The following is a 56,211-nucleotide window of genomic DNA, read 5'->3' on the forward strand; positions in this document are numbered from 1 at the left end:
GCTCCGACTCCTCAGCGTGCTCCACGTCAGACATCATCTCGGTCATCAGATCTACTCCCACGATCGGGGAGTTACACCGAACTTCTTACAGTCCCCCGCCGAGTCGACTACCTCCTGTCGTTACGGCGTTGTCGGTGGGGTGGGTCAGACTGGGTGGGTGAGTTCGGTGGTGCGGGTTTGGCGGCATGGGCGGGTGGTGGATCCGCAGTCGGTGGTTGGGGGGTTCCGGAAGGGGCCGGGGGATCCGGCGTATGTGTTCGATGCGGGGCGGCGGACTGTTTGGCGGGCGACGCGGACGCCGGACGGGGCGGTGCTGCTGCGGTTGACGCCATATGCCGGGATGGTCGAGGCGGAGGCTTGGGGTCCGGGTGCGGCCTGGGCGCTGGACGGCGTACCGGAGTTGCTGGGGGAGCGGGACAGCTGGGAGGGGTTCGAGCCGCTGGCTGAGCACCGGGCGCTGGTGGATGCGGCGCGGCGGTTTCCGCATGTTCGGGTGCCGCGGTCGCGCGCGGTGTTCGAGGCGATGGCTGCGGCCGGGATCGAGCAGGTGGTGACCGGCAAGGAGGCGTTCCGGGCGTGGCGGTTGCTGCTGCGTGAGTACGGGGAGCCGGCGCCGGGGCCGAGTGTGCAGGGCGATCGGCAACTGATGGTGCCGCCCTCGCCGGAGGAGTGGCGGCTGATCCCGTCCTGGCAGTGGTTGCGGGCAGGCGTCGAGAACCGTCGCTCGCGTGTTGTGGTGACGGCGGCGACGCGGGCGCGCGCACTGGAGCGGACGCTGGAGCTGAGCGACTCGGCCGAGATCGAGCGGCGGCTGCGGTCGCTGCCGGGCGTCGGGGTGTGGACGGCCGCCGAGGTACGTCAGCGTGCTCACGGCGACGCCGACGCGTTCTCGTTCGCCGACTACCACGTCTCCCGCAACGTCTCGTACGCCCTGATCGGCGAGGAGCTCGACGACGACGGCTGCGCGGAGCTCCTCGAGCCGTACCGAGGCCACCGCTTCCGAGTCCAACGCCTCCTCGAACTGGCCGGCATCGCCCACCCCCGCCACGGCCCCCGCAAGGCGCTGCCGACCCACACGCCGGGCGCCACGCATCGGCTGAGATAGCCCTGGGCACTGGTCGGTGCGATGACGATCAACGGGGACGGGCTGTACCTGGTTGCAGGCCTGGCGCTGCTGCTCGGCGCCGTCCTGCCGCGGCTCCTGGCCCGGTACGCCGTGTCCGCGCCGATAGCGTTCCTGGGTGTTGGCATGCTTCTCGGGCTCGCCGTCGACCGGAGCCGCCTGAGCCCGATCGCCGAGCCCGGGATCACCAAGCACCTGGCCGAACTGACTGTCATCGTCGCGCTGATGGGCGTCGGACTGGCCATCGACCGGCCGATCAGCCTGCTGAACTGGAGCGTCACCTGGCGGCTGCTGTTCATCGCGATGCCCGCGGGTGTCGCCGCACTGACGGGTGCCGGCTGGCTGCTCGGCATCGCGCCCGCCACTGCCCTGCTGCTCGCCGCGATCCTGGCGCCGACTGACCCGGTGCTCGCGTCCGACGTACAGGTCGAGGGGCCCGCGACCGGGGAAGACGCCGAGCTCGACGAAGAGGACGAGGTGCGGTTCGCCCTGACGTCGGAGGCCGGACTGAACGACGGGATGGCGGCGCCGCTGGTTTATCTGGCGGTGTTCATCGCCACCAAGAGCTTCTCCCCAGTGCACTGGGCGGCGTGGGACCTGGTCGGCAAGACCGTGATCGGGGTGGCCGTCGGCTTCGGCGCCGGGTGGTTGCTGGGGCGGATGACGTTCGCGGCACCCGCTCGCAGCCTCAGGCTCGCTGAGTCGCGGGAGCCTGTCCTCGCACTGGCTATGACGCTGGGTGTGTACGGCCTCACGCAGGTGCTGCACGGCTACGGATTCATCGCGGTCTTTGTGGCCGCGCTCACGTTGCGATCGGCCGAGCGACGTCACGAGTTCCACGCCGAGCTGCACGACTTCATCGGTGAGCTCGAGCACATCCTCACGTGGATGGTCCTGCTGCTGCTCGGAGTCGCGGTCACCGCAGGCCTTCTCGGGCCGCTGACGATGAGCGGTGTGGCCATCGGCGTCCTGCTGGTGGTCGTGGTCCGTCCGCTGCTCGGGTGGCTGGCGCTGGCGCGGTGCGAGCTCAGCCGGGCGGAGCGATGGGCGACGGCTGCCTTCGGCGTACGGGGAGTGTCGTCGGTGTTCTACCTCGCCGCGACCGGTGCGCACTTCCGGGAGGACCTACCGTGGCTGTGGGCGACGCTGGGGTTCACGGTGATCCTGAGTGTCGTCCTGCACGGCATCGCGGCGACGCCGGTGATGCGGTTCCTGGAGCGCCGCGGCTGAGATCGCGCGTCTCGGATGGTGGGATCACAAGACACAATATGGACCCGATTGGGTAATCTCGGGGGAGCTCATCCAGAGGGACTGAGGGAAACGGCCCGTTGACGTCCCGGCAACCCTCCCCGCCGTACGCCCGTCCGGGCCGAAAGCGAGGGACCGGTGCCAAATCCGTCCCGCGCCGAGATCCGGCTCCCGGGGAAGATGAGAGGGGAACCTCACTCATGAGCCAGACCGCCACCCACACGATCCGTGAAGGTGCCTTCGGCAACGGTACGCACCTGAGCTGTCGCGCCTGTGGGGCGAAGTCGCCGCTCGGCCCGTTCTACGCGTGTATGGAGTGCTTCGGTCCGCTGGAAGTCGGATACGAGTACCCGACGATCACCCGCGAGCAGATCGAGGCCGGACCCAAGAACATCTGGCGGTACCAGCCGCTGCTGCCCGTCCCCGTCGACGTGGCCAGCTACCCGAACACCGAGCCCGGCTACACCCGGCTCATCGACGCGCAGAACCTGGCCCGCGAGCTCGGCCTGCGCAAGCTGTGGGTGAAGGACGACTCCGGCAACCCGACGCACTCCTTCAAGGACCGTGTCGTCGCGAGTGCCCTGAGCGCCACCCGCGAGCTGGGCATGAAGGTCTTCGCCTGTCCCTCCACCGGCAACCTGGCCAACGCCGTCGCCGCGGCCGCCGCCCGCGCCGGGATCCGCTCGGTCGTCTTCATCCCGAAGGACCTGGAGCGGCCCAAGATCATCACCACCGCGGTGTACGGCGGGACGCTGGTCGCGGTCGACGGCAACTACGACGACGTGAACAAGCTGGCCTCCGAGATCGCCGGTGAGGAGGAGGGCTGGGCGTTCGTGAACGTGAACGTCCGCCCGTACTACTCCGAGGGCTCCAAGACCCTCGCCTTCGAGATCGCCGAGCAGCTCGGCTGGCGGCTGCCGCAGCAGATCGTGATCCCGGTCGCGTCCGGCTCGCAGCTGACCAAGATCGACAAGGGCTTCACCGAGCTCGGCAAGCTCGGCCTCGTGGACGCCACAGACTACAAGGTGTACGGCGCGCAGGCGACCGGCTGCTCGCCCGTCGCCCAGGCGTTCCGCGACGGCCACGACGTGGTCAAGCCGGTGCGTCCGGACACCATCGCCAAGTCGCTCGCGATCGGCAACCCGGCCGACGGACCGTACGTCCTGGACGTCGCGCGCCGGACCGCCGGCGCCATTGAGGACGTCAGCGACGAAGAGGTCGTCGAGGGCATCCAGTTGCTGGCCCGTACCGAGGGCATCTTCACCGAGACCGCCGGCGGCGTGACCGTCGCGACGCTGAAGAAGCTGATCGCGACCGGGCAGCTCGACCCCGAGGCCGAGACCGTGATCATCAACTCCGGCGACGGGCTGAAGACGCTCGACGCCGTCGCCGACCGCGTCGGCCCCAAGGTGACCATCCCCGCGTCGTACGACGCCTTCGTGAAGGCAGGCCTGCAGTGAGTGTGAGTGTTCGCGTCCCGACCATTCTGCGTCCGTACACGCAGGGCGTCTCCGAGGTGTCCGCGGAAGGCGCGACCCTGACCGAGGTGCTCGACTCGCTCGACGTGTCGTACCCGGGGATCAAGGGCCGTGTGCTCGACGAGTCCGGCGAGCTGCGCCGGTTCGTGAACGTGTACGTCGACGACGACGACGTACGGTTCGCGCAGGGGCTGCAGACCGCGGTCAAGGACGGCGGCCAGGTCTCGATCATCCCGGCGGTCGCCGGCGGCTGCTGACGCCTGGTTGTTGCGGTGCGAGCTGTCGTGGTTTCGGAGTACGGCAGGCTGCCGGAGATCCGTGAGGTGCCGGAGCCTGCCGTGGCCGACGGTGCGGTGGTCGTGAAGGTCGAGGCGACGGGGTTGTGTCGCAGCGACTGGCACGGGTGGATGGGGCACGACTCCGACATTGTGCTGCCGCATGTTCCGGGGCATGAGTTCGCGGGGACGATCGCGGCGGTCGGGGCGGGAGTCGAGGGCTGGGCGGTCGGCGATCGGGTGACGACGCCGTTCATCTGCGCGTGCGGGACGTGCGAGCAGTGCCTCGAGGGAAATCAGCAGGTCTGTCCGAATCAGTTGCAACCGGGGTTCAACTACTGGGGTTCGTTCGCGGAGTACGTCGCCGTGCCGTACGCCGGGGTGAACTTGGTGCGACTGCCCGACGCGATGGACTTCGCGACTGCTGCGGGTCTGGGCTGCCGGTTCGCGACCTCGTTCCGCGCGGTCCACCAGGTTGGTCAGGTTGTCGCCGGTGAACGGGTCGCCGTCTTCGGTTGCGGTGGCGTCGGGCTCTCCGCCGTCATGATCGCCTCCGCGCTGGGCGCCGAGGTCATCGCCATCGACACCAACCCTGAGGCTCTTGAGCTTGCCCGGCAGCAGGGCGCCAAGCACAGACTCCAGGCTCCGGTTCTCGACGGTGGTTCCGGCGTGGGCTCGGTCGCTGCGCGGATCCGTGAGCTGGGCGGTGCGCACGTGACGATCGACGCGCTCGGCTCCAACGACGTCATCCAGCAGGCCCTGCATGCGCTTCGGCCGCGTGGTCGGCATGTACAGGTCGGTCTGCTCCCATCCGGCGTGACGCTCGACGTGGGCCGCTTGATCAGCCAGGAACTCACCTGGCTCGGCAGCCACGGCATGCCGGCCCACGCCTACCCCGAGCTGCTCAACCTAGTTGCTGTCGGCAACCTCAACCCCACCCAGCTCATCACCCGAACCATTGCCCTCGACCAAACCCCCACCGCCCTCGCCGCCCTGACCAACGGCACCCCGCCCGGCATCACCATCATTACGCCGTAGCACGCGCTTGGCCTTGCTCGCGGTCGGCGGCTTTCCGGAATGTTTTTCGCGGTGGACGCACAATTGTTTCCGGAAAGGCTCGCTAGAACGGCGAGCTAGAGGCGGATGAGGTAGACCGTGGGTGGGCGGCCGGTGCGGCCGTGTTGCTGGGTGCCGGTGGGGGCGGCGAGGCCGGCGCGTTCGAGGCGCTTCAGGACGCGGCGGGCGGTGCGGAGCTGGACGGCCAGGTGGTCGGCGACGTCCTGGGTGGTGAGGCCGTCGGGGAGCGCGGCGGTCAGCTCGCGCATGCGGGCGAGCGTCTGGGTGTTGAGCCCGACCCGGCGCGCGAGCAGCGGGAGGCTCTCGGTACCGCGCGGGCCGGCCGGTTGGTCGCCGGACGGTTCGATGACGATCTCGACGTCGTCGGACATCGAGACGACGCCGGCGACGGAGCCGATCGAGGCGGCGCGTCCCACGGCCCGCCGGGCGAGCGCCTCGGCTTCGGCTGCCGTACGGCCGACACCGAATCCGACGTACGCCCTGCTGTGCCGCGCCGCCAGGTGATCGAGCAGAGGCATCCGGGCGAACTGCTCCGTGGCCTGCTCCAGCAGGCCGCGGGTGGTGACGACCAGGTGCCGGCCGTCGGGGAGCGCCGCGAGGCTGCCGCCGAGCGTGATGAGGTCCGCGGCGAGCGCGTCGTCCGGCTCGGGAAGGTCGATGATGCCCAGCGCGACCTGGGCGTCGCCGACGTGCTGGCCGGTGGTGGTGAGGATCAACGCCTGCAGGGTCGAGCGGATCGAGTACCGCGACGGGGCGAGCCGGACCGAGGGCATCTCGTTCTCGATCAGGTGGAACGCCGAGCCCAGGCAGCTGATCGCGACCAGCGCGCCGTGCTTCTCGCGTGCGGTGCGGTGGAACTCGACAATGTCGTCCGAGGTCAGTCCCGGCCGGTACGGCAGTACGTGGATCTGGTCGGTCGGCAGCTTCGCCTCGATCAGCGTCTCCAGCACCTCGGCCCGCCGGAGCGTGTCGATCGAGAACTGGGTGACGTTGTGCCCGAGCCGGAGCAGCTCGACCAGCGCGCGCAGCAGGGTCGCGCCGTCGTACGAGACGTACATCGCCGGCCGGTCGATCGCGCCGGCCTCGGTGGCGATCGTGTACGGAACGACGCCGGTGAACAGGAACGCGTCGACGCTCGAATGCGCCTGCTCCACGAGGCCGACGGCCTCAGTCTCGTGCCGGTACGGCAGCGCGACCAGCGTGGTGCCGCTCGGTGCGCCGACCACGACCACCCGCTGCACCAGGTCCTCGGGACCGACCACTCCGACCGCGAGCGCCATCAGTCCACCGAGCCCGGAACTGAGCGAATCCTCACGGCAGTCCTCCGACGACGACTTCTGGTCCGGCCCTCAAGTCGCAGAATAGCGCAGCAGGGCCCGAGATCTTGACGTTTCGGTCGTGCTCTCCTAGTTTCGGTCAAGACCACAATTGCCGCCACCCCCTGAGGCGGGTCCAGGGAGCGTCGGTGTGGTGGAGCGAAGGAGGGAGCGCCCCACCTCACTGCCCCCAGTGGTCAGTGCAGTTCCTCCAGGCAGCGGATCACGAGCTCCCGTTCGCCCGGAGGCAGCTCCGGCCCGTACGGGTCGTGCGCGGCCGCGGCCGGAATCAGCCCCTCCCATTCGGCTGCCCAGAGCATGCGCTGCACGTAGCCCTCGATCGGCGCATAGAACGTCGCGGCCGCGAACCGGTCCAGCCGGTCCGACGCTGCCAGGAACTCGGAGTGCTCGCCGGCCGTCCAAGCGCGCAGTACGGCGGCGGACAACTCGACCTGTGCGGACGCGATCCCGACGAGTGCCGTGTCGGCGCCCCACATGAACGACGGCCCGTACATCCGGTCCTCGCCGGTGATCAGCAGCTTTCCGCTGCCACGCCCGGCCCAAATTGCGTCCTGACACCCGATCGCGCGATCAAGCGTCGCGGTCTTCACGCCGAGCATCGCGTCCAGCGAGAGCAGATCGCGGATCAGCTCAGGTGGGTACGGGTACCCGCCGGCCTCGCCGTGCAGGTAGAACCCGACCAGCGGCAGCCCGCTCTCCGCCGCGACTCGCTCATGCAACGCGACCGCCTGCGCATGCCCTTCCGCTAGCGCCGCTCGTTCCGCTAGCGCCGCTCGATCCCCGAGCGTTGCTCGTTCCGCTAGCGCTGCTCGTTCTCCGAGCGTTGCTAGTTCACCGAGCGCTGCTAGCGGGTAGACCATCACGGCGTCGGCTCCGCCGGCGGCCGCGGCGCGTGCCATCTCGACGGTCTCATCCGCTGCCTCTTGGAGCGTGTGCGCCGACGAGGACTTCGGTACGCCGACACCGGCCACGATCGGCAGGTCGGTCGCGGAGCGCCACGTCTCGAGCACCTTCGCGCGGTCACCGGGTGACAGGTACAGCCCGCGCCCGGTGTGGGCCCACACTGCGACCCCACCGACTGCGTGCCGGGTCAGCGTGACGGCGTACGCGGACAGCGCGTCGTACGCGATGACCCCGTCGGTGTCCATCGGGGTGACGACGGCCGGGAGCAGTGTGCCGCGGAGTCGTTCGACGAGTGGATGCATCGGATGCCTCTCAGATGTCGTGGCCGAGACCGGGGCCCTGGGGTACGTCGATCCAGCCGTCGCAGTCGGCGAACACCGTCGGGGCCAGCGGGTCCTCGTCGACCATCAGCGGCCCCACCAGGTCCGCCGCGACGGTCGCACCGGGGACGGCGGCGGCCAGGTGGACGGCGGCCAGCGTCGCCACGCCCAGCTCCGGCATCGAGCCTACCTTCACTGCGAGCCCGGCGGCCTCGGCGACGGCGGCGATCTGCAGGGCCCGGTGCAGCCCGCCGACCTTGAGGATCTTGATGTTCAGTACGTCGGCGGCGCCGCGGCGCGCGATCTCCAGGGCGTCGTGCAGCGAGTGCATGCTCTCGTCGACCATCACGCGGACGTCGAGGCGGTCCCGGAGCCGTACCAGCCCGGCGAGGTCCCAGCGCGGCAGTGGCTGCTCCAGCAGGGTGAGGCCGGCGGTGCTCATCTTTGCCAGGTACGGCAGGGCGGTGGTGGCGTCGTACCCCTCGTTGGCGTCCAGGCAGAGCTCGGCGTCGGCGGGGATCGCGGCGCGGACCGCGCGGATCAGCTCGAGGTCCTTGGCCGGGTCGTGGCCGCCCTTGACCTTGAGGTGCATGAACCCGCGGTCGGCGTACTCCGCGGCCTCGGCGGCCATCTCGTCGAGCGTCCCCAGGCCGACCACCCAGGTGGTCTGCACGCGATCGCGGACGCTGCCGCCGAGCAGCGCGTGCACCGGCCAGCCGCTGAGCCGCCCGGCGAGGTCGAAGAGCGCGATGTCGAGGCCGGACTTGGCGACCTGCTGGCCGCGCAGTACGCCGTCCATCACGACGTGCGCACCGGCCCGGTCGAGCGGGTCGCGGCCGATCAGCGCCGGGGCCAGATGCTCCTCGATCGCCGTCTGGACGCCGGCCAGCGTCTCGCCGGTGTACGCGGTCATCGGGGACGTCTCGCCGATCCCGACGGCACCGTCCGCGGTGTGCACCTCGACGACCAGGCTGATCAGCTCGTTGCTCACGCCACTGCTGATCTGGAACGGCCGCCGGTACCGAGCACTCACCACCCGCGTCTTCACGGCACTGATCGGCGCAACCGTTCCCCCGTCCGGCAACCCCGCCGGTTCTGCTGCAAGACTCATACCCGGCTCCAAGGGTCGCAATTCGGTAGAAAAGCATTTACGGTCAAGACCGTAAATACCCCGAGCGCTCCCTGTCAACGGAAGGTGGCACCCCGATGCGGCTGGGTCTGTATCTGAACCTCTACGGCACCCCGGACGAGCGGCCGCAACTGGCGGACGCCGTCGAGCAGGCGAAGCTGGCCGAACAGGCCGGATTCGAGTGGGTCGTGCTCGGCGAACGGCACCTGCACCGGCCCGGCTACCACGAGATCCTCACGTCGCTGACCTGGCTGGCCGCGCACACCGAACGGATCGGGATCGCGACGGCCGGGATCGTCGCCCCGCTGTACGACCCGGTCGTGCTCGCGGAGACGCTGGCGCACCTCGACGTACTGTCCGGTGGGCGGGTGACGGCCGGGTTCGTGCTCGGCTACCGGCCGGAGGAGTTCGCGCTGTACGGCGTGACGCAGTCCGAGCGGGTCGCGCGGTTCGAGGAGGGGCTGGAGATCCTCACCCGGCTGTGGACGACCGACGAGGTCACGTACGACGGGAAGTTCACCAGCATCCAGGACGCGTACCTGTCGCCGCGCCCGGTGCAGTCGCCACGTCCGCGGATCTGGAACGGCGGGCGCGTGTCCGCGGTACTGGAACGTACGGCGCGGATGTGTGACGGCTGGACCACGTCGTTCAACGAGCTCGACGCGGATCTGCCCGCGAAGATTGCGGAGTACCTGGCGTACCCCCGCGGCGCGGAGTCGCTCGGCCAAGAGGTGATCCTGTGCCGCGAGGGGTACTGCGCTCCGACGTCCCAGGACGCCCGTCAGGCGCTCGAGGAGCCGCTGCGGGACCTGTACGACGCCTACACCGGCTGGAAGCGCACGTCGACGGACGCGGCCCGCTACACCCAAGGCTGGGACGACATCGTCGATCGGAGCGTGATCGGTTCCAAGGCCGAGTGCGCCGAGCGGCTGGCGCACTACGAGCAGATGGGCGCCGACGGCATCATCCTGCGTATCCAGCCGCCCGGCATGTCCCAGGCCGACGTACTCAGCTCGATCGAAGCGTTCGGCGAACTCATCAACTAGCCCCGCCGCCCGGACCAGGCCTCCGGCCGTGCAGACGAGCGGGTTCCGGCGCATGTGCCGTCTGCGAGAACCCTCGAGCTGGTTATCCGCTCGGGTTGAGGGTTCTCCGGTGGTGTGCGAGTGAAGAACCCACGACGCCGGTGGATATCCACTCTCAGCGGGCAGTACAAGGGTGGTGGCGGTGCGCTGGTCGCCGCTGAGGGTGGTGCGGCTCGCCTTCGTTGCAGGCGTACCTTCAGTCGGCGGATTTCACCATCGCCTCGACCTCGGACTGGACGAGTCCGGGGTTGTCGAGGGCAACATCATGGGAGGTGTTTGCGGCAGTGACGAGCCGCCGGTTGCCGGCCGCCTTGGCGAACTCGGCCTGGGCGTTGCGCCACGCCTGGGCGTCGGGCGGTGAGGTCGGGAACGGGGTCTGGGCCGACGCGATGACGGTCGCGGAGACGCCGGACGGCCAGGTCATCTTGTGGTACGCCTTGTGCTCCGGCACGTAGTCGGCGGCGACCGCCAGCAGTTGGCGCTCCGGCTTGGTGGGGTTGGGCTTCTTCTTCAGCGCGTCGACCTGAGGCTGCGTGGCTGCCGCGACCCGCGCGATCTCGGAGTCGGTGTAGAACTGCGGCAGGCTGGCGTCCACGAGGACGGCTCCGCTGACCTGGTCCGGGTGCTGGTCGGCGAAGTACGTGGCGATCTCCCCGGCCTCGGAGTGTGACACCAGGATCACCTTGGTGGCTCCGAGCTCGGTAAGCCCGGTCTCCAGGTCCGAGACGGCGTTCTCGACCTTCCAGGGGCCGGGGACCTCGTCGCTGGCGCCCATCCCCTCGCGGTCGTACGTGATGATCTCCGATCCGGTGCTCTTCGCCAGTACGGGGGCGAGGTTCTTCCAGTAGCTGGAGTCGGCGCCGCCTCCTGCGTCCAGCACGATCGCCGGCAGGCGGCCCGGGGTGACCTGGAAGGCCACCTTGTGCCCGTTGCTGGAGATCAGGTGCGTACCGGCCGTTGCAGGCGTGCTGGTAGCGACAGGCGATGGGGTTGCGGTGCTGTCAGAGGGACCGCAACCCGCGAGGATCCCGGCCGCCGCCACGGTGGCGCCCACGGCGATCGCCGTACGCCGGAACAGGGTTGTTGAAGTCATGTGCACAACTCTGCTCGCGCACCGTGCTCCGGACACGGGTGCTGGAACCCCAGCGGGTAGAGACAAAACCCCACCGTACGAGCGTTGACCTGGAGCGCGCTCAAGCCCCTAGCGTCGCGTTAATGGACTACAAACAGCTGGGCGGCACCGGGCTCAAGGTCAGCGAACTGGGGCTCGGGGCAATGATGTTCGGGGACCGGACCTCCGAGGAGGACAGCCGGAAGATCCTGCAGACGTTCACCGATGCGGGCGGTACGTTCATCGACACGGCAGACGCGTACGGCGCCGGTGCATCCGAGGAGATGCTCGGACGCTGGCTGAAGACGCAGCGCCGTGAGGACTACGTGATCGCGACCAAGGTCTACTGGCCGGTGGAAACGCCTGATCGCGGGCTGTCTCGTAAGCGGGTTCTTCATGCCGTCGACGCCAGCCTGCGGCGGCTGGGCACGGACTACATCGACCTGTACCAGCTGCATGCCTGGGACGAGGACACCCCGCTGACCGAGACGCTGTCGACGCTCGACGGCCTGGTGCGGGGAGGCAAGGTCCGGTACGTCGGCGTCAGCAACTTCCGCGGGTGGCAGCTGCAGAAGGCGGTCGACCTGTGTACGCAGAACGGCTGGGAGCCGCTCGCGAGCCTCCAGCCGCTCTACACGCTCCTCGATCGCTCACCTGAGTGGGAGCTGCTGCCGGTCTGCCAGAACGAGGGGCTGGGTGTGGTCACCTGGTCCCCGCTGCGCTCGGGGTGGCTGTCCGGTGCGTTCCATCGCGGCATGACGGCACCCCCGGTGGACAGCAAGGTCTCGACGCCTGGGACGCATGCGTGGGAGCGCTACGCCAACGAGCACACCTGGCACGTGATCGACGAGTTGAACGCTGTCGCCGCCGAGACCGGGCGCACTGTGCCGCAGGTCGCGGTGCGCTGGCTGATGCAGCGTCCGGGCGTGACCGCACCGATCATCGGTCCGCGTACGCCGACGTACCTCGATGATCTCCTCGGCGCTGCGGACTTCACGCTGGCCCCCGAGCTGATGCACCGCCTCGACACCGCAAGCCGGCCCGCGTCCGTGCCGTACCCCTACTTCTTCTGAGCGGCCTGATTGCCGTAGTAGGTGATCTTGTCGTCCAGTACGTCGAGCGCGAGATTGAGCTTCGTCACCTCGCCGCGCAACCGGGTCCGATGATCCTCGAGCAACTCGACCAGCCCGGCCGGGCCGTCCGTGTGATCCCGCATCCGGCCCATGAACCGTTGCAGATCAGCGATCCCGAGCCCCGCGTTCCGCAAACACACCAGCAGCCGAACCCAAGCAACATCCCACTCGCTGTAAACCCGTTGCCCCGTACTCGTCCGCTCCACCGGCCCGAACAACCCCAGCCGCTCGTAGTAGCGCAAAGTATCCAGACTCAACCCAGTCTCTTCCGAAGCCTCAGCAGGCGCGTACGTCGTCATACCCCTATAACAGCACCCGCGCGTGCTACGCGGGTGCTCTGTCGTCGCGACGCCCCTCCGAGGCGCCCACTACACCCGCTCCCACCCACCCGTATCTTGCGGGCCAGCGTCCACGTGCAGCGGGCTGCCCGGCAACTCGATGGGGTTGGGGAGGATCTTCTACCCGATTCGGGACAGGATCCTCCCCAGATGCTCGACGCCAGCCCCCGACGCTCAGGCGTAGCACGCGTGGGGCTCTTACGCTTTTAGGCCGGACATTGCTATGGAGTCGGTTAGGTAGCGTTGGAGTAGGCCGAAGACGAGGAGGCTGGGGACTACCGTGATGGTGGCGCCGGCCATGACCTGGTTGATGGGGACTGCTTGGCCTTGGAGGGTGGCGAGGCCGACGGTGAGGGTTTGCATCTTGCCGGACTGGCCGATCACGAGCGGCCAGAGGAAGTCGTTCCAGTGCCACAGGAAGACGAAGATGCCGAGCGTCGCCAGGACCGGGCGGATCAGCGGCATCACGATCATGGTGAAGATCCGCCACTCGGGGGCGCCGTCGATCTCGGCCGCCTCGAACAGTTCGTCGGGGAGTTGCATGATGAACTGCCGCATCAGGAACACGGCCTGCGAGTTCGCCAGCGTCGGGACGATCAGGCCCCAGTAGCTGTCCACCCAGTCCAGCTTCGCGACCAGGATGTACGACGGGATCAGCGTCGCCTGGAACGGCACCATCAGCGTCGCCAGGAACGCCCAGAACATCACCTCACGGCCGGGGAACTTCTTCTTCGCGAACGCGTACCCGGCCATCGACGCGAACAGCAGGACGCAGGCGACCGACACCAGCGAGTACAGCAGCGAGTTGACCGTCCAGCGCGGGATGTCAGAGCTGGACAGTACGTTGCGGAAGTTCTCCAGCGTGAAGTGCGCCGGGTTCAGCGCGCCCGGGAACGTCTGCCCGCTCGGCGGCGCGAACGCGACCAGCACCATCGCCGCGAACGGCACGATGGTGACGATCGCGGTCAGCGCCAGCAGGGTCGGCAACGTCAGCCGTGCTGTCGTACGCCGTCCCGCCGCGGGCCGGTCGACCACGGGACGTACCGGTGGTCGATCGAGTACCTGAGCCATCTAGTCGTCCCTCCCGACGAGCCGGCGCTGTACGAGCGAGACGATCAGCACGATCAGGAACAGCACCAGACCGATCGCGCTGGCGTAGCCGAAGTCGAAGTACTTGAAACCGCTGTCGTACAGGAAGTACACGATCGAGTAGCTGGCGTGGACGGGGCCGCCGCCGGTCATCACGTACATCGCGTCGAAGACCTGGAACGCGCCGATCGTCTCGATCACCAGTACGAAGAACAGCACCGGCCGCAGTTGCGGCAGCGTCACGTACCGGAACCGTTGCCAGGTCCCCGCACCGTCGATCATGGCCGCCTCGAGGTACGACTTCGGGACCGCCTGCAGGCCCGCGAGCAGGATCAGCATCGAGTATCCGAAGCCCTTCCAGGCCGACGTCACCGCGATCGACGGCAGTACGGTCGAGGACTGGCTGAGGAAGTCGATCGGGCCGATGTTCACCAGTCCGAGGATCGAGTTCAGCAGGCCGTCCTGGACGTCGTAGATCCACTTCCAGATCACTGCGGCCAGGACGATGCTGGTCACGTACGGCAGGAAGAACACGCCGCGGAAGAAGCCGCGGTTCCAGACCACCTGGTGCAGCAGGATCGCGGTGCCGAGCGAGAGCAGGACGGTCAGCGGTACGAAGATCACCGTGTACGTCAGCGTGACCAGCAGCGCGTCGTGGAACATGTGGTCCGACAACAACCGCGTGTAGTTGTCGAGGGCAATGAAGTCCCACTTCCCGCTGATCCGGTAGTCGGTCAACGAGAGCAGCAACGCCCCCACCACCGGCAAAAACCGGAAAGCCAAGAACAAGACCAGCATGGGGGCGACGAACAGCAGGCCGACCCAAGGGCGTTTCAGCGCGCCGCGCCGCCCTGCGGGCGGCGCGGCGCGGGAGAAGAGGCGAGACCGGCCCGGCTGCTTCCCCGGGCCGGCGGATCCAGCCCGGGCCGGGCCTGCGGCGGGTCCCGCCCGACCCGCCGCCGTGTCTGGCTGGCTGGCCTCGGTCAACGTTGTCTCGACAGGAGGTCGTTGGCCTGCTTGGCGGCGTCGTCGAGGGCCTGCTGGGGCTGCTTCTTGCCGGTCAGCACGGCCTGGATCTCCGTGCTCAGGAACGACATGATCTGCCGTGCCGCCGGGTTCGGCTCACCCGGGACGGCGTCCTGCAGCGCCGCGGCGAACTTCGGCGCGTTCGGGTCGGCCAGCTCGGACTTCGCGTCGCTGCGCGGCGAGTAGTACCCGGAGGCCTTGGCCAGCGGGTCCAGCTGGGCCGGCTGCATCATGAACGTCAGGAACTTCTTCGCGCCGTCGATGTTTTCCGACGCCGCGTTCACGACCAGACCGCCGGGCAGCCCGAGCGCGGCCGCCTTCTGGTCCTTCAGCGGCGTACCGATCTCGACGTTCGCCGCGCCCCAGGTCTTCGCCACGGTCTGCGCGTCGGCCAGTACGGAGCTGAACGACATCGCGACCTTGCCCTTGCCGAACGGCGAGTCCGCCGGCACGTTGCCCGCGGTCAGCGCGGTCTTCGGGATCGCGTCCTCGTCCCACAGCGTCTTCAGGAACGTCAGCGCCTTCAGCCCCGGCTCCTGGTTGAACGTGACGCTCTTGCCGTCGTCGGCGAACACCTTCCCACCGGCCTGCCACAGCAGCGGGTAGAAGTTCAGGTTCAGCGTCGCCTCCGGCGAGGCCGAGTAGTCCAGCGTCTGGAACCCGGCCGCCTTCAGCTTCGGCGCGGCCGCCTTGACCTCGTCCCAGGTCTCCGGCGGCGTGGTGATCCCGGCCTTGGCCAGGACCGTCTTGTTGTACATCGTCGTGGTGACGGTGTGGTAGATCGGTGCGCCGTACACCTTGCCCTGCACGGTCAGACCGGGCACGGCCGACGGCAGGAACTGGTCCTTGAGCGGGTTGACGACGTCGTCGACCGGCTCCAGGTTGCCGTTCACGACGTACTGCGGGATCTGGTCCGGGATCATCGGCAGCACGTCCGGGCCCTTCTTGCCGGAGAACGCGGCCGCGAGCTTCTGGTCGCGGTCGGTCCAGGGCTGCTGCTCGATCTTCAGGTCGATCCCGGAGTTGGCCGCCTCGAAGTCGGTCTCGACCTTCTTCCAGTACGTGTCGTTGGCCGCCTTGTCGGCGATCACCGGGTACATCCACAGCGTCAGGCTCTTCTTGCCCCCGCTGCTGCTGTTGTCGTCGCTGCCGCCGCAGGAACTGAGCGCGGCGGCGAGAACGAGCGCCGTGAGTGGTGCCGCGATGCGGCGGACGGTGGATCTCATCACACCCCCAGGGTGTCCGGAAGTCAGGGCCGGAATGGGTTGAACCGAATAACGGTCAGGACCGAAAGTAGCCGGGGCGAATTTCGGATGTCAACGGCTGATATCAATCCGGAACAGCTCCGAGCCGCTCGTCATCAGCAATTGGTGGTCTCCCCGGACGCCCAGCCGCCGGTGCGCGTGCTCGACGAACAGCGTCGGGACGGACTTGTTCCCGGGCGCGATCCGGTAGATCTTGTTCAGGTCGATGCTCACGTAGACGGCCTCGGAGGTGGCAACGAGGTCGCCGCTGGAGGTCGTCGTCCCGAGCGTGAAGGACTTCTTCAGCTTGCCGCTGTCCGGGGCGACCGCGAACACCGTCTTGCCGGCCACGCCCCAGAGCAGGCCGTCCGGCCCGATGGCGACCGACGAGACCGTCGCCGCACCTGGCACCGGTACGGTCTCCCAGAGCTTCTTCTTCTTGGCCACGTCCCACGCGAATACTGTGCCCGCCTCCCGGGTCGGGGGTGTGGTGGTGAGGCCGCCGGCGATCGACGTGCCGCCGTACACGATGCCGCAGTTCGCGGTGAGGCCGAAGACCGACTCGTCCTGGACGACGTTGCGGTACTTCTCCGCCGTACCGGTCTTCGGGTCGTAGATGACCAGGGCGCCGCCGAGCCGGTCGCCGTCCGGGACGGTGCCGACCGCGATCTTGCCGTTCACCTCGGCCAGCGCCCGGGCGCGGGTCTGGAACAGGTCAGGCTTCAGGTTGAGCGCCTGGACCGGGTTGTCCGGCGTCCCGGGCGGGCCGGGGGAGTACTCCGGGCTGCTCCACGGCTTCGACGTGTCGTACGAGTAGAGGCGGGCCTCCGGATAGGCGCCGATCCAGACCTTGCCGTCCGAGCCCTCCATCAGGGCCTCGACCTGCGAGAACCGGTTGAACGTGGTCGCGCCGGTGTCCGGGTTCACCACCGACACGCCGCCGTTCAGGAAGCCGCCGGCGTAGATGTTGTCCTTGCCTCCGGCCACCGACAGGATCTCGATCGGCTCCCGGCGGACCTTGGTCTGGAAGATCTCCGACTTGCCGGTCTGCGGGTTGTACCGGAACTCCTCGCCACGCCAGAGCGTGCCGACCACGCTGGTGCCCGGGTAGTCGGGCAGATTCAGGTCGGCGTACCCGATCGCGCGCGCGTTCTGGATCCGGCCGGTGAAGGTCAGGCCGGTACCGGTCAGCGTCTTCGTGGCCGGGTCGTACTTCTTCAGCTCGCTCGCCTGGATCATGTACAGCGAGCCGTCCGCGCCGATCGGCGAGATGTCCAGGCCGTGCTCGTTCTCGATCTCGTCGACCCAGGTCCGGGATGCGATGTCCCAGACGTACATCGGGCCGGGGAACGCGGTGCTGACCCGGGTGTACACGCGGCCGCCGCGGACGTTCAGGTCGTAGACGACCTTGTCCTTCGGGTCGCCCATGTTCGGCGGCGCCGGGATCTCGGTGACCGCGCCGCTGGCGACGTCGATCTCCTGGAAGTACGCGTCCGGCTCGGTGCCCGTGTAGAGCTTGCCGTCGGCGTAGTCGATGCTCTTCACGTACCCCTGGCCGGCCTTGATCGTGCCGTAGTCACGGACCGCGCCGGTCGTGTGGTCGAAGCTGAAGACGCGGCCGTGCGGGTACGTACCGCCGTACACGTTGCCCTGCTCGTCGACCGTGATCCGCAGGATGAACGACTCGTCGGCGAGCGGCCGCCCGAGGTCCTCGGCGGTGGTCGCGCCCGGCTTCAGCCGGTACAGGTGGCCGTTGTTGTACGTGCCGGCGTAGATGGTGCCGTCGGGCGCGGCGGCCACCGCGTAGCTGCCGCTGGCGCCGGGCAGTGCCACGGACAGCAGGCTGTCGCCGGTGGCCGGGTCGACGGCGTTCAGGTACGCCGGGCTGCCGCTGGACACGTTCCAGATCGCGGTCTTGCCGTTCGGGCCGGGCGCGACCGTGCCGCCGATCAGCAGCACGTCGGACAGCGGCGTACCGAGCGAGGTGATCGTCGCGGTCGGTGGATGGTGACCCGCCTGGGCTGGTGTGGCCGCCACAGTGGCGAACACCGTGGCGAGCAGTGCGGCGAGGGTCAGGGCGAGAAATGAGCGGACTGATCGCATGCGATTGCCTCCGGGGTGCCGTATTTACGGTCCTGTCCGAAAGTGAAGCCCTCGCGGCGTGACGAAGTCAACGCTTCAGCAGAATTTGCCACTACTGGCAGCGACCGGCCCGGTTACGGCCTCAGCCGTTAACCCGCGGGAGCTTCGCCAGCAGCTCCTGGAGCAGCTCGCGGGTCGCGGCGAGGTAGCTGTCGTCGCGCTGCAGCGCCCGCCGGAACGCGGCCAGCTCGGCCGGCGAGATCGTGTTCGAGAACGTACTGACCTCGGTCAGGTCGAGGCGCCGGTTGAACAGGTGCACGGTGTCGCGCCAGCGGTGCATCAGCCCGACCAGGTCGGCGTCCTTGTGCAGGCCGAGCGCACCGGACACCAGCGCGAGATCGACCGCCGACACGATCAGCCGCGGGTACACCTGCCGGCTCGTCGGGGCTTCGGGCGAGAACCGTGGGTCGTTCAGCAGCCGGGTGTTCTCGTGCAGCTCGTCCGCGACCGCCCGCAGCACCTCGGTCCGGCGTTCCGCCTCCGACGTCAGCCGTTCGACGAAGATGCCGGTCAGCCCGGCGACCAGCGTCAACGAGTTGACCGCGGGCTCCCAGCGCGAGTTCCCCGGCCAGATGAACCAGCTCACGCCCAGTACGAACGCGACCGCGAGCAGGCCGTACGTCACCCAGCTGACGACGGTCCGCCGGTTCACGTCGACCAGATGTCGTCGGCCAGGGTGTGCTCGGACGCACCGGCCGACTCCGGGGCGAGCAGCAGTAGCTCCAGGCCGAACGGGTTCGCCCGCCGGGCGTACCGGAACTGCGACTGGATCGCCTCGATCGGGGTCAGCTCGCAGGCCTCGGTGAGCCGCTTGAGGCGGTCGGTGGAGTACTTCCGGGTGGTGTAGAGCCGGATCGTGTCGCCGATCGGCAGCACCACCTCGGTGTGGTCGGGCAGCTCCATCCGGACCTCTTCGCCGGTGTCGTTCTGCCAGAGGATCTTGACCAGCAGCGCGTCGTCCTCGACCTCGCCGACGAACTTCACCAGCTCGTGGTTGATCTTCAGATCGGTGTTGTACCGCAGGGCACTGGTCACGAACTCGGCGAACGCCCGGGTCTGGTGGTACTCGTCCGCGGCCGCGTCGGCCGACTCTTGGTCGAGCCGGGTCGTACTGGCGACCTCGAGCAGCAGCCGGTCCTGCGGCCGCAGCACCCGGGTCAGCGTCTCGAGCAACTCCTCGTCGCTCTCGAAGTTGGCCAGGGTGTTGCCGGTGAGCGTGAACAGGATCGGTTCCTCGCCGACCAGCCGACCGAGCATCTGCGCCAGCTCGTCGACGTTGTCGTCGATCGAGAAGTCCAGCTGCACCGGCAGCACCTGGGAGACCGGGAACCGGGCCCCACGGACCGGCTCCAGGGTGCCCATCCGGAGCATCTCGGAGCTCATGTCGACCGGGATGTAGTACATGTCCGGGTTGTGCCGGAGCATGTCGCTGAGGATCGTGGCGTCCTTGACGCCGGTGCCGACCCCGAGGCTGACCAGGTGGAACCCGCCCTTCTCGACATGTGGCCGGAGCTTGCGCCAATGCCGCAGGAAGGACTCGGTCCCGGCCTTCATCACCAGGTAGAACGGGTCGTTGGTCGCGTTCGCCCAGGCGATCGTCGGCCCGATGCCCCAGTACGAGAAACCGGACGTGATCTGCTTGCCGTCGCCGGAGTCCGAGAACGGCCCGCGCAGGTCGCCGGTCAGCGTGGCCAGCTTGTCGGTCTGGTCCTCGCCGACGAGCAGCAGCGACCACGCGAAGTCGTCGTCGGCCAGCGCATGCTCGAGCTTCCGGATCACGGGTACCGGGTCGGTCACGTCTCACCCCTCACACGATGAGACGTCAGGCTATCGGTTGCCGCCGACCACTGCCCGGCGGTTGGCGGGTCAGCCGCGGGGTTACACCAGCGTGACTGCGTCGGCCTCCCGGCCCTTCGGCCCGTCGACGATCTGGAACTCGACGTGCTGCCCGTCCTCCAGCGTCTTGTACCCGTCCGAGACGATCTTGCTCCAGTGCACGAACACGTCGTCGTGCCCGTCGACGGCCAGGAAGCCGTACCCCTTGTCCGCGTTGAACCACTTCACGGTGCCGCGCACCATCGAATCTCCTCGACCACGGAACCTGCTTCACCCAGGCCCCTCGCGACCAGCAATCTTAATGGAGCCGCCCAGGAGCAGTGCCGTCCCCACCAAAGCCGCGCTCACCCACAGCGGTCCGCGGAAGCCGGAGACACCGATCGCGAGCCCGCCCAGTACGGGTCCGGCGGCCGCTCCGACGTTCAGCGCGGCGGTCGCAAGCCCACCGGCCAGTACGGGATGTTGCGAGCCGGCGTACAAGGCGTACGCGATCAGCGTCGAGCCGACCGCGAAGGACAGCGCTCCCTGCAACAGCACGAGGACGACGGACGGTACGAGGTACGCAGCGCTCAACGCGAACGCGCACCAGCCGAGCAGCAGGATGCCGCCGGCAACGAGTACGAGCCGGTCGTCGTGGCGGTCGGCGTACCGGCCCGCGACGGTCACGCCCGCGAACGAGCCGAGACCGAAGAGCGCGAGCAGCAACGGCACCCACGCAACGCCTATCCCGGTGACGTCGGTGAGGACCGGCGAGAGGTACGTGAACGAGCAGAACGTCGCGCCGTTCACGAGCGCACCGAGCAGCAGCATGACGGCGAGTCGTGGTGAGACGCCGATCCGCCCGACGGACGCCGGTCCCGTGGTGCGCGAGGGGACCGAGCGGAGGATCCCGATCAGCGCGGGCAGGGAGATGATCGCGACCGCCCAGAACGCGGACCGCCAGCCGAAGTACCTGCCGAGCACCGCCCCAGCTGGTACCCCGACGATGCACGCGAGCGTCGTACCGCCGAGAAGGACGGACGTGGCGCGGCCCTTGGCGTCCGCGCGGACGAGGCCGGTGGCGGTGGCGAGGGCGATCGCCAGGAAGCCCGCGTTCGCGAGCGCGGCCAGTACGCGGGTGGTCAGCAGGACGGTGAAGCTACTGGTCAGCGCGCCGACCACGTGGGCGCCGAGGAAAACGATCAGTGTCGCCAGCAGGGTCCGGCGGCGCGGCCAGCGGGCGCCGAGGACGGCGATCGCCGGGGCGCCGACGATCATCCCGAGCGCGAACGCCGACGTCAGCCAGCCGGCCGCCGGGATGGAGACGCCCAGGTCCTGGGCGATGTCCGGGCCGAGCCCGGAGAGCATGAACTCGGAGGTTGCCTGGGCGAAAACGGCCAGGCCGAGCAGATACAGCACAAATGGCAGTGCCAGAGAAGGCATGGAAGGACTCCGCAACCATGAGAAGACGTGCATGACTCGTCTCCGGCGGTTCCGGTGCCTGTGCACGGGAACGGCCGGTGGTTACGGTCTGTCCGCCTCCGGGCTGCTCACGCCCAGGAGCCTAGGGAACGGCGCTCAACGCCGTCCACCGAGTTACGTACGGCGGGAGGCTGCCAGGCCGAGGAGGCCGGCGGTGACCAGCAACAGGGCGCTGGTGACGCCCAGGTCGTCGGTCTGCAGGACGCCGTTGTCGGTGAGCATCCAGATCGTGGCCGCACCGGTCAGCACCGTGCCCGCCACCACGCCGGGCACGTCCGGCCGGGTCGGTCCGGTTCTGCGCTGCTGGCTCATCCGCGTTCCACCTTGATGCTGCCGAGTTTGAGGTTCAGGTCCAGGGTGACCTGCTCGCCTGCCTTGCCGTCCGCTCCGAGATCGTCGAGCGCCACCTTCGTATTATGCCCGCTGTGGTGGTTGTCGCCGAGGTAGGAGACGTCACCCATCTCGGTCGACAGTTGCCCCTTCAGGTCGACGTTCGCCGGCACCTTGACGATCACCTCGCCGACACCGCCGTTCACCTCGACCGTCGCGCCCGGGCCGAACGTCGCCTTGGTCAGGTCCAGGTGCACCGACCCGGCGTCGAACTGGTAGCTCGACCCGGTCGACGTGATCGTCGTACCGGTCGGCGCGACGTAGTTCGTGTCGGCGAAGTTCCGCGGTACGTCGGTGAACACCGTGCTCACGACCGCGCCGACGGCGAGCAGGATGCCGAGCGGGAGCAGCCCCAGCGTGCGGCCGACGAACCCGCCGAGCAGCATGCCGGCACCGAGCGTAGCCACGCCGACGATCAGCATCGTCGAGGTCGCCGCGCCGGCCAGCGCGGCGATGGCGATCGCGAGACCGGTCAGCACCACGACGATCGACTTGACCCCGCGCATGCCCTTCGCGGGCGGGGCGGACTGTTTGCCGGCGGCCGGCTGACTGCTCGAGGCCGGCTCGTCGACGTACAGGCCGAGGGGGTCGTCCTCGGTCCACACAGGCTGGACCGGTTCGACGGTGCGGTCCTGGGGTCGCTGTGGGGCCGAGGACGACGGGCCCGCCGGGGGTGCTGACGGGCCGGTCTGCGGGGGCGTGTACGCCGAGTTGTACTGCTGGCCGGCAGCGGGCGGCGTGTACTGCTGGCCGGGCGCCGGCGGCGTGTCCTTCGGCCGCGGCTGCTGGCCGGGCTTGCCACTGCCCTTGCGTTGCTTGGAGATCAGCCAGAGGATCCCGATCACGATCAGCGGACCGGGGATGAAGTGCCCGAACTTGAACGTCGACATGGTCGCGATCCCGGCGAACACGCAGATCCCGATCACCACCGGCCAGAACCACGGGTGGTCGATCCGGATCCGGTTGCCGAGCAGGCCCTGGACCACCGCACGGTCGCTGCCCTCGTCGGGCATCAGCGCCCAGGCGGCGACGTAGAAGATGATGCCGGGGCCGCTGATGATCAGTACGGCCATCACCACACGGACCAGGACCGGGTCGATGTTCAGCGCGCGGCCGATGCCGCCGCAGACGCCCGCGACCCAGCGGTCCGACCTGCTGCGCCGCCACGTCTGGGGGTTCTGGAGGCGGTTGCGGTCGAACCCGGCGGGTCCGTTCTGGTTCTGGTCCATGGCATCGATACTCACGCGAAATCCGGCGTCAGGCATCGGGGATGCACCCTGAAGGCCCCCGGAGTGACCCCAGTCCGGGAGGCCGGGCTCGGGGTTCTCCCCGAGCCGACCCTGAGCCTGACGGGCGGTCGTTGAGGAGCAGGCCGGGGACAAGCCTGCTGGTGTCCGGCCGATCCACATGTGACGATCGTTGTGATGAGCCAGCCAGCAGCCGCGCCGCCGGGCGGATCCTCCAGCAACGGAGGCCAGCCCGAGGTTACGCCTGGCCCCGGTCAGAACCAGAGCCAGAACCAGTGGCGCTACAAGGGCTGGGGTCCGCAGGGGCCGGCCGGGCAGTACCAGGGCCCGTACGCCGCCTACGCGGCCCGGATGGGCAATCCGCCGCCGTATACGCCGTACACCGGTCTGCCGCCGCGCCCGAGCGCCGAGGCCCCGCGACCCGGTGCGGATCCGCGGCCGAGCACCGAGCCGCCACGCCGGGCGTACCGGCGTACCGAAGGGCGCGTGATCGCGGGTGTGGCGGGCGGCATCGCTGACCACCTCGGCGTGTCGGACACCGTCGTACGGCTGGTGCTGATCGCGACCACCGTGTCCGGTGGGTTCGGCATCCTGATCTACGCGGCGCTCTGGTTCCTGATGCCGCTCGCGCCGGAGACGGTGCCGGGCGCTCCCGGGCTGGCCGCACACACGCGGAGCGGGCTGCGGAGCGACGAACCGCCGGCGCCGGTCACCGAGGCGAAGCAGCGCAAGCGCGAGAAGAGCCGCGGCCAACTGCCGGCCCTGGTGGCGATCGGGATCGGGCTGTTGATCCTGCTCCAGGTCGCCGGGTTCGGCGTCGCCGGGAAGCTGTTCTGGCCGCTGATCTTCGCGGCGACCGGTCTCGCGCTGATCTGGCGGCAGGCCGACGAGAGCCAGAAGGACAAGTGGACCCAGGACATCCGGGTCCCGATCCTCGGGCTGGTGCTCGGCAAGGGCGGCTGGAAGTCGCTGGTCCGGATCGGCGTCGGGCTGGTCCTGATCGGTACGGCGGTGACGCTGTTCCTGGTCCAGAACGGCCGGCTCTCGATGGTCGGCGACGTACTGATCGCGCTGCTGCTCGCTGTGGTCGGCATCGGTGTCATCGCCGGGCCGTGGGTGCACCGGCTGAGCCGCGACCTGAACTCCGAGCGCGCCGAGCGGGTGCGGTCCCAGGAACGCGCCGACATGGCCGCGCACCTGCACGACTCGGTACTGCAGACGCTGGCGCTGATCCAGAAGCAGGCCGAGGACCCGAAGGCCGTCGCCCGGCTGGCGCGTTCGCAGGAGCGCGAGCTGCGATCCTGGCTGTACGACGAGGAGCACGACGCCGACCAGACCATCGCCGGCGCTGCGAAACAGGCCGCCGCGGAGGTCGAGGACTCGCACGGCGTACCGATCGAGGTGGTCACGGTCGGCGACTGCGACCTGACCGAGCAGCTCGCGTCGATGGTCAGGGCCGCCCGGGAGTCGATGGTGAACGCCGCCAAGCACTCCGGCGCCGCGAAGATCGACGTGTTCGTCGAGGTGGACGGCGACCGGGTGGAGATGTTCGTCCGGGACCGCGGCAAGGGGTTCGACGTCGACGAGGTCCCGGACGACCGGCTCGGCTTGCGGCACAGTGTGATGGGCAGAATGGAACGGCACGGCGGCCGCGCAACGGTGCGGTCCGATCCGGAGACAGGCACCGAAGTGCGACTGGAGATGGACAGATGAGCAGCAGGCGCGTTGTCGTCGTCGACGATCACGACATGTTCCGGGCCGGAGTACGCAGCGAGATCGGCGCGTCGGTCGACATCGTCGGGGAGGGGTCCGACGTCGACACCGCGGTGAAGGCGATCGTCGGCACCGAGCCGGACGTCGTCCTGCTCGACGTGCACCTGCCCGGTGGCGGTGGTACCGAGGTGATGAAGCAGGTGCACCAGCGGCACCCGGACATCAAGTTCCTGGCGCTGTCGGTGTCGGACGCGGCCGAGGACGTGATCGGCGTGATCCGGGCCGGCGCCCGTGGCTACGTGACCAAGAACATCTCCGGTACGGAGCTGGTCGACGCGATCGGCCGGGTCGCCGACGGTGACGCGGTGTTCTCGCCGCGGCTGGCCGGCTTCGTCCTGGACGCGTTCTCCGGCGCCATCGACATCGCCTCCGTGGACGAGGACCTCGACCGCCTGTCACAGCGCGAACGCGAGGTCCTGCGGCTGATCGCCCGCGGCTACGCGTACAAGGAAGTCGCCCGCGAGCTGTTCATCTCCGTCAAGACCGTCGAGACCCACGTCTCGTCGGTACTCCGCAAACTCCAACTCTCCAACCGCCACGAACTAACCCGCTGGGCCACCGACCGCCGCCTGGTCTAGCCCCTACGAGGTCGGCTGCCAGTCGCGGCGGAGGAGGCCGTAGATCCAGCTGTCGGAGATGTCGCCGTCGACGATGCAGTCTTCGCGGAGGGTGCCTTCGTGGCGGAAGTCGAGTTTTTCGAGGACTCGGGCTGAGGGGCGGTTGCGGGTGTCGGCCTCGGCCTGGACCCGGTTCAGGTCGAGGGTGTCGAACGCCCATTGCAGTACGGCACGGGCTGCCTCCGTTGCGTAGCCGTGGCCCCAGGACGCTTCGGTGAAGCAGTAGCCGAGCGACGCGCTCCGGTAGTCCGGATTCCACCCGCTCAGGCTGCACCAGCCGATGAACTCCCCGTCGGACGTACGGTCGATCGCCAGCCGGGCGCCGGTCCCCTCCTCCGCCATCGTCCGGCACTTCGCGACGAACTGCCCGGCGCGGCTGCGCTCGGTCCACGGCGGCGAATCCCAGTACCGCAGCACATGCGCGTTGCTGTGCAGCGCGAAGAGCGCGTCCCCGTCCGCGTCGTCGAACGGGCGCAACCGCAGACGATCGGTGGTCAGCGTCGGCGTGGGCAGCAACATCAGCGACTCTCAGCTCGTCGGGTACAGGGGTTCAGGGTGGCGCGTTTCGGACCTGGCATGGATTCGCCACTCCGTATCGGCGGTCCGGGCTTGGTGGCTGTTATACCGTCGACTGTTATGGAGCGGAATCTCACAGCCGATCAGCTCGCGCTCTTCGAGAAGGAGTTCGCGTCGAACCCGCAGTACCGGGTCGTACAGAACGCCGTCACGCAGACGCCGGTCAACAGCATTGCCCTCGATCGCCAGGTCGTCACGTCGATGGACCATTCGGTGTCCCATCTGCTCGACGACTGGAAGGTCACGAACCAGAAGAAGAGCGGCCGGTGCTGGATGTTCGCCGGCCTGAACCTGCTGCGCGTCGGCGCCGCGCAGGAGCTCGGCGTCAAGGACTTCGAGTTCTCCCAGAACTACGTACTGTTCTGGGACAAGTTCGAGCGGGCCAACTTCTTCCTCGAGGCGATCATCGAGACCGCGGACCGGGATGCCGACGACCGTACGGTCGCGCACCTGCTGTCCGACCCGATCGGTGACGGCGGTCAGTGGAACATGTTCATCGCCGTGGTGCGCAAGCACGGCCTGGTGCCGAAGTCGGCGATGCCGGAGAGCGAGAGCTCGTCGGCGACCGCGCAGCTGAACGACATCCTGCGCAAGCTGCTCCGCCAGGGCGCGCGCGACCTGCGGGCGCTGGACGGCGCCGACGCGCGCCGCGACCGCAAGGGCGAGATCCTCACCACCGTGCACCGGGTGCTGAGCATCCACCTGGGCACCCCGCCGCAGAAGTTCCTGTGGCAGTGGAAGGACAGCGACAAGGGCTTCCACCGCGACGGCTGGATCACCCCGACCGAGTTCGCCGCGAAGTACGTCCAGCTGCCGGTCGACGAGTACGTCTGCCTCGTGCACGACCCGCGCTCGACCAGCCCGGCCGGCCGGACGTTCACCGTGGACTTCCTCGGCAACGTCATCGACGCCCCGCCGGTGGTGTACCTGAACGTCGACGTCGACCTGATGAAGAAGCTCACCCAGGACGCGATCGTCGGCGGCGAGCCGGTCTGGTTCGGCTGCGACGTCGGCAAGCAGATGAACGCGGACCTCGGCTACTGGGACGCGAAGCTGTACGACTACGCCTCGGTGTACGACACCGAGTTCACGCTCGACAAGGCCGAGCGCCTCGTACACCACGAGACGCTGATGACGCACGCGATGCTGTTCACCGGTGTCGACGTGGTCGACGGCGAGCCGCGCCGCTGGCGGGTCGAGAACAGCTGGGGTGACGAGAAGGCCGACAACGGCTTCTGGACCATGAACGACTCGTGGTTCGGCGAGCACGTCTTCGAGATCGCGGTCCGCCGGTCCGCCCTTCCCGCCGAGCTCCAGGCCCGTCTGGACGACGAGCCGATCGTGCTCCCCGCGTGGGACCCGATGGGCGCCCTAGCTCAGTAGCTTCAGCGCCTCGGCCGGGCGTTCCAGGGTCGGCAGATGGCCGGCCCAGGGGAGCTCGATGCGCTCGGCCGACGGCAGCCGTTCGGCGAGGTAGTCGGCGCTGTCGGTGAAGAACGCGTAATCATGCGCGCCCGTGATCAATCGCACGGGCGCGCTGATCTTTTCCGGCTCGACCGGCCACTCCTCGTTGTCCACGTCACCGGCCGCCAGTTGCACCTCGTACGCGTGCTTCTGCATCACGCGCAGCAGCTCACGGGCCTCGTCGTCGGCGTCCGGGCCGATCCAGTGCCGTACGGTCAGCTCGGTCGCACCGTCGACGTCGCCGGCCTCGAGCAGCGCCTCCTCCTCGGTCCACAAGGCGCGTAGCTTCTCGTCCGGCTCCACGTTGTCGGTGGGCGCACAGATCAGTACGAGCCGCGAGAACAGCTCCGGCCGCCGGCTCGCCACCTGCTGCACGACGTACCCGCCGAACGACGCACCGACCCCGACGACATCCCGCGCGCCGACCTCCTCGAGCACCTCGAGCACGTCACCCGCAGCGGAGTACTGCGGCACCAGCGGCGTCTCGCCGTACCCGCGCAGATCGAGCGTGATCACCCGATGACTGCCCTGCAACTCCGCCACCTGCTGCGCCCACATCCGCGAATCCGCCACCCCCGCATGCACCAGCAACACATCCGGCCCGTCCCCACACACCACATACGAAATCGTCATGGCTGAACCTTCGCGGTGCAGAGGCTCTGTGGGCAAACCGAATTAGAGCCGGATGACGGTGAAGGCTTCGGCGTAGTGGTTGGTGGGGAAGCCGGCGGTGCTGGCTACGCGGGCGAAGTTGGTGCGGATGGCGGTGCTGAGGCCTTCGGGGTCGCGGTGCTGGCTGGCGTGCGACATCAGCGCGGCCAGCTTCTGGTCGAACGTGTCGGTGACGTCGACGTAGTGGTTCGCGACCGGGTGGTCCATCATCCACAGCTCGCCGACGTCCCACGCCTCTTCGGCCAGGTCGTCGTAGGCGTACGGGTTCCCGGCGGCCGGGTAGAACGCACGGACGGTCGCCTCGGCCGCAGCCATGTGGTCCGGATGCGAGACCTGCAGACGATTCCAGGAGCGTTCGGGCGACTGGGTGAGCAGCCGTTGTGGGCGGACCGTACGGATCACCCGGCTGATGTCGCGGACGAGTTCGGCGGTCGGCTCCACGGCGCCGTCCTGGTACCCGAGAAAGTGCAGGTCGCGGACGCCGACGTGGTGCGCGGCAGTCGTCTGCTCCTCCCGCCGTACGCCCGGAATCTCGGCGCGGTCGCGCTCCGGCTCGAAGCCGCCGGCCTGCCCGTCGGTGACGATGCAGTACTGCACCTCGATGCCTGCCTTGGTCCACAACGCGACCGTCCCGGCGCCGCCGAAGTCGATGTCATCGGGATGCGCAACAACCACCAGAACCCGCTCAACCTCGCTGTCAGGTCGCGGATCAGCCTCAGGCACACTCACAAGGCGACCCTAACTGTTTGTGCCAGCAGGCACAGTTGGATTCATGGAGTTCGGTGGGAGCTGGGATCCGACCGACGCCGGCTTCGACCCCGATCGGCTCGCGGAGGCGATCGGGCTGGTCGAACGGCGCGAGGGGATCGCGCAGTTGTGTGTCGTCCGGGAGGGGCGGGTGGTGCTCGACCGCTCCTTCGGGTGCTCACCGAACGCATTGTTCTGGCTCTTCTCCGCGAGCAAGCCGTACCTCGCCGTCGTCATCCACCAGCTGGTCGAGTCCGGGCGGTTGCACCTGGACGACGCGGTCGCGGCGTACTGGCCGGAGTTCGCGCAGAACGGGAAGCGTGAGATCACCGTTCGCGAGGTGCTGCGGCATCGGTCCGGGTTGTCGCACGCCGGCTCGTTCCTCGGTGACGCGCGGGCGATGGGCGACTGGGAGCGATCGCTGCGCAGGATCGAGGAGGCCAAGCCGCGCTGGCCGATCGGGACCGTCGCGTACAGCCCGCTGGCGTTCGGGTTCGTGCTCGCCGAGGTTGCGCGGCGGTGCAGCGGCCTGCCGATCGACGAGCTGGTACGGCAGGGTGTGCTCGAACCGCTCGCGCTCGGCGACACGTACCTCGGGCTTCCCGCCGAGCAGTGGGGGCGGCACGTTCCGATCAAGGCATCCGGTGCGGCCGGGCCGTTCTTCCAGTCGGTGCTGAACCGGCGCAGTACGCGCGCGGCCCTCGTACCGGCGGCCGGAATCTCGGCGACGGCACGCGACCTCGCCACGTTCTACCAAGGGTTGCTGGTCGGCGCGCTGCTCGATCCGGAGACGCTCGCGATCGCGGTCGAACCGAGCAGCGAGGGCGAGCTGGACCGGACCGCACGGCTGCCGATCCGCTGGTCGCAGGGATTCCAGCTCGGCGGGCCGCGCTGGCTCGAGGGCGCGGTGTCGCAGCTCGGTTCGCTGAGCAGCCCGCGTACGTTCGGCCACAACGGCAGCAACTGCTGCATGGGTTGGGCCGACCCGGACCGCCGGATCGCCTACGCCTACCTGACGAACCGCGTCGGCCGCCCCACCCTCGACGCCCACCACCACGCCGCAGTAGCCGACAAAGTCCTCGCCGCCGCCCTGTAGCGGATCGCCAGGCCATCACAATCGCGCGGTCCGGCCGGTCGCAGGCGAGAGCACGCGCCGGGCAGCCAATTGTGATGGCCTGGGGATCCGGGATTAGGTAAGGGCGACGGCTGGGAGGCGTTCTTCGATGACGTGGTCGACGATGCCGTAGGCCTTGGCGCCCTCGGCGGACAGGACGTGGTCGCGATCGGTGTCGTGGCGCAACTGCGCGACGGTCTGGCCGGTGTGCCGGGCGAGGATCTCCTCCACCTGGCCGCGGACCCGCACCACCTCGTCCGCCTGCAGGATCAGGTCCGGGATCGTGCCCTGACCGCGCCCGGCCGGCTGATGCAGGACGACCCGCGCGTGCGGCAGGATCGCCCGGCGCCCCGCGGTCCCCGCCGCCAGCAGCACCGCTCCGGCGGAGATCGCCTGCCCGACCCCGTACGTCGCGACCGGCGCCTGGATGTACTGCATGGTGTCGTAGATCGCCAGCATGGCGGACATGTCGCCGCCCTCGCAGTTGATGTAGAGGTTGATCTCCGCCTCGGGGCTGTCGGTCTCCAGGTGCAGCAGTTGCGCGATGATCGCGTTCGCCACTCCGGAGTCGATCGGCGTACCGAGATAGACGATCCGCTCGGTCAGCAGGTGCGAGTAGACGTCCATGATCCGCTCACCCCGCGGGTGTTGCGCGATCACGTTCGGGATCGTGTACGAACTCATGCGGCTGCCCTCCTCGGCATCACCTGGTCGAAGGACTCGACGATGTGGTCGATGAACCCGTACTCGCGGGCCTGTTCTGCGGTGTACCAGTGGTCGTGCAGCGAGTCCTCGTGCACCACGTCGAACGGCTGCCCGGTGTCGCTCGCGATCAGGCCGAGCACGGTGTCGCGGATGTGCCGCAGGTCGTTCGCCTGGATCTCGATCTCGACGGCGGAGCCGCCGATCCCGGCCGAGCCCTGGTGCATCAGGACCCGGGCGTGCCGCAGGGCGTACCGCTTGCCCGGCGTACCGGCCGACAGCAGGAACTGCCCCGCGCTGCAGGCCAGTCCGATCGCCAGCGTCGACACGTCGCACGGCACCAGCCGCATCACGTCCCGGATCGCCAGCATCGACGGCACCGAGCCGCCGAGCGAGTGGATCCAGAACGCGATGTCGGCGTCCGGGTCCTCGGCCGCCAGCGTCAGGATCTGGGTGGCCAGCAGGGTCCCGTTGTCGTCGTCGAGGGTTCCGTCCAGTACGACGATGCGCTGCCCGAACAACCGCTGCCGCGCGGTCTCGTTGAACAGCGGCGGTTTCATGTCTTCTGCCATGTCATCCACCTTGACCGCCCGCACGTCGGCGTCCCAGCTTTTCTGCTGACGGCAAGTCTGCCCACAGCAAAGCCGACAGTGAGGACGGGCCGGAGCTCGCCGACGTCGTCGCGTACCTCGCCGCGAAGGACTACGAGGGCACGATCGAAGGTGTACCGGGGTTGCGGGTCACCTCGTACGACGACCACAACGCCAAGCTGCACTGGATCGGCACCGGCACCCCGGTCACGCTCCAGCTCACCCGCCAGTCGTCCTAGAGCGCCTTCGCCAACTGGTTCTCGAAGCCGGGCGGGAATGCATGGCCGAGCCCTGGCAGGTGCTCGATCGTGCAGCCGAACGCGGTCAGCCGATCGGCCATCCCGTCCACGACCTCGAGCAGGTCGTCGTCGGCGCCGATCCAGATCGTTGCCGGTGACAACTTTCCGGCCGGGGCGTCCGGGAGCTCGCGCAGTGCCGGTGCCAGTACGAGGACTCCGGCGGCCGGCGACGGCTCGGCGGTGAGGGCCCAGTCGAGGGCGGCCCGCCCACCGGCCGAGAACCCGGCGGCCACGACAGGCAGCCCTTGCAGCTCGGTCGGCAACTGCGCGAGAGCGCGCGCGATGTCCGCGATCGCCTGCTCGCGGTCCGGCCAGCTGTGGTACCTCGGCGACATCCGCCGCGACGACTGCACGCTGACCAGCGCATGCCCGCGCTCGAGCACGCCGGCCCAGTCGCGCTGTGCGTGCGCGGCCGTCTGCCCGGCGCCGTGCAGCGCCACGACGACACCCTGAGGCTGATCCGGTACGTCGATGAGCGCCGGTACGACGTCGTCCGACACCCGCTCCGCCGACACCCCGAGCAACTTGTCGAACTCGGGCCGCCCCTGCAGCGACTCCAGGTCCTCGTCGTCGGCCAGGGTCTCCGGCAGCCACCACGCGCCGGCAGCACTCGCGTCCTCCAGGACGCGCAGTGCACGGTCCGGGTCGCCGCTGACAGCGAGGATGCAGGCCTTGAGCAGGGCAAGCTCCGCCATCCAGCCGTCGAGCCCGTCGCTTCCCGCATCCAGCGCCTGCAGCGCCTCGTCGTACTGCTCCGCCTCGTACAGCGCGTAAACGCGGCCGTCGAGCTCGTCGTACCGCGCCGTCAGCTCCATGCCGAGCACCCTAGATCCCCCGCGACCACCCGTCAGCTCATTTCGACGCAACCCGCAGTGACTAGGGTGAAGACGTGACTGCACCGAACATCGTCGTTGTGTACGCGGACGACCTCGGGTACGGCGACCTGGGATGTTATGGCGGTGAGCAGGGGGTCAGTCCGCATCTTGATGCGCTCGCGGCGAGCGGGGTCCGCGCGACGTCGTGGTACTCGAATGCGCCGGTCTGCTCGCCGTCGCGGGCAGCGCTGCTCACCGGACGGCACCCGGTCAACACCGGCGTCACGCAGATCCTCGGCGGCGCACGCCGTACGCCTGGGCTGCCGCCGGATCAGACGACCCTGGCCTCGATGCTCCGCGAGCAGGGCTATGCGACCGGTCTGTTCGGGAAGTGGCATCTGGGCGTCGCGCCGGAGTACCGGCCGCGGGCGCACGGGTTCGACCGGTTCTTCGGGATCCTGGCCGGCTGTGTCGACTACTACTCGCACATCTTCTACTGGGGTCAGGCCGGTGGGACGGACCCGGTGCACGACCTCTGGGACGACGACGAGGAGGTCTGGCGCAACGGCGAGTACCTGACCGGACTGATCACGCAGCGTGCGGTCGAGTTCATCGAGCAGCAGCAGGACCGCCCGTTCTTCTGCTACGTGCCGTACAACGCACCGCACTATCCGATGCACGCGCCGCCGGAGTACCTCGAACGCTTCGCGCAGCTGAGCCCCGACCGGCAGACGATGTGCGCGATGATCGCGGCGATGGACGACGGCGTCGGCGAGATCCTCGCGGCCCTGGAGCGGACCGGTCAGCGCGACAACACGATCGTGGTCTTCTCCAGCGACAACGGCCCGTCGACGGAGACCCGCAACTGGCTCGACGGCACCGAGGACCGCTACTACGGCGGTACGGCCGGTGGTTTCCGGGGGCACAAGGGCAGCCTGTTCGAGGGCGGTATCCGCGAGCCGTTCCTGATCAGCTACCCGGACGGCCTGCCCGCCGGAACGGTGTGTGATGAGCCGGCGCAGATGTCGGACGTCGTCCCCACGGTCCTCGCGCTAGCCGGGCTGCCCGCGCCTGAGGTAGATGGTGTGGATGTCTCTGCGGTGTTGCGGGGTGCGAGCGCGGCGCCGGAACGGTCGCTGTTCTGGTCGCACGCCGAGCAGCTTGCGGTGCGTGACGGCGACTGGAAGCTCGTACTGGACCCCTGGCTGGATTTCGATCGGAAGCTGGACGTCGACGTCCACCTGGCGAACCTCGCCGAGGACCCTGGTGAGCAGGTCGATCTCAGCTCGGCAGAGCCCGCGATCGCCGAGCAGCTGACCACGCGAGTACGGGAGTGGTACGCCGCACAGACAGCAGCCCAGACACCCGGCTGACCGCCCGGAGGACCGCCCGTGGGACGCGCTGTTCGAACCGGTTTTCGGTAACTGTCGGCGGGAGCGCCTAAGGTGTTGGGTGATGACTACGCTGTTCTCGCCTGATGAGCTCCCGGTGCCGCTGGAGGAGCCGAAGACGTCCCGCCCCGACCCGGACAAGCTGCTCGAAGGGCTGAATCCGCAGCAGCGGGCGGCGGTCGTGCACGCCGGCAAGCCGCTGCTGGTGGTCGCCGGTGCGGGCTCGGGCAAGACCCGGGTGCTGACCCGCCGGATCGCGTACCTGCTGGCCGCGCGCGACGCGCATCCCGGGTCGATCCTGGCGATCACGTTCACCAACAAGGCCGCCGCCGAGATGCGCGAGCGGGTGGTGGAGCTGGTCGGGCCGCGGGCGAAGATCATGTGGGTCTCGACGTTCCACTCCTCGTGTGTGCGGATCCTCCGCCGCGACATCAAGCGGTTCGGGATCAGCTCGACGTTCTCGATCTACGACGACACCGACTCGCGGCGGCTGATGACGCTGGTCTGCCGCGAGCTCGACCTGGACGTCAAGCGCTACAACCCGCGCGCCGTGCTGAACTGGATCTCCACCCAGAAGAACGAGCTCGTCGACCACGAGACGGCTGCCTCAAAGGCGGAGAACCATCTCGAGCAGACCTACGCCGAGTGCTACAAGATCTACCAGGAGCGGCTCGCCCAGGCGAACGCGCTGGACTTCGACGACCTGCTGATGACCACGGTCAACCTGCTGCAGGCCTTCCCCGAGGTCCGGGAGTACTACCGCCGCCGCTTCCGCCACGTGCTCGTCGACGAGTACCAGGACACCAACCACGCGCAGTACACGCTGATCCGTGAGCTCTGCGGGGAGGACGAGCCGAGCACCGACGGTCCGGCCGTGCCGCCCGCGGAGCTGATGGTGGTCGGCGACTCGGACCAGTCGATCTACGCGTTCCGTGGGGCGACGATCCGCAACATCCTCGCCTTCGAGGAGGACTTCGCCGGCGCCGAGACGATCCTGCTCGAGCAGAACTACCGCTCCACCCAGACGATCCTGACCGCCGCCAACGCGGTGATCTCGCGCAACGAGGGCCGCAAGGCGAAGAACCTCTGGTCCGACCAGGGCCAGGGCGAGCAGATCGCGGTGTACGTCGCCGACAACGAGCACGACGAGGCGCAGTTCGTCGCCGACGAGATCGACCGGCTCGCCGACGCCGAGTCGGTGAAGCCGTCCGACGTGGCGGTGTTCTACCGGACCAACGCGCAGTCCCGGGTGTTCGAGGAGGTCTTCATCCGCACCGGCCATCCGTACAAGGTGGTCGGCGGCGTCCGGTTCTACGAGCGCAAGGAGGTCCGCGACGCGCTCGCGTACCTGCGTGTCCTGACGAACCCGGAGGACACGGTCTCGCTGCGCCGGATCATGAACGAGCCGAAGCGCGGGATCGGCGACCGGGCCGAGGCTGCGATCGAGGCGCTCGCCCAGCGGGACCGGATCTCGTTCGCGCAGGCGATGCGCCGGGCCCAGGACGCACCGGCGATGGCGTCGCGCTCGCTGAACGCGGTGCAGGCGTTCGTGGACATCCTCGACGAGCTGACCGCGATGGTGGACTCGGGCGCCCCGCCGGACGACATCCTCGACGTCGCGCTGCACCGCTCGGGGTACTACGAGGCCCTGCAGAAGTCCCCCGACCCGCAGGACGAGACCCGCCTGGAGAACCTGGACGAGTTCATCTCGGTCGCCCGCGAGTTCGTCGAGGAGCGCACCGCGGCGGGCGAGCCGGCCGATCTGCAGGCGTTCCTCGAGCGGGTCGCGCTGGTCGCCGACGCGGACCAGATCCCGGACCCGGCGAGCGACGGCGTGGTCACGCTGATGACCCTGCACACCGCGAAGGGCCTGGAGTTCCCGGTCGTGTTCCTGACCGGCATGGAGGACGGCGTCTTCCCGCACTCGCGGTCGCTGACCGACCTGAAGGAGCTGGAGGAGGAGCGCCGGCTCGCGTACGTCGGCATCACCCGGGCGCGGCAGCGGCTGGCGATCTCCCGGGCCGCCGTGCGTTCGGCGTACGGCGCTCCGCAGCACAACCCGCCGTCCCGGTTCCTGGAGGAGATCCCGTCCGAGCTGCTCGACTGGCGCCGCGACGAGTCCGCGATCACCCGCTGGTCCGGCACCGGCACGAGCCGCGGCAGCGGGATCCCGAGCCGCTACGAGCCGACCCGCAAGTCGGCCTCCGACAAGCCCGTGATCAGCCTGAACCCGGGCGATCGGGTGGTGCATGACAGCTTCGGCATGGGCACCGTCGTCGTGGTCCGCGGCGAGGGCCAGCAGGCCCAGGCGGACATAGATTTCGGCTCGGAAGGCGTCAAACGCCTCCTGCTCCGCTACGCACCCGTGGAAAAGATCTAAGTCAACTTCTTGGCCTTGTACGTTGCATCTGGGCCGGAGATTGAGACAATCAAGGATCTTCGGCCCCTCCCCGGAAGTGCGCCCCCATGTCCAAATCGTCCGCTGCCGGCCGCCGGATCATCCTGGCGGGAGCCAATCCTGGCCTGCGGCTGTTCGACGAGAACGGCAAGGTCACGGCGTACGCGTCGATCTGGATGGTCGACTGGTCGATCCGTGGCTCCGGGACTGCGGTCGTGCTCTGGTTCGACGGCATCGTCCGGGTGGTCTCCGAGGACGTCGACCTGGCCGCCTGGCTGGAGCGGTACTTCGTCCGCTCGTTCCTCGAGGTGCAGGGCCTGCCGTGGCACGAGCCGGCCGTCGAGCGTGACCTCGTCCAGGTCTCGATGAACCTGGCCGACGGGCTGAGCGCGAAGGCCGCGGACATCCAGATCGAGATGGGCGGCGTCCTGGACCGGCGACTGTTCGCGACCGACAACTTCCAGCTCGCCGAGGGCAACCACAGCCTCAGTCTGGTGATCGCTCCGGTCCGCTCCGCCACCGTCTCCATCGGCGGCGCCTCGGTCCCCGGCTTCGTCCAGGTAGACGGCTCCCCGGACCGCCCCGGCTCCTCAGCCTTCCTCACCACCGCCGAAATCTGGCAGCGCTAGACCCAGGGGCTGGGATAGGCCACCGCCGGATCCTTGATTCGGTACGTCGGCATCTGCTCGTCCAGCCAGGTCTGCTGGAACGCCACCCCCGTCTGCGCCTCGAGATGCGCGAGGCACAGCGGGACGTCGGTGCCCGGCTCCGGTCTGGGCCCGATCGCCCAGGCCGGCCGCGTGTCGAACTGCACCTCGTACGGGTAGTACGCCGTCACCGAGTTGAATCTGGCCGTGATGCGGCCGTCCTTGGCCTCGGTCAGCTGTCCATCGGTGTTCTGGTTCCAGTACACGCTGAAGAAGTGGCCGCCGACCGAGCACCGCCTGGCGACCTCGGGGATCGAGCCGGTCCAGCCGTTGCTTTCCAGCAGGACGGTGAAGTCACCGACCTGGCGCAACTGGAGGTGAAAGGTGAGGTGGTCCGGGAACGTCTCGAGTTGCAATTCGGAGGCCTCGCGGAAGGTGTGCTCTCCAAGCGCTGCCTCCGCGCCGTAGGCCTCGAGGAGCAGCGCTGCTGGACTCGTACTGACGGCGATCGTCGCATCGATCCAAGTGATCCAGCCGTAGTCCGTCAAGTGAGGGCCCACCAGTTGTCCATCCGGGCGACCGGGCGCTGGTCACCAGCGAGTGCGCGCTCCAGTCGCAGCAGGAAGGCGGCGATGCCGGCTGCGCCTTGCATCCAGCCGGGGCCGGGTGGCAGGAGAGGGTCTGGGGCGGTGTGCTCCAGGAAGCGCCAGTAGCCCTCGGGGTAGGCGTGGTCGACGAGGGTGTCGCCCATCAGTACGGCGAACTCCAGGTCCTGCTCGGCGCCGTTGTGCTGCCAGGCGTCGAGGAAGGTGTCGCCGACGCCGGCTGTGCCGCAGCAGCGGCCGTCGTTGTCCCAGAAGCCGGGGTGCAGGCGCTCGGGGATCCCCGAGTAGCGGACCCCGTCCAGACACCGGCTGTGCCACGTTCGCGGCGTTTCACCGGCGATCTGCGGTACGTCGGCGTACTCCAGCGCGCTGAACGTCAATGCTGTACCGGCGCCGCCGTGGCACCAGTTGAACGTGTACTCGTCGCCGTGCCGTTTCGCCCACGGGATCACCCGCGGCACCCTGAAGCCGCGGTCGTCGGTGATCCCGAGCGTCACCAGGTGTTCGGCCCCGCGGCGTGCGACCTCGATCAGTTCAGGACGGCCGAGGTCGACGCCGGCGACCGCGAGCGCCGCCACGATGCCGGCGAGACCGTGCGAGAAGTTCGGCATCGCGGTCGCTTCGTCGCTGCGGAACCGGCGGGACACGAACTCCCAGTTCACGCCGGTCGGCAGCTCCTCCCTTTCCCCGAGCAGTAGATCCACGGCCCGGTTCGCGAGTTCGCTCCCGGGCCTACTTGTCTCGGGGCCGTGCCGCATCGCCCAGAGCGAGCCGAGCAGGATCGCGCCGGTCCCGAGCGTGACGTCGTTCGCGACCGCGCCGGGCGCGTACCGCGGCTCGTCCAGGAAGCTCTCCGGCCAGCCGTTGCCGGTGGCAATGGTCTCCAGCCGCGCGAGGATGGCGCTCGTACCGGGCTGGCCGAGAGCGGTGAGGACACCGATCGAGCTGACGAGCCCGTCGAAGAACGTGGTGTCCGTGGTGGTGGGGATCGCGGCCCGGAGGCGCTCACCGATCGCGGCGGCCAACTCGTTCTCAGAGGTTGTCCAAGGACGAGTCAGGCGGATCTCCTCCAGGGTGTACGCGAGACCGCCGATTCCCCGGTGCATGCCATTACGGTCATCGGGCAGGTCCAGCCCAGGAGAAATCGACGGACCGTCGTCGTCCCAGTGGACCTGCTGCTGGACCCAGGACCAGGATGTCTCTGCGAGCTCGCCGTACGTCATGGCTTGGCGTTCCGGAGCCGGATGCCGCTCCACTCGAGGGTGCTGGCAACCGCGGCGGCCCAGAAGTCGTGCAGCCGGTCCAGGACGCGCAATTGGATCCCTGCCTCCTCGTGCAGTGCGAACAGGTCGCCGACGCGCTCCGGTGGCCCCAGCGGCCGTACGTCGACGGTGGCGACGACCGCGGCGTCGTGCTCGGTGAAGTCGGCCGCGGACAGACGATACGCGTACAGCTCGACCGAGCGCATCGCGTCCAGCCAGCCGTACTCGACCGCGTGCACGCGGGTGCCGGAGCCGGCGCCGATGATCCGGTCGCGGTCCTCGGGAGTGGTGCCCGGTCCGACCCAGGCCATCGCCCGCGGGCACTGCCGTGGGAACCAGTAGTCCGGTGCCCGGTCATGACCAACGGCCCAGACGTACGCCTCGGCCTGCCGCGCGGTCTTGGCGACGTGCGGCCGGAAGATCTCGATGCCAGGATCCTCGGAGAAGTGCAGAACCTCGCCAGCTGCCGGACGCATGCGCCGCAGCATAGGCCACGCCGGGCGTCGCTCGCCCGGGGATTTGGTCAGCCGGCGGTGTATGGGTCCAGGCCGCAGTGGTCGCGCAGCCAGGGCGCCGGGTCGATCGGGTCCCCGCCGTGCGGCCGGACCTCGAAGTGCATGTGCGGGCCGGTGGTGTTGCCGGTCATGCCGACCGCGCCGACCTGGTCACCGGCGTACAGGGTCTCGCCGACCGAGACGCTGAACTTCGACATGTGGTTGTACCAGGTGACGGTGCCGTCCTCGTGCCGGACCTGGACCTGGCGACCGTACGGGCCGGCCCAGTCGGCGAAGATCACGACACCCTTCATCACGGTGCTGACCCGGGTGCCGACCGGCGCCGCGAAGTCGAGGCCGGTGTGGTTGTGCGCCCAGCGGCCGCCACCCTGACCGAACGTCGCGGTGATGTGGTAGCCGGTCAGCATGATCTGGCACCGGCTGGCCGACTCGCGCTGCTTCTTCTCGGCGGCCTCGGTCTTCGCCTTCGCGAGCGCCAGCGCGCTCGCCCGCTTGGCGGTGAGTGCCTTGGTGGCGGTCAGCTTCGCGGCGCGGGCCTTGGCCAGCTGCGAGGCGGCGGATTGCTTCTTGGTGGTCGTTGTGTCGGCCAGCTGGACCCGGGAGGAGTCACGGGTGGCGAGCTGACGCGCCTCGATGCGAGCCGTGGTGATACCGGACAGCTGCTGCCCACTGTTCAGGCTGAGGGCCGCGAGGTTGACCGCGGAGTTCGCCTGGGTCGGTGACGCCAGTGTGCTGTGGCTGAAGCCGACAGCTCCGGCTGCCGCGGCGAGCGCGGCGGTCAGTCCGACGATCTGGGAACTGCTGGGGGTATTACGCCTGGCAACGCGATGCTTGGCACTCTGACGTCCTGCGCCGGTCTTGCGCGCAGCGTTGCCTGGCGTGACGCGGTCTCCCGCGGCACGGTGCTGGGACACAACGTGGCCTTTCGGTCACAGGGGAGGGGATCTAGCTCTGTGCTGCCCGCTCGGAGGGTTTATTCCCCGGGAGGACTCACAGACCATAACGGAAGGGTCACAGGGTGACAAACCCCGCCACCCCCTTTTTCCGGGCTCCTTCACGAAACTTTTGCATGCGCGGCTGCACGTGCATCCGCCACAAGCGCCCAGAACGCTTCCCGGTCAGGCAGTTCGGGGTTCCTCGTCCAGGTGGGCCAGTACGCCGGTGATCCGGTGTACGACCGCGCCGTGGAACGGCAGGGACAGGTGACCCACGCCGTGCACCCGGACGTTGTCCGCCACCAGATCGGGGTGCCGGATCCGGGCCCGGCGCTGCGGCACGATCAGCTGGTCGACGTCGCTGTAGAACGCGACGAACCGGCTCCGGCAGTCCGGCGCGGGCTCGGCGAGCTCGGCCATCAGGTCGCTGTCCGGCCGGACCTGCTTGACCAGCGGCCAGGGCAGCAGCTTCGCGGCCATCGTGCCCTGGTGCGGTGTGCCGAGCGTGACGCAGGTGTGGACGCGGGCGTCGCCGCCGAGCCGCTGGATGTAGTACCGCGCGATCAGCCCGCCGAGACTGTGCCCGACGACATGGATCTGGTCCGACCCCGACGCCTCGCAGATCGCCTCGATCTCCTGGCCCATCCGCTCTGCGGTCCGCCGTACGTCCAGCGTCAGCGGCGAGTACGAGAACGTGTGGATGCTGCCGAAGCCGCGACGGACCAGGTGCCGGCGCATCAGCGCGAAGATCGTGTGGTTGTCGATGATCCCGTGCGCCAGCAGGATCGGCGTACCGGCGGCACGTACGTCGCTGACCAGCAGGCCGCGCTGGGCCGGGCCGAGGCCGGCGAGGTTCAGCCGGGCGGGCAATGCCGGTGTGCGGCCGATCAGGCCGAGCGGGTACATCGCGAGATGGGTGGTGAGCCAGCCGAGCTCGACGGCCGCGCCCTGCAGCACCCGCGGCGAGAGTGCGGAGCGGGCACCGTACGCGAGCCCGTCCAGCGCGCCGCGGAGGCCATTCTGAAAGTCGCCCATGAGGCGCCTCCTCACAAAACCAGACCCCCCGGTGGTCCGATCTCTTGCTCCACGGTAACCGCTTCCAACCGAGGGTGGCGGGGAACACACGGCTCCGTGTCTTATCCGTGAGGTGACCAGCGGTTAGCCTGCGAGCATGCCTGCTACGAATCCGTTGCGCGTTGTCGTTGCCAAGCCCGGTCTGGACGGTCACGACCGCGGAGCCAAGGTCGTGGCCCGCGCCCTGCGGGATGCCGGCATGGAGGTGATCTACACCGGGCTGCACCAGACCCCGGAGCAGATCGTCGAGACCGCGATCGCCGAGGACGCGGACGCGGTCGGGCTGTCGGTGCTGTCCGGCGCGCACATGACGCTGTTCAAGCGGGTCCGGGAACTGCTCGCCGAGCGGGACGCCGAGGACATCGTGGTGTTCGGCGGCGGCATCATCCCGGACGCCGACCTGCAGCCGCTGGCCGAGCTCGGCGTGCACAAGATCTTCACCCCGGGAGCGACCACCACCGAGATCGTCGAGTGGGTCCGGTCGAACGTCGGCGACGCGTCCGCCTCGCCCGCCTGAGCCCCCGTAACGGAGTTGTGAATCCGCTCCGGAGCGTAATGACGACTGCTTGGAGTCGTTCTGAACAGTCATGCCCTCTTCAGCAAGGCTACTGATCAGTAATACCGAATCGTTAAGAAATACCTGGTTGTGCGGGCTTCCCAAACGCGGTCGCATACAGCCATGCGGCTGACCGTTTCAGAGACCGCCGGACGAGGCTGTGTGTGGCTCAGAACACATCGGCCGGTTCTCGGTTACTGTCCGGACAGGGCGGATCGCAGCGCGGTGGGGGACTGTGACCGGCTGCCGCAGGACCCAAGCGATGTCCCATCGGGAGAGGGCAGGTAAACGATGAGGTTTGAACGATCACACGCACGCAGGACGGCGTTCGTCGCCGTCGCAGGCAGCCTTGCGCTGCTTGCCACCGCGTGTGGTAGTGGCGATGACGGAAGCAGCAGCAGCGGGGGCAGTTCGGCCGGGGCGCTCGACGGCCGGGGCCCGATCACCCTTGCCAGCGGCAAGGACACGTCCGGGAACCTGCAGAACCAGCTGGACGCCTGGAACGCGTCGCACCCGAACGAGAAGGTCGAGCTGAAGGAGCTGCCCGAGGACGCTGACGCGCAGCGCCAGCAGATGGTGCAGAACGCCCAGGCCAAGTCGGACGCGTACAGCGTCCTGGTCATGGACGTGGTCTGGACCTCGGAGTTCGCCGCGAACCAGTGGATCACCCAGATCCCCGAGGACAAGGTGCCGGACCTGGGCAAGCTGCTCCCGGCGACTGTGGAGACCGCGAAGTACCGCGACAAGCTGTACGCGGTCCCGATGACGTCGGACGGCGGCCTGCTCTACTACCGCAGCGACCTGCTCAAGCAGGCCGGTGTCACCGAGCCCCCGAAGACCTGGGACGAGATGAACGCCGCCTGCAAGAAGGTCCAGGCGCTGCCGGCCGGTAAGAACATCGGCTGCTACGCGGGCCAGTTCGAGAAGTACGAAGGCCTGACGGTGAACTTCTCCGAGGCGGTCAACTCCGCCGGCGGTGACATCGTCGACAAGGACGGCAAGCCGAACGTCAACACGCCCGAGGCCAAGGCCGGCCTCGAGCAGCTGGTGAACGACTTCAAGTCCGGGGTGATCCCGAAGGCCGCGATCACCTACAAGGAGGAGGAGAGCCGCCGCGCCTTCCAGGACGGCAAGCTGCTCTTCCTGCGCAACTGGCCGTACGTGTACGCGCTGGCGAACAAGACCGACGGCTCCTCGAAGATCGCCGGCAAGTTCGCGGTGGCGCCGCTGCCGGGCAAGACCGGTGCCGGTGTCTCCTCGCTGGGCGGTCACGACTACGCGATCAGCTCGTTCGCCAAGAACAAGGCGACCGCGATCGACTTCATCAACTTCATGGCGAGCGAGGCCCGTCAGAAGGCGAACGTCGAGAAGACCTCGCAGGCTCCGACCTGGGCGTCGCTGTACGACGACCCGGCGCTGCAGAAGCAGTTCCCGTACCTGACGCCACTGAAGGCCTCGATCGAGGGCGCGAAGCCGCGTCCGAAGGTCGTCAAGTACGGCGACGTCACCGCCGCCATCCAGGCAGCGGCGTACGACGCGCTGAGCCTGAAGACACCGCCGGACAAGGCGCTGTCCGACCTGCAGACCAAGCTGCAGTCGCTCATCACGAACTGATCGTCGTGCCGGGGCCGGTGGGTGGAGCTGTCGTGACCACGCACCGGCCCCGGTCCGTCCCCTGCCCGGGTCGCCCCGGGGAGCAAAGGAGTCTCAGGTGACTGTAACTGCGCCGGTCGCGGAACGACCGGCCAAGAAACCGAAGCGCGTGCAGCGCTTCGACGAGGGCACCGGCCGACTGGCTGCGATCCTGCTCTCACCGACGCTGGTCGTACTGGCCCTCGTCGTCCTGTTCCCGATCATCTCTGCGCTGCGCGAATCGCTGTTCCAGAGCGGTCAGCACCTGGACGCGAACGGGTTCGTGGTCCAGGGATCGCAGTGGGTCGGGCTGCAGAACTACGCCGACATCTTCCGCGGCGACACCGGGCACCGGTTCTGGAACGCGTTCTACAACACGACGTTCTTCACCGTGGTCTGCGTCGTCCTGGAGACCATCCTCGGCGTCGCGATGGCGCTGATCATGCACAAGGCCTTCAAGGGCCGCGGCATCGTCCGGGCCAGCATCCTGGTCCCGTGGGCGATCCCGACCGTCATCTCGGCGCTGCTGTGGAAGTGGATCTTCCAGGCGGACGGCGTTGCCAACGGCATCATCGGCACCCAGATCCTGTGGTCGACCGAGGGCTGGCAGTCCAAGCTCTCGGTAGTCATCGCGGACACCTGGAAGACCGCACCGTTCATCGGCCTTCTGGTCCTGGCCGGGCTGCAGACCATCCCGGCCGAGGTCTACGAGGCCGCCAAGGTGGACGGCGCCAACGTGATGCAGACCTTCCGGCGGATCACCCTGCCGCTGGTGAAGCCGGCTCTGCTCGTCGCGGTGCTGTTCCGGATCCTCGACACGCTGCGGATCTTCGACCTGCCGTTCGTGCTCGTCGGTGCGCACAAGACCTCGGTGGAGACGCTGTCGATGCTGGCCTTCGACGAGGCGGGCAACGTCAGATACGGTCCAGCGGCCGCGTACGCGACCGTGTTGTTCGTGTACGTCGCCGTGGTCGCCTACATGTTCGTGAAGATCCTCGGCGCGGACGTGATCGGTGAGGCACGGGCCAAGAAACCCGGCGGCAAGCGCCGGAAGAAGAGTGGCGGCTCGGGCACCGCGGCGGGATCGGCCGCCGTCACGCTGAATGCCGCGTCCGGTTCAGGGAGGACTGTCTGATGGCTTCCGAGATCCCGCAGGCGCGGGCCGGCGAGAACGCCGCCCTGAAGCGCTGGCTGCCGCTGCTCGGCGTCGCGATCATCGTGATCTACTGCCTGGCGCCGTTCTACTGGATGGTGGTCTCGGCGTTCCGGCGGCCGTCCGACCAGTTCTCGAACGCACCGATCCCGACGCCGTTCTCGATCGACAACTTCAAGGACGTGTTCAGCGGCTCGAACGGTTTCGGCCGGGGCCTGCTGAACAGCCTGATCGTGGCCGGGACGGTGACGATCCTGACGCTGATCATCGGCATGATCGCGGCGTACACGCTGGCCCGGCTGGACTTCAAGGGCAAGAACATCGTGCTCGCGGTCATCATCACCACGTCGATGTTCCCGGGCATCTCGATCGTCGTACCGCTGCTGAAGCTGTTCGTCGACATCAAGTGGATCAACACGTACCAGGCGATGATCGTGCCGAGCCTGTCGTTCGCGCTGCCGCTGGCGGTGTGGAACCTGACCGCGTTCTTCCGGCAGATGCCGCAGGAGCTCGAGCAGGCCGCGATGGTGGACGGCTGTACGCCGGCCCAGGCGTTCCGCAAGGTGATCATCCCGCTCGCGGCACCGGGCGTGTTCACCACCGCGATCATCACGTTCATCGCGGCCTGGAACGAGTTCCTGATCGCGCTGAGCATGACCAACAAGAAGTCGATCCAGACCGCGAACGTGATCATCTCGCAGTTCACCGGTACGACCGGACGCGACCAGCCGTTCGGCAGCCAGATGGCCGCCGGTGTGGTGGTCACGATTCCACTGGTGATCGCCGTACTGCTGTTCCAGCGGCGAATCGTCGAGGGCCTGACGGCTGGAGGTGTGAAATGAGCGCCTACGACCGGGACCGCGAGGACCGGGAGCGCCGCGACCGGGAAGACCGGGAACGCCGCGATCAGGAGGAACGCGATCGCCGCGACCGCGAAGACCGCGACCGCCGCAACCGCTGAGACAACGGCCGGAGCCATCAGGCTCCGGCCGTTTCCGTTGGTCAGGCCTGCAGCCAGACGGCGGTGTCGGGGGGTAGCTCGTCGTTCGCGAGCGGCGCGCTGCTCAGCAGGCGCTTCCTGAGCGGCGGCAGCGGGATCGGGGCGTCCGTCAGGTTGACGATGCAGTGGAAGCCAGGGTCGCGGGTGAAGGACAGGACGCCCTCGGGGGCGTCGGTGTCCCACGCGAGGCGCCCTTCGCCGAGTGCGGGGTGCTCGCGGCGGATCCGGAGCGCGGCCTTGTAGAGGTTGAGGTGGCTGTACGGATCACCTTCCTGGGCCTCGGCGGTCAGCGGTGCCCAGTCGGCCGGCTGCGGGAGCCACGGCTGCTCGGTACCAGGACCAAAGCCGTACGGCGGCTCGGTACCGGACCACGGCACGGGGACCCGGCAGCCGTCGCGACCGCGGACCGTGTGGCCGGAGCGTTCCCAGGTCGGGTCGTCGAGCTTGTCCTCCGGCAGGTCCTCGACCTCGGGCAGACCGAGCTCGTCACCTTGATAGATGTACGCGCCGCCCGGCAGCGCCAGCTCCAGCAGCGCCGCGGCCCGCGCCCGGCGGAGGCCGAGTGCGAGATCCGTGGGGACCACGCCGGCGCCCTCCAGCGCGTCCTTCGGGTCCCGTCCGTACCGGGTGCGGTGCCGGATGGTGTCGTGGTTGCTGAGCACCCAGGTCGCCGGCGCCCCGACCGCCCACAGGTTCTCGGTGGTGTGGTCGATGACCTCGCGCAGCTCCTTGGCGTCCCATTTCGCCCGCAGCGCGTCGAAGTTGAACGCCGAGTGCAGCTCGTTCGGCCGGACGTACTGGGCGAGCCGCTCGGCCGGTGACAGCCACGCCTCGGCCACGAAGACCCGCGGCCCCTGCGGCGTGCCGGCGTACTCGTCGGCGATCGCGCGCCAGCGCTGGTGGATCGTGTGTACGCCCGGCTGGTCGTAGAACGGGTTCCCGACGTACTTCTCGTGGGTCGGCTTACCGTTGTGCAGCGGTACGTCGGGCAGCGCCGGGTCCTTCGCCATCGAGTCGGCGACGTCGATCCGGAATCCGTCGACACCGCGGTCGAACCAGAACCGCAGGATCGAGTCGAACTCCTCGATCACCTTCGGGTGGTCCCAGTTCCAGTCCGGCTGCGAGATGTCGAACAGGTGCAGGTACCACTGACCGTCTTCAATCTGCTGCCAGGCGCCGCCGCCGAACGAGGCCGGCCAGTTGGTCGGCGGCCCGCCGTCCTCGGAGTCGCGGAACCAGAACAGGTCGCGCTCCGGCGAGCCCTTTCCGGCGGCCAGCGCGGCCTTGAACCACGGGTGCTCCCAGGAGCAGTGGTTCGGGACCAGGTCGATCAGGATCCGCAGGCCGAGCGCGTGCGCCTCGGCGATCAGCGCGTCCGCGTCCGCCAGCGTGCCGAACTCCGGGTTGATGTCGCGGTAGTCCGCGACGTCGTACCCGCCGTCGAGCAGCGGGGACGGGTACCAGGGGCTGATCCAGAGCGCGTCCACGCCGAGGGCGGCCAGGTACGGCAGCCGGGCCCGGATCCCGTTCACGTCGCCGGTGCCGTCACCGTCCGCGTCGGCGAACGAGCGGGGATACACCTGGTAAACGACGGCACTACGCCACCAGTCGTCCAGTGGTCTGGTCTCAGGATCAGTCATAAAGACAAGCGTCGCACGGTCGCCGGAGGGCCTGTGACGGTCGTCTCAGGGAGTACCCCGGCTGTTGCCGTCGGCGCAAGGGTGGCTAGTGTCAGGAATCCGTACAGGCGAGAGAGGGACCACACTCGTGGATCTGATGGAATTCCAGGCGAAGACGGTCTTCGCCAAGCACGGGGTGCGGACGACCGTGGGTGCGGTTGTCACGACTCCGGAGGAAGCGCGCGCGGCAGCCGAGAAGATCGGCGGCCGGGTGGTCGTGAAGGCCCAGGTCAAGACCGGTGGGCGCGGCAAGGCCGGCGGCGTCAAGCTGGCCTCGAGCCCGGACGAGGCCGAGGAGAAGGCGCGAGAGATCCTCGGGCTGGACATCAAGGGTCACGTCGTCAAGATCCTGAACATCGTGCCGGCCGCGGCGATCGCCGAGGAGTACTACTTCTCGTTCCTGGTCGACCGGGCGAACCGCAACTACCTCTGCATCGCCTCCGCCGCCGGCGGCATGGAGATCGAGGAGGTCGCGCACACCAACCCGGACGCGGTCGCGCAGATCTCGATCGACCCGGCGCAGGGCGTGGACGAGGCCAAGGCGCGGGAGATCGCGGAGGCGGCCAAGTACCCGGCCGACGTGATCGACGCCGTGGTCCCGGAGATCGTCAAGCTGTACGAGGTGTTCATCGCCGAGGACGCGTCGCTGGTCGAGGTGAACCCGCTGGTCAAGCTCGCCGACGGCAACGTCGAGGCGCTGGACGGCAAGGTCACCCTGGACGAGAACGCGGACTTCCGGCACCCGGACCACGCGGAGTTCGAGGACGTCTCGGCGGCCGACCCGCTGGAGGCGGCGGCCAAGGCCAAGGGCCTGAACTACGTGAAGCTCGACGGCTCCGTCGGCATCATCGGCAACGGCGCGGGTCTGGTCATGTCGACCCTGGACGTCGTCGCGTACGCCGGTGAGGAGTTCGGCGGCCAGAAGCCCGCGAACTTCCTCGACATCGGTGGTGGCGCCAGCGCCGAGGTGATGGCCAACGGCCTGGAGATCATCATCTCCGACGAGCAGGTGAAGAGCGTGTTCGTGAACGTCTTCGGCGGCATCACCGCCTGTGACGCGGTCGCGAACGGCATCGTGCAGGCGTTCGAGCTGCTGGCTTCGCGCGGCGAGGCCGTGACCAAGCCGCTGGTCGTCCGGCTGGACGGCAACAACGCCGAGGAGGGTCGCCGGATCCTCGACGAGGCCGGGCTGACCGGTCTGGAGCGGGTCGACACGATGGACGGCGCCGCCAAGCGCGCCGCCGAGCTGGCTGCGAAGTAGGGGACCGCGAACAATGTCTATCTTCCTGACCAAGGACAGCAAGGTCATCGTCCAGGGCATGACCGGCTCCGAGGGCACCAAGCACACCACCCGGATGCTTGCCTCGGGCACCAACATCGTCGGCGGCGTGAACCCGCGCAAGGCGGGCCAGAGCCAGGACTTCGACGGCAAGTCGGTCGCGGTCTTCGGCACCGTCGCGGACGCGGTCAAGGAGACCGGCGCGAACGTGTCGGTCATCTTCGTCCCGCCGAAGTTCACCAAGGACGCCGTACTGGAGGCCGTCGCGGCCGAGGTACCGCTGGTCGTGGTGATCACCGAGGGCGTGCCGGTGCACGACACCGCCGCGTTCTTCGCCGCCGCGCAGGCGTCCGGCAAGACCCGGATCATCGGCCCGAACTGCCCGGGCGTCATCACCCCCGGCTCGTCGAACGCGGGCATCATCCCCGCCGACATCGCGGGTCAGGGCCGGATCGGCCTGGTGTCGAAGTCGGGCACGCTGACGTACCAGATGATGTACGAGCTGCGGGACTTCGGGTTCTCGACCGCGATCGGGATCGGTGGCGACCCGATCATCGGGACCACGCACATCGATGCGCTGCAGGCGTTCCAGGACGACCCGGACACCGACGCGATCGTGATGATCGGTGAGATCGGTGGCGACGCCGAGGAGCGGGCGGCCGCGTTCATCAAGGAGAACGTGACCAAGCCGGTCGTCGGGTACGTCGCGGGCTTCACCGCGCCGGAGGGCAAGACCATGGGTCACGCCGGCGCGATCGTCTCCGGCTCGTCCGGAACCGCGGCCGCGAAGCAGGAGGCCCTCGAGGCCGTCGGCGTGAAGGTCGGTAAGACGCCGACCGAGACCGCCAACCTGATGCGCGAGATCATGCAGGGCCTGGGCAAGTAGCCAGAGCTGCCGGGAGCGGGACCTGCCCCTTCGGGGGTGGGTCCCGTTCTACTTGTAGACCACCGAGCGGTCGACCGCGCGGACCAGTGTCTCGTTGAACGCGGCGTCGGTGATGTCCAGGTTCTTCAGCACCGGGTAGAGCAGGTACACCACGCGGTCCCCGGAGCCGGCGACGCCGATCCGGTAGTGGAACTTCTTGCCGTCCCCGCTGTCGTACGTGGCCTTCCAGCTCTTGCCCGTCACGGTGCTGGTCTTGACGCTGCCGGTCCCCTCGGTCTGTGCGTTCGAGACGTTCTTCTCGCAGTTGTCGAGGTTCTTGCGGATCTTGTCCGCGTAGTCCGTCGCGGCGGCCGCGGTCGGGAACTTGACGACGGTGTCGTCGATACCGAACTCGGTCGGCACCTTCGCCCCCGGCGCCACGTACGTCACGGTCGAGTACTTCGACGCCTTGGCCTTCTTGAGCGTGAGCTTCTCGCAGCCGGTGCCGTCGCCGGTCTGCGCCGGAGCGCTCACCCAGGGCTTGTCGACCTCGGGCAGCAGCGGCAGGTCGGCCGGCGCCATGAAGCCGGGCGTGTCGACGTTCGGCAGCAGGGCCGGCTTCGCCAGGGCGGCGCCGGTGCCGCAGCCGCCGGTCTGGGCGCAGATCTTCTTCGCCGCCGCGTTCGCCACCTTGAGGACGGCGTCCGGCCGCGGCGGCGTCGCCGTCACGGTGTCGTGCTCGACGACCATCGTCGCCTGCCCGGCCAGGGTGACCGCGACCGTCCGGTACTTCGTCGTCTTCGCGCCGGGGACCTGCCCGAAGACCGCGATCACTCCGGCCTGACCGACGCCGGTGGTGACATAGCCCGCGGACAACCGGGTCTGTGGGCTGGAGCACTGGCTGAGCCAGCGGACCACCAGGTTGTACGTCTTCGCGGCCGCAGTCTTGTCGTTCGACACGTCGACGTACTGGACGGCGGTCTCCTTGGTGACCGAGTTCTGCAGGGTGCGGACCCAGGTCCGCAGGCCGGCCGGGTCCGCGACCCGCTGCGGCTGGCATGCGAACGAGGTGTCCGGGGCGTCGTCGCCGCCGGCCGTCCCGGTGACCGTCCAGGCGCCGGTCGCGCCGAGCGTCTTCGCGCTCGCGGCGTCCAGCAGGAGCTTGTCGTCGGCCAGGACGTTCGACTGGGTCGACTTGTCGTCGGCCGGGCCGCTGGCGCCCGCCTTCGGGCCCTCGGTCTTGTCGCCGCCGAACGCGTTCAGCGCGGCAACTCCGCCGCCGCCGACCAGGACCACGACCGCCACACCGGCGGCGATCGTCTGGTTCCGCTTGCGCGCCTGCTGCCGTCGTGCCTCCCGGGCAGCGGCGCGACCGCCGCCGCGTTGTGCACGGTGGGAACCGGCCAAAGCTTCGACCTCCTGACTGATTCCACCTGACAGTACCCGGTGGACCCACGCCGCTCCCAGTCAGCTACCACCAGGCGAACTCGTCGCGACTGACGGTGAGCAGGCGGGCTGAAGTCTTCCACATCCGGCGTGTCAGGACGAGCGGCGTCCGTGCCCGGAGAGACGATGGGAGTCAGATGACCGACATGCTGAGCCGCCCGGGCGCGCGGGACGGCGAGACGCCCACGTCGGAGATCGCCGCCCCGACCAAGCCGTTGCTCGTGTCGGCCGTGATCTCCGCCGGAGCCTGCCTGCTCACCGGCCTGCTGACCTGCGCCGTGGTCGCCGTGATCGGCTGGCTGGGCGCGACCTTCGGCGGTGCCTCCGGAGCGGTCCGGGCCGGCGCATCCGCCTGGCTGATCGCCCACAAGGCCGGGGTGACGCTTGGCACCGGCCGGATCAGCGTCGCGCCGCTCGGCCTGACTCTGTTCTTCGTCTGGTGCCTGTACCGCGGCGGCAAGTCCGCGGCCCGCTCCAGCGGCGCCGACCGGACCAAAGACCTGATTTCACTCGCCGGGGCGTTCGCGGTCGTCTACGGCCTCGGCGGGCTGGTTGTGGGCCTGCTCACGGCCGAGGGGCCGCTCAAGGTCTCACCGCTGTCCGCGTTCCTCGGCGCGTTCTCGCTCGCCCTGATCGCGGGTCTGGCCGGCATCGTGGTCGAGTCCGGCGCCGGTGAGGACCTCGCGGACGCCACACCAGCCGGCCTGCGCGACGCCGTACCGGCCGCCCTCGCCGCCGTACTGACCATCGTCGCCATTGCCTCGCTCCTGTACGCCGTGCTGCTCGCCATCCACTTCTCCCGGATCACCGGCATGCTCGAGCTTCTGGACGCGGGCGTGATCGGGTCGGTCGTACTGTTCGCGATCTGCCTGATGCTGCTGCCGAACATCCTGCTGTACGTCGTCGCGTTCCTCGCCGGGCCCGGATTCCAGCTGGGGACCGGTACGACGATCGCGCCGACGGGCGTCGACGTGGGGAACCTGCCGGCGCTTCCGCTGCTCGCCGCCGTACCTGCCGATGGGGCCACACCGACGTACCTGCTGGCGCTGACCGCGCTCGTCCCGCTGGTGGCGGGAGCCGTCGCGGGGCTGGTCGTCGTACGGCGAGGGCTCCGGGAGCGGGACGCGTACGCGCTCGGATGGGATGCGTTCGCGCTGCGCGGCGCGATCGCGGCGCTGCTCGCGGGCGTGATCGTGTTCGCGCTGCTGGCGCTGTCGGGCGGCTCGGCCGGACCAGGGCGGATGTCCGCGATCGGGGTTCCGGGTGCGCTGCCGGCAGCCGGCGTGCTGGCGGCCGGGATGGCGATCGGGGCCGCCGTGACGGCGGCCGTGGTGTCCGCCCGCCGACCAGCTGACACCGGAGCCGACGCCGGGCGATAGGCTTCCGGCCGTGACTTCTGCTGCTGACTCCGGTTCTGCACGCCTCGTCGTGCTCGTGTCGGGGTCGGGGTCGAACCTGCAGGCCTTGCTGGACGCCTGCGCCGATCCGGCGTACGGCGCCCAGGTGGTCGCCGTCGGCGCCGACCGGGACGGTATCGCCGGGCTCGACCGGGCTGCGGCCGCCGGGGTGCCGACATTCGTGCACAAGGTGAAGTCATTTGCCGAACGCGCGGATTGGGATCGCGCACTGACCGCGTCGGTACTGGAGCACAAACCCGATCTCGTGGTGTCGGCCGGGTTCCTGAAGCTCGTCGGCGACGACTTCCTGGAGTCCTTCGGCGACCGGTACATCAACACCCACAACGCGCTGCTGCCGGCGTTCCCCGGGATCCACGGGCCGCGGGACGCGCTGGAGTACGGCGTGAAGGTCGCGGGCGCGACGCTGTTCTTCGTGGACGGCGGCGTCGACACCGGGCCGATCATCGGGCAGGTCGTCGTGCCCGTCGAGGACGACGACACCGAAGAAACCCTGACCGAGCGGATCAAGGAGGTCGAACGCCGCCAGCTGGTGGAGTGGGTCGGCCGGCTGGTCCGCGACGGCTGGACCATCACCGGACGAAAGGTTCGACTGAAGTGAGCACCGACCGCAGGCCGATCCGCCGGGCGCTGATCAGCGTCTATGACAAGACTGGTCTGGAGGAGCTCGCTGGAGCACTGCACGCGGCCGGTGTGCAGCTGGTGTCGACCGGCTCCACCGCGGCGCGGATCGCGGCGTCCGGAGTTCCGGTGACCAAGGTCGAGGAGCTGACCGGGTTCCCGGAGTGCCTCGACGGGCGGGTCAAGACGCTGCACCCACTCGTACACGCAGGGCTGCTGGCCGATCTGCGGAAGCCGGATCACGTCGAGCAGCTGAAGGAGATGCGGGTCGAGCCGTTCGACCTGCTGATCAGCAACCTGTACCCGTTCACGGAGACGGTCGCGTCCGGTGCCTCGGTCGACGAGTGCATCGAGCAGATCGACATCGGCGGGCCGTCGATGGTGCGCGGCGCAGCGAAGAACCACGCGAACGTCGCGGTCGTGACGTCTGCCGCGCAGTACTCCTCGCTGCTGAGCGCGCTGCAGGAGGGCGGCTTCTCGCTGGCGGAGCGGCAGCAGTTGGCCGCGGCCGCCTTCGTACACACCGCCGAGTACGACATCGCCGTCGCATCCTGGATGGGCAACGTACTCACGGACACGAGCGAGGGTTCCGGCTTCCCGGCCTGGGTCGGTTCGTCGTGGGACAAGTCGGCCGTCCTGCGGTACGGCGAGAACCCGCACCAGCCGGCCGCGCTGTACCTGAACGGTCGCGGCGGTCTCGCGGCGGCGGAGCAGCTGCACGGCAAGGAGATGTCGTACAACAACTACGTCGACGCCGATGCGGCTCGTCGTACCGCCTATGACTTCAGTGAGCCGGCGGTCGCGATCATCAAGCACGCGAACCCGTGCGGCATCGCGGTCGGCAAGGACATCGCCGAAGCGCACCGGCGCGCGCACGAGTGTGACCCGGTCTCGGCGTACGGCGGCGTGATCGCCACCAACCGGCCGGTGTCGGTGGAGCTGGCCAAGCAGGTCGCGGAGATCTTCACCGAGGTACTGGTCGCACCGGGCTTCGAGGACGGCGCCGTCGAGATCCTGCAGGCGAAGAAGAACATCCGCCTGCTCGTGGCCGAGCCGGTGGACGGATCCGAGGCTGTCGAGATGCGCGCGATCAGCGGCGGCCTGCTGCTGCAGCACCGCGATCGCTTCCAGGCCGCCGGGGACGACCCGTCGGCATGGACGCTCGCTGCCGGTTCGGCCGCCTCTCCGGAGGTGCTCGCCGACCTCGCGTTCGCGTGGAAGGCGTGCCGGGCGGTCAAGTCCAATGCGATCCTGCTCGCCGCGGACGGCGCTTCCGTCGGCGTCGGCATGGGTCAGGTGAACCGGGTCGACTCCTGCCGCCTCGCCGTCACCCGCGCAGGCGACCGCGCTGCCGGTTCGGTCGCCGCGTCCGACGCCTTCTTCCCGTTCCCCGACGGCCTCGAGGTCCTCATCGAGGGCGGCGTCAAGGCAGTAGTCCAGCCCGGCGGCTCCATCCGAGACGAAGCCGCCATCGAAGCCGCCACCAAAGCCGGCATCACCATGTACTTCACCGGCACCAGGCACTTCTTCCACTGATGGCCGGAGCCGACGCGTTGATCAGCCTCACGTCAGGTGAAGCGGAGCACGAGGCGGCCGCGGATGCCATGTTTCTCGAGTGAGCGGTGGGCGTCGGCGGCTTGTGATGCCGGGAGTACGCCGGCGACGCGCAGGGTGAGATCGCCGCGGCCCGCGAGTACGGCGAGGTGGTCGAGCTTCTCCGCTTCCTCGGCGTACTCGCGGACGAAGATCGGGACGACGCGAACCCGGCCGGTCCCGTCGCCCTGGTAGCCGCGCAGGGTGATGACGGTGCCCCCGTCCTTGACCGCGGGGAGCGCGTCGCCCTCGATTACGGCGGTATCGACCAGCCCGTCGACGCCGCCGGGACAATGCCGTCGTACTGCTGCGACGAAGGCGTCACCGCGCGGCACGACCTCGTCGGCTCCGCAGTCGCGGACGAAGGCCTCGTCCGGCTGGGCCGCGTCGGCGATTACGCGGAGCCCAGCCCGCTTGGCGAGTTGAACGAAGTACCCACCGACTGTGCCGGCCGCACCAGTGACGGCGACGGTCGCGCCGGCCGGGAGCGCCAGGGTGTCGAGGGCGAACTGGGCGGTCAGCCCGTTCATCGGGATGGTCGCGGCCTCGACGGTGGTGAGTCCGGCCGGGATCCTCGCGACCGAACGTGCCGGTACGACGAGTTCCGACCGGTAGCCGCCGTGCTCGCCGGCCGGGACCACGATCGCCATCACCGCGTCGCCGATCACGAACTCGACGCCGGCGCCGACTTCGCTGATCACGCCGGCGACCTCCATGCCGGGCACCCGTACGGCGTCCTCGTGCTCGCGAGAGCGGAGCATCGCGTCGGTCGGGTTCACCGTGGCGCTGTGGACCTGGATCCGGACCTGCCCGGGGGTGAGGGGTTGGGCGGCGAGTTCGAGTTCCTCGAGCGCGTCCGGTCCGCCGGGCCGGGTCACTCCGATTGCATGAACCATGGGGTCAGTCCTCCGATTGCCGGCCGCGAAGGCCGTCGAGCAGCAGGTCGCACACGGCGTCGAGTTCGGCGCCGATGCCGGGCGCTTCCCACTCGGCCGCGTGGGCGCGGTGATTGAACTTGGCGGTGGCCGTGAAGACCGCCCTGGCAGTGGCGTCGAGATCGTCGATGCGGAACGTGCCGTCGTCGGCGCCGGCGGCGAGGATCCCGGTCAGTTGGCTGCGGAGGTCGGCGACATGACCGGTCGCGACCCCGCTGTGTGCTGCGGCGAGGATTCCGTAGGCGGCGAACAGTTCCGGGTCGTCGCGAACCTTGGCCTGCTTGAGTTCCAGTACGGCGTGCAGCCAGGCGCGCAGGCGACGGACCGGAGGAACCGCTGCGTCGGCCGCGACCGCGGCGAGGGCGTCGCGGTTCTGGTCGAGCCAGCGCCGCGTCACTGCCTCACGGAGCGCCTGCTTGGAGGCGAAGTGCTTGTAGACGGCGGCATGACTGACCCCGAGCGCCCGCGCGACGTCCACGACGGTCGCCTTGGCGGGGCCGTGCCGCCGCAGGATCTCCTCGGTGGCGGCCAGGATCGACTCCGCGTCCAATCGCGTTCGCTGCTGCACACGGCGTACCGTAGGCAGACCAGGTTACAGATTTCAAGTTCTGTAACCTGAAGCTAGCGAAACCCCCGCGTCCGAATCGTCACCATCCGGCGGAGTATTCCCTGCCCGGGGTCACGCTGCAGGTAGTTGTCAGTTGGGGATGATCAGGCCGAGGACTGTTATGGCTGCGGCGGTGAGGAGGAGGAAGGTGGTGTCGAACATGCGGCTGCGGACGTGGAGGAGGCCGGCGGCGGTGTCGGTGAGGGTGGCTCGGAGGAGGCCGGCGAGGCCTACGGCGGCGG

Annotated in this window: 55 protein-coding genes and 1 riboswitch (1 of these 56 only partly in view); of the genes, 24 read left to right on the forward strand and 31 right to left on the reverse strand. The window is 68.9% G+C overall.

Annotated elements, in window-relative coordinates:
• Positions 1-157: 157 nt before the first annotated feature.
• The 5 genes from ACGFI6_RS39675 to ACGFI6_RS39695 all read left to right on the forward strand — a co-directional run bounded on the left by ACGFI6_RS39675 (position 158) and on the right by ACGFI6_RS39695 (position 5,162).
• A complete protein-coding gene (locus ACGFI6_RS39675; RefSeq protein ID WP_393127860.1) occupies positions 158-1,105 on the forward strand; it encodes a DNA-3-methyladenine glycosylase family protein in 948 nt (315 codons plus the stop codon).
• Between the two features lie 21 nt (positions 1,106-1,126).
• Positions 1,127-2,353 (forward strand): cation:proton antiporter, encoded by a 1,227-nt coding sequence (locus tag ACGFI6_RS39680; protein WP_393127861.1) that lies wholly within the window; start codon positions 1,127-1,129, stop codon positions 2,351-2,353.
• A 65-nt stretch (positions 2,354-2,418) separates the two neighbouring features.
• A riboswitch (SAM riboswitch) is annotated at positions 2,419-2,558 on the forward strand.
• A 13-nt stretch (positions 2,559-2,571) separates the two neighbouring features.
• Complete coding sequence (gene thrC, locus ACGFI6_RS39685) at positions 2,572-3,831, forward strand: threonine synthase (RefSeq protein WP_393127863.1); 1,260 nt, start codon at positions 2,572-2,574, stop codon at positions 3,829-3,831.
• Complete coding sequence (locus ACGFI6_RS39690) at positions 3,828-4,106, forward strand: ubiquitin-like small modifier protein 1 (RefSeq protein WP_393127865.1); 279 nt, start codon at positions 3,828-3,830, stop codon at positions 4,104-4,106. The genes thrC and ACGFI6_RS39690 overlap by 4 nt, the downstream gene beginning before the upstream one ends.
• A gap of 15 nt (positions 4,107-4,121) precedes the next feature.
• The gene (locus ACGFI6_RS39695; protein ID WP_393127866.1) at positions 4,122-5,162 is read left to right on the forward strand and encodes a zinc-dependent alcohol dehydrogenase family protein; all 1,041 of its coding nucleotides are present in this window, start codon (positions 4,122-4,124) and stop codon (positions 5,160-5,162) included.
• Between the two features lie 95 nt (positions 5,163-5,257).
• Here the strand turns inward: ACGFI6_RS39695 and ACGFI6_RS39700 are convergent, their stop codons facing one another.
• The 3 genes from ACGFI6_RS39700 to ACGFI6_RS39710 form a co-directional block, all read right to left on the reverse strand.
• On the reverse strand, positions 5,258-6,481 hold the full coding sequence (locus tag ACGFI6_RS39700) for a hypothetical protein (protein ID WP_393127867.1): 1,224 nt from the start codon (positions 6,479-6,481) through the stop codon (positions 5,258-5,260).
• A gap of 233 nt (positions 6,482-6,714) precedes the next feature.
• A complete protein-coding gene (locus tag ACGFI6_RS39705; protein ID WP_393127868.1) occupies positions 6,715-7,743 on the reverse strand; it encodes a dihydrodipicolinate synthase family protein in 1,029 nt (342 codons plus the stop codon).
• A gap of 10 nt (positions 7,744-7,753) precedes the next feature.
• Entirely contained in the window at positions 7,754-8,872 is a 1,119-nt protein-coding gene (locus ACGFI6_RS39710) for a mandelate racemase/muconate lactonizing enzyme family protein (protein ID WP_393127869.1), read from the reverse strand.
• Between the two features lie 95 nt (positions 8,873-8,967).
• Here ACGFI6_RS39710 and ACGFI6_RS39715 point away from each other — a divergent pair, with 95 nt between their 5' ends.
• Positions 8,968-9,936, forward strand: coding sequence for an LLM class flavin-dependent oxidoreductase (locus ACGFI6_RS39715; RefSeq protein WP_393127870.1), 969 nt, complete (start codon positions 8,968-8,970; stop codon positions 9,934-9,936).
• 235 nt (positions 9,937-10,171) lie between these two features.
• On the opposite strand, the gene ACGFI6_RS39720 is transcribed toward ACGFI6_RS39715, so the two are convergent.
• The gene (locus tag ACGFI6_RS39720; protein ID WP_393127871.1) at positions 10,172-11,068 is read right to left on the reverse strand and encodes an alpha/beta fold hydrolase; all 897 of its coding nucleotides are present in this window, start codon (positions 11,066-11,068) and stop codon (positions 10,172-10,174) included.
• Between the two features lie 122 nt (positions 11,069-11,190).
• Here ACGFI6_RS39720 and ACGFI6_RS39725 point away from each other — a divergent pair, with 122 nt between their 5' ends.
• On the forward strand, positions 11,191-12,159 hold the full coding sequence (locus ACGFI6_RS39725) for an aldo/keto reductase (RefSeq protein ID WP_393127872.1): 969 nt from the start codon (positions 11,191-11,193) through the stop codon (positions 12,157-12,159).
• Here the strand turns inward: ACGFI6_RS39725 and ACGFI6_RS39730 are convergent.
• The 11 genes from ACGFI6_RS39730 to ACGFI6_RS39780 form a co-directional block, all read right to left on the reverse strand.
• Positions 12,147-12,518: a MerR family transcriptional regulator gene (locus ACGFI6_RS39730; protein WP_393127873.1), complete on the reverse strand. Its 372-nt coding sequence runs from the start codon at positions 12,516-12,518 to the stop codon at positions 12,147-12,149. The two genes, ACGFI6_RS39725 and ACGFI6_RS39730, sit on opposite strands and share 13 nt — an antisense overlap.
• 237 nt (positions 12,519-12,755) lie before the next feature.
• Complete coding sequence (locus ACGFI6_RS39735; protein ID WP_393127874.1) at positions 12,756-13,628, reverse strand: carbohydrate ABC transporter permease; 873 nt, start codon at positions 13,626-13,628, stop codon at positions 12,756-12,758.
• Positions 13,629-14,429, reverse strand: a complete 801-nt coding sequence (locus ACGFI6_RS39740) for a carbohydrate ABC transporter permease (RefSeq protein ID WP_393127875.1) — start codon at positions 14,427-14,429, stop codon at positions 13,629-13,631. It abuts the gene before it with no gap.
• Between the two features lie 200 nt (positions 14,430-14,629).
• A complete protein-coding gene (locus tag ACGFI6_RS39745) occupies positions 14,630-15,898 on the reverse strand; it encodes an extracellular solute-binding protein (RefSeq protein WP_393127962.1) in 1,269 nt (422 codons plus the stop codon).
• A 90-nt stretch (positions 15,899-15,988) separates the two neighbouring features.
• Positions 15,989-18,019 carry a hypothetical protein gene (locus ACGFI6_RS39750; protein ID WP_393127876.1) on the reverse strand — a complete coding sequence of 677 codons (2,031 nt, stop codon included), beginning with the start codon at positions 18,017-18,019 and terminating at the stop codon, positions 15,989-15,991.
• A 121-nt stretch (positions 18,020-18,140) separates the two neighbouring features.
• Complete coding sequence (locus ACGFI6_RS39755) at positions 18,141-18,710, reverse strand: hypothetical protein (protein ID WP_393127877.1); 570 nt, start codon at positions 18,708-18,710, stop codon at positions 18,141-18,143.
• A complete protein-coding gene (locus ACGFI6_RS39760) occupies positions 18,707-19,855 on the reverse strand; it encodes an L-histidine N(alpha)-methyltransferase (protein ID WP_393127878.1) in 1,149 nt (382 codons plus the stop codon). The genes ACGFI6_RS39755 and ACGFI6_RS39760 overlap by 4 nt, the downstream gene beginning before the upstream one ends.
• An 81-nt stretch (positions 19,856-19,936) precedes the next feature.
• The gene (locus tag ACGFI6_RS39765; RefSeq protein ID WP_393127879.1) at positions 19,937-20,137 is read right to left on the reverse strand and encodes a cold-shock protein; all 201 of its coding nucleotides are present in this window, start codon (positions 20,135-20,137) and stop codon (positions 19,937-19,939) included.
• A 27-nt stretch (positions 20,138-20,164) separates the two neighbouring features.
• On the reverse strand, positions 20,165-21,301 hold the full coding sequence (locus tag ACGFI6_RS39770) for a Cmx/CmrA family chloramphenicol efflux MFS transporter (RefSeq protein ID WP_393127963.1): 1,137 nt from the start codon (positions 21,299-21,301) through the stop codon (positions 20,165-20,167).
• A 168-nt stretch (positions 21,302-21,469) separates the two neighbouring features.
• Positions 21,470-21,667, reverse strand: a complete 198-nt coding sequence (locus tag ACGFI6_RS39775) for a hypothetical protein (RefSeq protein ID WP_393127880.1) — start codon at positions 21,665-21,667, stop codon at positions 21,470-21,472.
• Positions 21,664-22,989, reverse strand: coding sequence for a PspC domain-containing protein (locus ACGFI6_RS39780; RefSeq protein WP_393127881.1), 1,326 nt, complete (start codon positions 22,987-22,989; stop codon positions 21,664-21,666). Before ACGFI6_RS39780 ends, ACGFI6_RS39775 begins: the two co-directional genes overlap by 4 nt.
• 180 nt (positions 22,990-23,169) lie before the next feature.
• Between ACGFI6_RS39780 and ACGFI6_RS39785 the strand changes: the two genes are divergently transcribed.
• Entirely contained in the window at positions 23,170-24,705 is a 1,536-nt protein-coding gene (locus ACGFI6_RS39785) for a PspC domain-containing protein (protein WP_393127882.1), read from the forward strand.
• Positions 24,702-25,343: a response regulator gene (locus ACGFI6_RS39790; RefSeq protein WP_393127883.1), complete on the forward strand. Its 642-nt coding sequence runs from the start codon at positions 24,702-24,704 to the stop codon at positions 25,341-25,343. Before ACGFI6_RS39785 ends, ACGFI6_RS39790 begins: the two co-directional genes overlap by 4 nt.
• Before the next feature lie 3 nt (positions 25,344-25,346).
• On the opposite strand, the gene ACGFI6_RS39795 is transcribed toward ACGFI6_RS39790, so the two are convergent.
• The gene (locus ACGFI6_RS39795; protein WP_393127884.1) at positions 25,347-25,901 is read right to left on the reverse strand and encodes a GNAT family N-acetyltransferase; all 555 of its coding nucleotides are present in this window, start codon (positions 25,899-25,901) and stop codon (positions 25,347-25,349) included.
• A 117-nt stretch (positions 25,902-26,018) separates the two neighbouring features.
• Here ACGFI6_RS39795 and ACGFI6_RS39800 point away from each other — a divergent pair, with 117 nt between their 5' ends.
• Entirely contained in the window at positions 26,019-27,341 is a 1,323-nt protein-coding gene (locus ACGFI6_RS39800; protein ID WP_393127885.1) for an aminopeptidase C, read from the forward strand.
• Here the strand turns inward: ACGFI6_RS39800 and ACGFI6_RS39805 are convergent.
• Entirely contained in the window at positions 27,330-28,055 is a 726-nt protein-coding gene (locus ACGFI6_RS39805; RefSeq protein WP_393127886.1) for an alpha/beta fold hydrolase, read from the reverse strand. The two genes, ACGFI6_RS39800 and ACGFI6_RS39805, sit on opposite strands and share 12 nt — an antisense overlap.
• A 42-nt stretch (positions 28,056-28,097) precedes the next feature.
• A complete protein-coding gene (locus ACGFI6_RS39810) occupies positions 28,098-28,823 on the reverse strand; it encodes a PIG-L deacetylase family protein (protein ID WP_393127887.1) in 726 nt (241 codons plus the stop codon).
• A gap of 43 nt (positions 28,824-28,866) precedes the next feature.
• Between ACGFI6_RS39810 and ACGFI6_RS39815 the strand changes: the two genes are divergently transcribed.
• Complete coding sequence (locus ACGFI6_RS39815; RefSeq protein ID WP_393127888.1) at positions 28,867-29,937, forward strand: serine hydrolase domain-containing protein; 1,071 nt, start codon at positions 28,867-28,869, stop codon at positions 29,935-29,937.
• 93 nt (positions 29,938-30,030) lie between these two features.
• Here the strand turns inward: ACGFI6_RS39815 and ACGFI6_RS39820 are convergent, their stop codons facing one another.
• The 3 genes from ACGFI6_RS39820 to ACGFI6_RS39830 all read right to left on the reverse strand — a co-directional run bounded on the left by ACGFI6_RS39820 (position 30,031) and on the right by ACGFI6_RS39830 (position 32,361).
• Positions 30,031-30,639, reverse strand: coding sequence for a ClpP family protease (locus ACGFI6_RS39820; RefSeq protein ID WP_393127889.1), 609 nt, complete (start codon positions 30,637-30,639; stop codon positions 30,031-30,033).
• Positions 30,636-31,229 carry a ClpP family protease gene (locus ACGFI6_RS39825; RefSeq protein WP_393127890.1) on the reverse strand — a complete coding sequence of 198 codons (594 nt, stop codon included), beginning with the start codon at positions 31,227-31,229 and terminating at the stop codon, positions 30,636-30,638. Before ACGFI6_RS39825 ends, ACGFI6_RS39820 begins: the two co-directional genes overlap by 4 nt.
• Positions 31,230-31,482: 253 nt before the next feature.
• Positions 31,483-32,361, reverse strand: coding sequence for a TPR end-of-group domain-containing protein (locus ACGFI6_RS39830; RefSeq protein WP_393127891.1), 879 nt, complete (start codon positions 32,359-32,361; stop codon positions 31,483-31,485).
• Positions 32,362-32,435: 74 nt separating this feature from the next.
• Between ACGFI6_RS39830 and ACGFI6_RS39835 the strand changes: the two genes are divergently transcribed.
• The 3 genes from ACGFI6_RS39835 (at position 32,436) to ACGFI6_RS39845 (ending at position 36,779) form a co-directional block, all read left to right on the forward strand.
• Positions 32,436-33,734 (forward strand): sulfatase-like hydrolase/transferase, encoded by a 1,299-nt coding sequence (locus ACGFI6_RS39835; protein WP_393127892.1) that lies wholly within the window; start codon positions 32,436-32,438, stop codon positions 33,732-33,734.
• Between the two features lie 82 nt (positions 33,735-33,816).
• Positions 33,817-36,132 (forward strand): DNA helicase PcrA, encoded by a 2,316-nt coding sequence (gene pcrA / locus ACGFI6_RS39840; RefSeq protein ID WP_393127893.1) that lies wholly within the window; start codon positions 33,817-33,819, stop codon positions 36,130-36,132.
• Between the two features lie 86 nt (positions 36,133-36,218).
• Positions 36,219-36,779, forward strand: a complete 561-nt coding sequence (locus ACGFI6_RS39845) for a hypothetical protein (protein ID WP_393127894.1) — start codon at positions 36,219-36,221, stop codon at positions 36,777-36,779.
• On the opposite strand, the gene ACGFI6_RS39850 is transcribed toward ACGFI6_RS39845, so the two are convergent.
• From ACGFI6_RS39850 to ACGFI6_RS39870, 5 genes are all read right to left on the reverse strand, one after another.
• Positions 36,776-37,357 carry a DUF6461 domain-containing protein gene (locus ACGFI6_RS39850; RefSeq protein WP_393127895.1) on the reverse strand — a complete coding sequence of 194 codons (582 nt, stop codon included), beginning with the start codon at positions 37,355-37,357 and terminating at the stop codon, positions 36,776-36,778. The genes ACGFI6_RS39845 and ACGFI6_RS39850 overlap by 4 nt on opposite strands.
• Positions 37,342-38,508: a lanthionine synthetase LanC family protein gene (locus ACGFI6_RS39855; protein WP_393127896.1), complete on the reverse strand. Its 1,167-nt coding sequence runs from the start codon at positions 38,506-38,508 to the stop codon at positions 37,342-37,344. Before ACGFI6_RS39855 ends, ACGFI6_RS39850 begins: the two co-directional genes overlap by 16 nt.
• Positions 38,509-38,621: 113 nt before the next feature.
• On the reverse strand, positions 38,622-39,140 hold the full coding sequence (locus ACGFI6_RS39860; protein ID WP_393127897.1) for a DUF6886 family protein: 519 nt from the start codon (positions 39,138-39,140) through the stop codon (positions 38,622-38,624).
• 47 nt (positions 39,141-39,187) lie between these two features.
• A complete protein-coding gene (locus ACGFI6_RS39865; protein WP_393127898.1) occupies positions 39,188-40,093 on the reverse strand; it encodes a M23 family metallopeptidase in 906 nt (301 codons plus the stop codon).
• A 204-nt stretch (positions 40,094-40,297) separates the two neighbouring features.
• Complete coding sequence (locus ACGFI6_RS39870; RefSeq protein WP_393127899.1) at positions 40,298-41,149, reverse strand: esterase/lipase family protein; 852 nt, start codon at positions 41,147-41,149, stop codon at positions 40,298-40,300.
• A 136-nt stretch (positions 41,150-41,285) separates the two neighbouring features.
• Between ACGFI6_RS39870 and ACGFI6_RS39875 the strand changes: the two genes are divergently transcribed.
• From ACGFI6_RS39875 to ACGFI6_RS39895, 5 genes are all read left to right on the forward strand, one after another.
• Entirely contained in the window at positions 41,286-41,705 is a 420-nt protein-coding gene (locus ACGFI6_RS39875) for a cobalamin B12-binding domain-containing protein (protein WP_393127900.1), read from the forward strand.
• Positions 41,706-42,035: 330 nt separating this feature from the next.
• Complete coding sequence (locus ACGFI6_RS39880) at positions 42,036-43,358, forward strand: ABC transporter substrate-binding protein (protein ID WP_393127901.1); 1,323 nt, start codon at positions 42,036-42,038, stop codon at positions 43,356-43,358.
• Positions 43,359-43,455: 97 nt separating this feature from the next.
• Positions 43,456-44,511 (forward strand): carbohydrate ABC transporter permease, encoded by a 1,056-nt coding sequence (locus ACGFI6_RS39885; protein ID WP_393127902.1) that lies wholly within the window; start codon positions 43,456-43,458, stop codon positions 44,509-44,511.
• A complete protein-coding gene (locus tag ACGFI6_RS39890) occupies positions 44,511-45,371 on the forward strand; it encodes a carbohydrate ABC transporter permease (protein ID WP_393127903.1) in 861 nt (286 codons plus the stop codon). Before ACGFI6_RS39885 ends, ACGFI6_RS39890 begins: the two co-directional genes overlap by 1 nt.
• Positions 45,368-45,490 carry a hypothetical protein gene (locus ACGFI6_RS39895; protein WP_393127904.1) on the forward strand — a complete coding sequence of 41 codons (123 nt, stop codon included), beginning with the start codon at positions 45,368-45,370 and terminating at the stop codon, positions 45,488-45,490. Before ACGFI6_RS39890 ends, ACGFI6_RS39895 begins: the two co-directional genes overlap by 4 nt.
• Positions 45,491-45,531: 41 nt before the next feature.
• Here ACGFI6_RS39895 and ACGFI6_RS39900 read toward each other — a convergent pair whose 3' ends face one another.
• Positions 45,532-47,169, reverse strand: coding sequence for a glycoside hydrolase family 13 protein (locus tag ACGFI6_RS39900; protein WP_393127905.1), 1,638 nt, complete (start codon positions 47,167-47,169; stop codon positions 45,532-45,534).
• A gap of 127 nt (positions 47,170-47,296) precedes the next feature.
• Here ACGFI6_RS39900 and sucC point away from each other — a divergent pair, with 127 nt between their 5' ends.
• Complete coding sequence (sucC, locus tag ACGFI6_RS39905) at positions 47,297-48,469, forward strand: ADP-forming succinate--CoA ligase subunit beta (RefSeq protein WP_393127906.1); 1,173 nt, start codon at positions 47,297-47,299, stop codon at positions 48,467-48,469.
• Positions 48,470-48,482: 13 nt separating this feature from the next.
• The gene (gene sucD / locus ACGFI6_RS39910) at positions 48,483-49,373 is read left to right on the forward strand and encodes a succinate--CoA ligase subunit alpha (protein WP_393127907.1); all 891 of its coding nucleotides are present in this window, start codon (positions 48,483-48,485) and stop codon (positions 49,371-49,373) included.
• Between the two features lie 48 nt (positions 49,374-49,421).
• Here the strand turns inward: sucD and ACGFI6_RS39915 are convergent, their stop codons facing one another.
• The gene (locus ACGFI6_RS39915) at positions 49,422-50,759 is read right to left on the reverse strand and encodes a hypothetical protein (RefSeq protein ID WP_393127908.1); all 1,338 of its coding nucleotides are present in this window, start codon (positions 50,757-50,759) and stop codon (positions 49,422-49,424) included.
• A 176-nt stretch (positions 50,760-50,935) separates the two neighbouring features.
• Between ACGFI6_RS39915 and ACGFI6_RS39920 the strand changes: the two genes are divergently transcribed.
• The 3 genes from ACGFI6_RS39920 to purH are packed head-to-tail and all read left to right on the forward strand — an operon-like array spanning position 50,936 to position 54,370.
• Positions 50,936-52,177, forward strand: coding sequence for a DUF6350 family protein (locus tag ACGFI6_RS39920; RefSeq protein ID WP_393127909.1), 1,242 nt, complete (start codon positions 50,936-50,938; stop codon positions 52,175-52,177).
• Positions 52,178-52,187: 10 nt separating this feature from the next.
• A complete protein-coding gene (gene purN / locus ACGFI6_RS39925; protein WP_393127910.1) occupies positions 52,188-52,814 on the forward strand; it encodes a phosphoribosylglycinamide formyltransferase in 627 nt (208 codons plus the stop codon).
• On the forward strand, positions 52,811-54,370 hold the full coding sequence (gene purH / locus ACGFI6_RS39930; protein ID WP_393127911.1) for a bifunctional phosphoribosylaminoimidazolecarboxamide formyltransferase/IMP cyclohydrolase: 1,560 nt from the start codon (positions 52,811-52,813) through the stop codon (positions 54,368-54,370). The genes purN and purH overlap by 4 nt, the downstream gene beginning before the upstream one ends.
• Positions 54,371-54,402: 32 nt before the next feature.
• Here the strand turns inward: purH and ACGFI6_RS39935 are convergent, their stop codons facing one another.
• The 3 genes from ACGFI6_RS39935 to ACGFI6_RS39945 form a co-directional block, all read right to left on the reverse strand.
• Positions 54,403-55,323, reverse strand: a complete 921-nt coding sequence (locus ACGFI6_RS39935; protein WP_393127912.1) for an NADP-dependent oxidoreductase — start codon at positions 55,321-55,323, stop codon at positions 54,403-54,405.
• A gap of 4 nt (positions 55,324-55,327) precedes the next feature.
• Entirely contained in the window at positions 55,328-55,930 is a 603-nt protein-coding gene (locus ACGFI6_RS39940) for a TetR/AcrR family transcriptional regulator (RefSeq protein WP_393127913.1), read from the reverse strand.
• 129 nt (positions 55,931-56,059) lie between these two features.
• Positions 56,060-56,211: the 3' portion of a DUF3017 domain-containing protein gene (locus ACGFI6_RS39945; RefSeq protein ID WP_393127914.1), read on the reverse strand. It continues 118 nt past the right edge of the window; the window shows 152 of its 270 coding nt (coding positions 119-270); its start codon lies off the right edge, out of view; its stop codon occupies positions 56,060-56,062.

The sequence above is a fragment of the Kribbella sp. NPDC048928 genome, from assembly GCF_043197975.1.
Taxonomy (GTDB): domain Bacteria; phylum Actinomycetota; class Actinomycetes; order Propionibacteriales; family Kribbellaceae; genus Kribbella.

Coding starts and splice junctions, on each gene's coding strand:
- ACGFI6_RS39720 (WP_393127871.1), bottom strand. CDS start 11,068: ATGACTTCAACAACCCTGTTCCGGCGTACGGCGATCGCCGTGGGCGCC.
- ACGFI6_RS39860 (WP_393127897.1), bottom strand. CDS start 39,140: ATGCGTCCGGCAGCTGGCGAGGTTCTGCACTTCTCCGAGGATCCTGGC.
- ACGFI6_RS39855 (WP_393127896.1), bottom strand. CDS start 38,508: ATGCACCGGGGAATCGGCGGTCTCGCGTACACCCTGGAGGAGATCCGC.
- pcrA (WP_393127893.1), top strand. CDS start 33,817: ATGACTACGCTGTTCTCGCCTGATGAGCTCCCGGTGCCGCTGGAGGAG.
- ACGFI6_RS39735 (WP_393127874.1), bottom strand. CDS start 13,628: ATGGCTCAGGTACTCGATCGACCACCGGTACGTCCCGTGGTCGACCGG.
- ACGFI6_RS39880 (WP_393127901.1), top strand. CDS start 42,036: ATGAGGTTTGAACGATCACACGCACGCAGGACGGCGTTCGTCGCCGTC.
- ACGFI6_RS39830 (WP_393127891.1), bottom strand. CDS start 32,361: ATGGAGCTGACGGCGCGGTACGACGAGCTCGACGGCCGCGTTTACGCG.
- ACGFI6_RS39920 (WP_393127909.1), top strand. CDS start 50,936: ATGACCGACATGCTGAGCCGCCCGGGCGCGCGGGACGGCGAGACGCCC.
- ACGFI6_RS39890 (WP_393127903.1), top strand. CDS start 44,511: ATGGCTTCCGAGATCCCGCAGGCGCGGGCCGGCGAGAACGCCGCCCTG.
- ACGFI6_RS39710 (WP_393127869.1), bottom strand. CDS start 8,872: ATGAGTCTTGCAGCAGAACCGGCGGGGTTGCCGGACGGGGGAACGGTT.
- ACGFI6_RS39845 (WP_393127894.1), top strand. CDS start 36,219: ATGTCCAAATCGTCCGCTGCCGGCCGCCGGATCATCCTGGCGGGAGCC.
- ACGFI6_RS39715 (WP_393127870.1), top strand. CDS start 8,968: ATGCGGCTGGGTCTGTATCTGAACCTCTACGGCACCCCGGACGAGCGG.
- ACGFI6_RS39870 (WP_393127899.1), bottom strand. CDS start 41,149: ATGGGCGACTTTCAGAATGGCCTCCGCGGCGCGCTGGACGGGCTCGCG.
- ACGFI6_RS39800 (WP_393127885.1), top strand. CDS start 26,019: ATGGAGCGGAATCTCACAGCCGATCAGCTCGCGCTCTTCGAGAAGGAG.
- ACGFI6_RS39705 (WP_393127868.1), bottom strand. CDS start 7,743: ATGCATCCACTCGTCGAACGACTCCGCGGCACACTGCTCCCGGCCGTC.
- ACGFI6_RS39680 (WP_393127861.1), top strand. CDS start 1,127: ATGACGATCAACGGGGACGGGCTGTACCTGGTTGCAGGCCTGGCGCTG.
- ACGFI6_RS39825 (WP_393127890.1), bottom strand. CDS start 31,229: ATGGCAGAAGACATGAAACCGCCGCTGTTCAACGAGACCGCGCGGCAG.
- ACGFI6_RS39815 (WP_393127888.1), top strand. CDS start 28,867: ATGGAGTTCGGTGGGAGCTGGGATCCGACCGACGCCGGCTTCGACCCC.
- ACGFI6_RS39820 (WP_393127889.1), bottom strand. CDS start 30,639: ATGAGTTCGTACACGATCCCGAACGTGATCGCGCAACACCCGCGGGGT.
- ACGFI6_RS39895 (WP_393127904.1), top strand. CDS start 45,368: ATGAGCGCCTACGACCGGGACCGCGAGGACCGGGAGCGCCGCGACCGG.
- ACGFI6_RS39765 (WP_393127879.1), bottom strand. CDS start 20,137: ATGGTGCGCGGCACCGTGAAGTGGTTCAACGCGGACAAGGGGTACGGC.
- ACGFI6_RS39775 (WP_393127880.1), bottom strand. CDS start 21,667: ATGAGCCAGCAGCGCAGAACCGGACCGACCCGGCCGGACGTGCCCGGC.
- thrC (WP_393127863.1), top strand. CDS start 2,572: ATGAGCCAGACCGCCACCCACACGATCCGTGAAGGTGCCTTCGGCAAC.
- ACGFI6_RS39900 (WP_393127905.1), bottom strand. CDS start 47,169: ATGACTGATCCTGAGACCAGACCACTGGACGACTGGTGGCGTAGTGCC.
- ACGFI6_RS39730 (WP_393127873.1), bottom strand. CDS start 12,518: ATGACGACGTACGCGCCTGCTGAGGCTTCGGAAGAGACTGGGTTGAGT.
- ACGFI6_RS39725 (WP_393127872.1), top strand. CDS start 11,191: ATGGACTACAAACAGCTGGGCGGCACCGGGCTCAAGGTCAGCGAACTG.
- ACGFI6_RS39795 (WP_393127884.1), bottom strand. CDS start 25,901: ATGTTGCTGCCCACGCCGACGCTGACCACCGATCGTCTGCGGTTGCGC.
- ACGFI6_RS39805 (WP_393127886.1), bottom strand. CDS start 28,055: ATGACGATTTCGTATGTGGTGTGTGGGGACGGGCCGGATGTGTTGCTG.
- ACGFI6_RS39935 (WP_393127912.1), bottom strand. CDS start 55,323: ATGGTTCATGCAATCGGAGTGACCCGGCCCGGCGGACCGGACGCGCTC.
- ACGFI6_RS39785 (WP_393127882.1), top strand. CDS start 23,170: ATGAGCCAGCCAGCAGCCGCGCCGCCGGGCGGATCCTCCAGCAACGGA.
- ACGFI6_RS39700 (WP_393127867.1), bottom strand. CDS start 6,481: ATGGCGCTCGCGGTCGGAGTGGTCGGTCCCGAGGACCTGGTGCAGCGG.
- sucD (WP_393127907.1), top strand. CDS start 48,483: ATGTCTATCTTCCTGACCAAGGACAGCAAGGTCATCGTCCAGGGCATG.
- ACGFI6_RS39790 (WP_393127883.1), top strand. CDS start 24,702: ATGAGCAGCAGGCGCGTTGTCGTCGTCGACGATCACGACATGTTCCGG.
- ACGFI6_RS39875 (WP_393127900.1), top strand. CDS start 41,286: ATGCCTGCTACGAATCCGTTGCGCGTTGTCGTTGCCAAGCCCGGTCTG.
- ACGFI6_RS39750 (WP_393127876.1), bottom strand. CDS start 18,019: ATGCGATCAGTCCGCTCATTTCTCGCCCTGACCCTCGCCGCACTGCTC.
- ACGFI6_RS39745 (WP_393127962.1), bottom strand. CDS start 15,898: ATGAGATCCACCGTCCGCCGCATCGCGGCACCACTCACGGCGCTCGTT.